This window comes from Kocuria marina (assembly GCA_014652975.1).
Classification (GTDB): domain Bacteria; phylum Actinomycetota; class Actinomycetes; order Actinomycetales; family Micrococcaceae; genus Kocuria; species Kocuria marina.
On the sequence record BMZV01000001.1, the window covers coordinates 914,295 to 971,694 of the forward strand.

The window sequence follows — 57,400 nt, forward strand, 5'->3', positions numbered from 1 at the left end:
CTCAGCGTGCACCGCCAGAATCGTCCTCTGATCGGCCACGCCAAGACTTTACCGGAGTTTCATCCGCCGCACAAAATCGGGCGGACCGCGGGATCAGTCGTCGGTCAGGGTCACCCCGATGCCACCGATCAGGGACGCCGCGATGTTGTACACGAGCGCCCCGAGCACGGACAGCACGGTCAGCAGGATGACGTTGACCACGGAGATGATCGTGGCGAACAGGGCCACGTTGCCGAGCGAGAGGAACCGCTTGATGTCCGCTCCCCCGGCGCTGCCGCCGAGCATGGACAGCAGTTCGTTGATCCCGTCGAACAGCCCGGTGAGGCTCAGCACGATCCACAGCACCAGGGACGCCACGACCGTGATGATCCCGAGCGCCACGGAGAGCAGGAAGGCCAGCTTGAGCACGGACCACGTGTCCACCTTGGACACCACGAGCCGTGCGCGGCGCACCTTGGCCCGGGGGGCGGGTCGCACGAGTCCCTTGCCGGAGCTCTTGGCGCTCTGCGGGGACGGCTTCTGGGGGGAAGAAGTCTTCACGGGCTGGCCCGCCTTCGAGGCTGAGCTCGCGCTCATGCGTCACCTCCGTTGTCGTTGTGCTCCAACGCTACTGCATCGTCGTCACCGACCGGCGCAGCGGCGTCGGCACCGTCCTGGCCCGCGGGGACGTCCGCGGTCGTGGCTTCGGGGGAGTCCGTCGTGGAGCCGGGGGCGACGTCGCTCGGCCCGGTGGCCTCGGCGGCATCCTCCTCCGCGACCTCCTTCTCGATCTCCCGCTCGGCGTTGCGGGCGACCCCCACGATGGCGTCGTTGGGACCCGGCTTGGCGAAGATCACACCCATCGTGTCACGGCCGCGGGCGGGGACCTCGCTCACGTTGGAGCGCACGACCTTGCCGCTCTCCATGACCACGAGCACCTCGTCGTTCTCGCCCACGATCAGCCCGCCCACCTGGCCACCGCGGACCTCGGCGAGTTTGGCAACCTTGATGCCCAGGCCACCGCGGCCCTGCACGCGGTACTCCTGGACGCTCGTGCGCTTGGCGTAGCCGCCCTCGGTCACCACGAACACGTAGGAGTCGTCGCTGACCACGTTGGCGGAGAGCAACTCGTCCCCGGGGCGGAACTTCATGCCCGTGACACCGGAGGTCGCGCGACCCATGGGGCGCAGGGCGTCGTCGTCAGCGGTGAACCGCAGGGACTGGCCCAGGCGCGAGATCAGCATGACGTCGTCGTCGGTGTTCACGAGCATGGCCGAGACCAACTCGTCGTTCTCGCGCAGGTTGATCGCGATCACGCCCGCGGAACGATTGGTGTCGTAGTCCGGGAGCCGCGACTTCTTGATCAACCCGTTGCGGGTCGCGAGCACGAGGTACGGGGCGTCCTGGTAGGAGTGCAGCTCCATGACCTGGGCGATGCGTTCCTCGGGCTGGAACTCCATGAGGTTGGCCACGTGCTGGCCCTTGGCGTCCCGGCCGGCCTCCACGAACTCGTAGGCCTTGACGCGGTAGACGCGCCCGAGGGTCGTGAAGAACAGGATCCAGTTGTGGGTGCTCGTCACGAAGAAGTGCTCCACGACGTCGTCGCCGCGCAACTGCGCGCCCTTGATGCCGCGGCCACCTCGGTGCTGAGCGCGGTACTCGTCCGCGCGGGTTCGCTTGACATAGCCGTCGCGCGTGATGGTCACGACCACCTGCTCCTGCGGGATGAGGTCCTCCATGGAGACATCCCCGTCGAAGCCGTAGAGCACCTCGGTGCGGCGGTCGTCACCGTAGTGGTCCACGATGCCCTGCAGTTCCTCCGAGATGATCTCGCGCTGACGCTCCTCGGACGCGATGATCGACTCGTACTCGGCGATCAACCGCTGCAGCTCGGCGTGCCGGTCCTGGATCTTCTGCCGTTCGAGCGCGGCCAGGCGGCGCAACTGCATGTTGAGGATCGCCTGGGCCTGGGCCTCGTCGATCTCGAGCAGCTCCATAAGCCCGGTGCGTGCCTGCTCCACGGTGGGCGAGCGCCGGATCAGGGCGATGACCTCGTCCAGGGCGTCCAGGGCCTTGAGCAGGCCGATCAGGATGTGCGCTTCCTCCTGCGCCTGCTTGAGGCGGTACGTGGTGCGCCGGACGATGACTTCCATCTGGTGGGTGACCCAGTGGTGCACGAACGCGTCCAGGGACAGCGTCCGGGGCACCCCGTCCACGAGCGCGAGCATGTTCGCGGAGAAGTTCTCCTGCAACTGCGTGTGCTTGTAGAGGTTGTTGAGCACGACCTTGGGTACGGCGTCCCGCTTGAGCACGATCACCAACCGCTGACCCGTGCGCCCCGAGGTCTCGTCGCGCATGTCGGCGATGCCCTGGACCCGCCCTTCCTTGACGAGGTCCGCGATCTTGATGGCCAGGTTGTCCGGGTTGACCTGGTACGGCAGCTCCGTGACCACGAGGCACGTGCGGTTGTGGATCTCCTCCACACTGACCACCGCGCGCTGCGTGATGGAACCACGACCGGTGCGGTAGGCCTGTTCGATGCCCTTGTGGCCGAGGATCTGCGCCCCGGAGGGGAAGTCCGGACCCTTGATCCGCTTGATGAGTTCTTCGAGCAGGGTCTCGCGGTCCACGTGCGGGTTCTTGAGGTACCACTGCACGCCGTCCGCGACCTCGCGCAGGTTGTGCGGCGGGATGTTGGTGGCCATGCCCACCGCGATGCCGGAGGAGCCGTTGACCAGCAGGTTGGGGAACCGCGCGGGCAGCACCACGGGTTCCTGCTGCTTGCCGTCGTAGTTGTCCTGGAAGTCCACGGTGTCCTCGTGGATGTCCTGGACCATCTCCATGGCCAGAGGCGCCATCTTGGTCTCGGTGTACCGGGGGGCCGCAGCGCCGTCGTTACCGGGGGAACCGAAGTTGCCCTGCCCCAGCGCGAGCGGGTAGCGCATGATCCAGTCCTGGATCAGTCGCACCAGGGCGTCGTAGATCGCGGAGTCACCGTGCGGGTGGTAGTTGCCCATCACGTCGCCGACCACGCGCGCGCACTTGTTGAACGAACGATCGGGGCGGTAACCGCCGTCGTACATCGTGTAGAGCACCCGCCGGTGCACGGGCTTGAGACCGTCCCGCACGTCCGGCAGCGCGCGCCCCACAATCACCGCCATGGCGTAGTCCAGGTAGGAGCGCTGCATCTCCGTCTGGAGATCGATCTGCTCCACGCGGTCGCCCGTGATCGCCACCTCGTCGGTCACGACGCCGTCGCCGGCCTCGGGTGCGTCCTGCGGGTCCACGGGGCCGTTGCCGTCCTGCGTCTCGTCACTCATGGGTTGCTGTTTCCTTCTCTCGTCCCCGGGATCATCGTTCATACTCGCGCCAGAATATTCCGGGCGTCACATGCTCAGATGTCCAGGAAGCGGATGTCCTTCGCGTTCTGCTGGATGAACTCGCGGCGGGACTCCACGTCCTCGCCCATGAGGACCGAGAACACCTGGTCCGCCGCGGCGGCGTCGTCCATGGTGACCTGCAACAGCGTGCGGTGCTCGGGGTCCATGGTGGTGTCCCACAGCTCCGTGTAGTCCATCTCGCCGAGGCCCTTGTAGCGCTGGATGCCGTTGTCCTTGGGCAGCCGGCGGTTCTCCGCCAGCCCCTTGGCCAGGGCGGCATCGCGCTCGGCGTCCGAGAAGACGTAGTTGTGCGGCGCGTTGGACCACTTGATGCGGTACAGCGGCGGCTGCGCGAGGTACACGTACCCGTGCTCGATGAGCGGACGCATGAACCGGAACAGCAGCGTGAGCAGCAGGGTGGTGATGTGCTGACCGTCCACGTCCGCGTCCGCCATGAGCACGATCTTGTGATAGCGGGCCTTCTCGATGTCGAAGTCGTCACCGATCCCCGCGCCGAAGGCTGTGATCATGGACTGCACTTCCGCGTTGGACAGCGCCCGGTCCAACCGGGCCCGCTCCACGTTGAGGATCTTCCCGCGCAGCGGCAGGATCGCCTGGTGCGCGGGATCGCGGCCCTGCACGGCGGAACCGCCCGCGGAGTCACCCTCCACGATGTAGATCTCGGAGACCGTGGGGTCCTTGGACGAGCAGTCCTTGAGCTTGCCCGGCATGCCCCCGGACTCCAGCAGGCCCTTGCGTCGTGTGGTCTCGCGTGCCTTGCGCGCGGCCAACCGCGCCTGGGACGCGTAGATCGCCTTGCGGATGATGTCCTTGGCGGGGTTGGGGTTGCGCTCCAACCACGCCCCGAACAGGTCGAACATCTCGCGCTGAACGAAGGTCTTGGCCTCCGAGTTGCCTAGCTTGGTCTTGGTCTGCCCCTCGAACTGGGGTTCCGCGAGCTTGATCGAGATCACCGCGGTGAGCCCCTCGCGCACGTCCTCGCCCGTGAGGTTGTCGTCCTTGTCGCGCAGCAGCCTGTTCTCCCGCGCGTAGCGGTTGATGAGCGTGGTCAGCGCGGTGCGGAAGCCCTCCTCGTGGGTGCCGCCCTCATGGGTGTTGATGGTGTTGGCGTACGTGTGCACGGACTCGTTGAACGCCGTGGTCCACTGCATGGCCAGCTCCAGGGACATCTTCTTGTCCGGGTCGTCCACCTCGAGCGAGATGACGTCGTCGTGGATCAGATCGACCTTCTTGGCCGAATTCAGGAACGTGACGTAGTCCAGCAACCCGTGCTCGTAGCAGTAGACCACCCGGCGGGCGCCCGCGTGGGCGTGGACAGCGGCGTCGTCCGCGCCGACCGTCCCTCCGTCCTGTCCCTCGACCGGACCGGAGGCGTCCACGGGGGACTCCCCCGCGATCTCCTCACCGGTCTCGTCCGTGACGCGCTCGTCCGTGAGCGTGATCCGCAGACCCTTGTTGAGGAACGCCATCTGCTGGAACCGCGCCCGCAGGGTCTCGAAATCGAAGTCCACGGTCTCGAAGATCTCGGGGTCCGGGTAGAAGACCTGGGTGGTCCCGGTCTCGTCCGTCTGCTCGCCGCGTTCGAGCTCACCCTGGGGGTGGCCGCCGTTCGCGAAGCTCATCCGCCAGACGTAGCCCTGCCGGCGGACTTCGGTGTCCACACGCCGGGACAGGGCGTTAACCACCGAGATGCCCACGCCGTGCAGACCGCCGGACACGGCGTAGCCACCGCCGCCGAACTTGCCACCGGCGTGCAGGATGGTCATCACGACCTCCACGGTGGGCTTGCCCTCCGTGGGGTGCATGTCCACCGGGATGCCGCGGCCGTTGTCGCTCACGCGCACGCCGCCGTCCGACTGGAGGGTCACCTCGATGTGGTCGCAGTACCCCGCGAGCGCCTCGTCCACCGAGTTGTCGACCACCTCGTAGACCAGGTGGTGCAGGCCGCGGGGGCCAGTGGAACCGATGTACATCCCCGGGCGCTTCCTGACCGCCTCGAGGCCTTCCAGAACGGTGATGTCGCTCGCGCCGTACTCGTGCTGTAGGGGATCCTCTGTAGCCACGGGGTCTCCGGTCCTCCTGCGTAATCGATGGCGATCATCACCCGACCCATATGAATACAGCCGATGAGACGGCTCGCGGCTCATCGGCTGGCGGGACGGGAAGATCTTTGGCTTCCCATTCTACCGCATGAAGCGCTGGACGGCCCGCAGACGCCCCGGAGCCCCGCCGCGCAGGGTGGACCCATTTTCGGGGTGCGGTGCGCCTCGCGCGCTTCTGGCGCGTTTTTGACGATTTCAGCTCACCCGTAGGTGTCCCGCGGCCCCCTGCCCTGCACCGACCAGCGCCCCCGTTTCCAGCTCGGCCCCACGGGACCGTGGATCTCGAGCCGCGTGACGATCCCCTCCCCCAGCTTGTCCGAGAACTTCCTGATGATCTGGGGTTGGATCAACCGCAGCTGGGTCGCGTAGGCCGTGGAGTCGCAGCGCACGCGCACCACGGTGTCCTCGAAACTCTCGGGCCACGTGTGCTCAGCGTTGCGCGCCCCCACGAGGGACGGCCAGTCCGCGAGCACACTGCTCACGTTCACGGGCGTCTTCCAGCCCCTGTGGGTCATCAGCGCGTCCACCACGGTGGACAGCGCTCGGGGGTCCCGCGCGGAACGCCCCGGTCCCGAGAAGCCCCCGAGCTGCCGCGGATCCACGTCGTAGCGGTCCCGCGCGCGCAATGCCGGGGAGCCCGTTCCCTCCTCCATGGCCGTGCCGAAGGCGCGCATGTTCTTGGCCGCGGCCGCCTTGGACAGGGGCGTGTCCCCGCGGTCGCGGGCGGCCTTCCGGGCCCGTTGCAGGGCCACGGCCGCCGCGTCCACGACGTCGCGATGCACGGGCTCGCTCACGGCTGCTCCGCCTGGGGAGCGTTCTGGTTCCCGCCGGACCCGGGCTCGGGTCCGGACTCGGGCTCGGGTCCGGCCGACGACGCCGCGCGGTTCCATACCGCCCCCGGCTCCACCTCGATCACCGTGGGCGAGTCCTCGAGCAGCGCCGCGGGTAGGTCCTCGTCCACCGCGGCGGTCACGAGCACCTGCTCGGCCTGCCGCACGAGCTCGGCCAGGCGGCGTCGACGGCGCGCGTCCAGTTCCGCGAACACGTCGTCCAGGATCAGCACGGGCGCCGAACCCCGGGCCGGATCGTCGGCGAGGTGGACATACCACGAGCCCAGGCGGAGGGCCAGGGCCGTGGACCAGGTCTCCCCGTGGGACGCGTAGCCCCTGGCGGGGGTGTCGCCCAGCCGGATCACGAGGTCGTCCCGATGCGGTCCCACCAGGGTGATCCCGCGATCCCGCTCATGACGTGCCATGCGCTCGAAGGCATTCATCATGAGCTCGTAGAGGTCCGTGACCGAGAAGTGTTCGAGCGCTTCCTGATCGGCACCGGGTGCCACGGACGAGCTCTCGTAGCCCAGGGACACGTGCTTGGGTCCGTCCGTGAGCTGTTGGTATGCCCGGTCCACCTCGGGCTCCAAAGCCTTGAGCAACTGCAACCGCGCACCCATCACGGCCGCGCCGGCGCGCGCGAGCTGGTCGTTCCACACCGCGAGCGTCGCACGATCCGAGTCCGAGAACCCCCGGGAGCGCCGCGCCAATTTCAGCAGGGCGTTGCGCTGCTTCAGCGCCCGGTCGTAGTCCGAGCGCGCGGCACCGAGCACCGGCCGCATGGCCGTGGCGAGATCGTCCAGGAACCGCCGCCGGTGGGACGGATCCCCCTTGACCAGGGTCAGGTCCTCCGGGGAGAACAACACGGTGTGCAGGGTCCCCAGGGCCTCACGGGCGCGGACCGGGGCTGCCCGGTTGATCCGCACGCGGTTGGCCCGCGCGGCGTTGAGTTCGTACTCGAGGACCGTGCGCTGTCCCCCGCGGTTGACGCGTACCCGGATGATCGCCTGGTCTGATCCCGTGGTGATGAGCGGTCCGTTGCCCGAGATGCGGTGGGAGCCCAGGGTCGCGGCCCAGTCGATCGCCTCCACGATGTTGGTCTTGCCTACACCGTTGGGTCCCACGAACACCGTGAGACCCGGGGCGAGTGGGAGGTCCAGACCGGGGTAGGTCCGGAAGTTGGCGAGCGACAGGTGGTCTACGAACACACGATCACTGGTTGGGCAGACGCACCGGCATGAGCAGGTACTTGTAGTCCACGCTGTCCTCGCCGTCGGGCTCGCTCTGGGCCGAGAGCACGGCCGGCTTCGGAGGGGCCGTGAACGAGAACCGGACGTAGTCGGAGTCGAACGCGTGCAGTCCCTCGGAGAGGTAGGTGGGGTTGAAGGCCACGGTGATGTCGTCCCCGTTGAGCTGGGCGTCCAGAATTTCGGACGCCTGGGCGTCCTCCCCGGTTCCCGCGTCGAGCGCGACCCGGGACTCGCTGAACGCGAGCCGCACGGGGGTGTTGCGTTCGGCTACGAGGGACACGCGGCGCACCGCTTCCACGAGTTCCGAGGTCTTCACCACGGCGGTGATCGGTGTGTGATCCGGGAACAGCGAGCGGATCTTGGGGTACTCGCCGTCGATCAGCAGGCTCGTGGTGCGTCGTCCGCCGGATTCGAATCCCACGAGTTCCGTGTTCTGAGCGAGCGCGATGTTCACGTCCCCGGAGGATCCCAGGGTCTTGGCGATGTCGTTGAGCGTCTTGGCCTTGATCAGGGCCGCCGTGGAGATCGTGGGATCGGAGGGCCGCCAGGTCAGTTCCCGCATGGCCAGCCGGTAGCGGTCGGTGGCCAGCAGGGTCATTTTCTCGCCCTCGATCTCCATGCGGATGCCCGTGAGGATCGGCAGGGTGTCGTCCTTGGACGCCGCGATGTTGACCTGTGCCACGGCGTGCGCGAACTCGTCCCCGGCCACGACGCCGGACAGGTCCGGCAGTCCGGGCAGCTGGGGGTAGTCGTCCACGGGCATGGCCGCGAGGTTGAATTTGGCGGAACGGCACGTGAGGGTGACCTTGCCGCCCTCGGCCTCGAGCTGCACGGGAGCGGAGGGCAGCGAGCGGCAGATGTCCGCGAGCAGACGGCCGGAGACCAGGGTGGTGCCCTCCTCGAAGACGTCCGCGCTGATGGTCAGGCGCGCGGAGATCTCGTAGTCGAAGCTTGCGATGGACAGCGAACCGTTCTCCGCCTTGATGAGCAGTCCGGACAACAGGGGGACGGGAGGCCGCGGTGACAGCGAACGGGCAGTCCAGGTGACTGCTTCAGCCAGTACGTCGCGCTCGACCGAGAACTTCACGGGGTGCCCCTCTTTGGTTCGGAACCGAAGTGTTTTGTCTGCATGGTATCCGGCCGCGGGGACGTCATCCGAACCCCGGATCGTCAGGTTCGGGCAGGATCCGCCCGTGGCGGTTCCTGGATTCTTGTAATTACAGAGATCCCGGGGACCCGTTCGGCGGGGGAGAACCGGATTTTTGTTATTCGGTCGATCTTTTCTTAAGGGGTAGAAGTGTTAATAACCCCTGTGGACTCTGTGGATAACTGCCTGTTCCTCAGCAATCCCGCGGTTCGGGGGTGTTGATCCGGTGTGGATGATTGTGGATTGCCTTGTGCTTGCTGAGTGCACAACTTCCGCGTGATTCCGCGGATTCCACAGGCTCGCCCACCGACGCGCGGCGGTTGTCCACCGCCTGTTCGGGGTTGTCCACAGATTTTTCCACACGGCCCTGAACAGGACTGTGCACAGCGCGTCCACACCCCCGGATTTTCCTGTGCACCGTGGGCGGCGAAAGCAGTGGATCCGCGGGCTCGGCCTGTGGACGAATCACAAGAAGAACGGGCCCCCGGAACCGTGTTCCGAGGGCCCGTCTCCGGGTGTCGCGTGATCGGGGCGGGTCTTAGCCCTCGCGCGATTGTTGTTTGATCCGGTTGGTCAGCTCCGTGACCTGATCGAAGATCTGCCGGCGTTCGGCCATGAGCGTGCGGATCTTACGGTCCGCGTGCATGACCGTGGTGTGGTCCCGCCCGCCCAGTTCCTGACCGATCTTGGGCAGGGACATGTCCGTGAGTTCCCGCAACAGGTACATGCCGATCTGGCGCGCGGTCACCAGGGTGCGCGTGCGGGACTTGGACTTCAGCTCGTCCAGGGTGATGTTGAAGAACGCGGCGGTCTGCCCCAGGATCGAGGCCGCGGTGATCTCCTGTCCCCCGTCGTCGGTGATCAGATCCTTCAGCACGAGCTCTGCGAGCGGGAGATCCACCGGTTGCTTGTTGAGGGACGCGAAGGCCGTGACCCGGATCAACGCCCCTTCCAGTTCGCGGATGTTGGTGGAGATGTGGGAGGCGATGTACTCCATGACATCGTCCGGGGCGTCCATCCCCTCGCTGATTGCCTTCTTGCGCAGGATCGCGATCCGGGTCTCGAGCTCGGGCGGCTGCACGTCGGTTATCAGTCCCCACTCGAAGCGGGAGCGCATCCGCTCGGCGAAGCCCGTGAGCTGTTTGGGCGGCATGTCCGAGGTGATCACGATCTGCTTCTCGTGATTGTGCAGCGCGTTGAAGGTGTGGAAGAACTCCTCCTGCGTGTGCTCCTTGCCCGCGAGGAACTGGATGTCATCGATCAGCAGCAGGTCCACGTTGCGGTAGATGCCCTTGAAGGACGAGCCCTCGTCGTCGCGGATGGAGTTGATGAAGTCGTTGGTGAACTCCTCCGAGTTCACGTACCGCACGCGCAGCTTGGGGTAGAGCCGCTTGGCGTAGTGCCCGATCGCGTGCAGCAGGTGGGTCTTGCCGAGACCCGAATCCCCGTAGATGAACAGCGGGTTATATGCCTTGGCGGGGGTCTCTGCGACCGCGAAGGCTGCGGCGTGGGCGAACCGGTTCGACTGGCCGATCACGAAGGAGTCGAAGACGTACTTGGGGTTCAGTCGGGCGGAACTGTCCCATTCCGAATCCGCCGGGCTGGTGTCCGAACCGTTGCCGGTGCTGAGCACCTCGCGCTGTTGCGGCCCCGGGGGCGCGGCTTCGGGTAGGCGGCGCGGGGGCAGATCGTCGTACTCGCCGGCGCCGTCGCCGGGCTCGGTGGTTGCCAGGCCGGCCGGGGAGCGCGGGACGCTCTCGCCCGACGGCGCATCGCGGCCGGGAGCAGGCTGGAAGAGTCCGGGCGTACGTTCGGCTTCGAGCTCGTTGAGCGAGGGGATGGTGCGGTCGGAGGACCGCGCGTCGGTCGCGGCGCGAGTGGTGGGCGGCTGGACCTCGAGCTCGGGGTCCACGACGAATGCCACGAGCGTGTCCGCTCCCAGAACCCGGCCCACGCTCTCGTCCAGGATCTCGGACATGGGGCGGTTCTGCAGGAATTCCCGCGTGGCCTCACTCGGGACCGCGATCAGCAGCGTGGTGCCCATCAGGCCGCGGGGTTCACACACCGCGATGGTCCCGCGTGCCCGCCCCGTGACCCGCGGGTTCTCGTTCATGACGCGGACGCACTCTGCCCATTGCTCGAGCAAAGCCCTGTTGTCCTGCTGCATGAACGACTCCTGACGTGAGATACGGGGAAGCCCCAGTTTTCCACAGACTTGTACACAGCGGTGGATAACCTCGTGGGGGCGGCCGCAAACCTCAGCCTAGAGCATGGTTCCGGGCTCGACATAGCCCGTCGGAGCCGGTGCACAGAACTACAACTGTGTAGTTCCCACCTGGGGATAACTTGCTCTGGCGGGGTGTGATCCGGCGCTTTTCCACATGCTCCCGGGGGGGCGGTGTACACACTTGTGGAGAGACGCGGCCGCCCGTCTGGCAGCCCACCGGACCGCCGATCGTAGTGTGCGGCAATTTGACCGGTGTGGCCCTTTTGACTACTGTGAATCAGTCTTGTGCGTGTAGGATTGCGATTTCTGCGCGTCCGCATGCCCCCAAATACGTACCGCGTGCGTCCCCTGTGATCCGTCGCAGTTGGCGCGCCGTTGTCCAACCTCGTGGAGTGACTAATGCCCAAGCGGACTTTCCAGCCCAACAACCGCCGCCGCTCTCGCAAGCACGGCTTCCGTGCTCGCATGCGCACCCGTGCCGGCCGCGCCATCATCGGCGCCCGCCGCAGCAAGGGCCGCGCCAGCCTGTCGGCCTGACTCATCGTCAACTCGCGAGGTTCGCATCGTGCTGCCCACCAGGCATCGGATGCGGACCTCGGCGCAGTTCTCAGACACCGTACGTTCCGGCGCCCGCAGTGGCCGCCGGAACGTCGTCGTATCCGTGCGAAGCACCACGGAGCAGGCGTCCCGCGTGGGGTTCATCGTCTCCAAGGCGGTGGGCAACGCCGTGGCCAGGAACAAGGTTAAGCGCCGCCTGCGTGAACTCGCTGCCGTGACCGTCCGCGAACACCCGGCCGGGCTCGACATCGTCGTCCGTGCTTTGCCCGCGGCCGCCGCGGCAGGGTGGGACGAACTGGGGCGTGACTACCGCGACGCCCTGCATGCCGCGCTGCGCAAGGCGCGATGACCTCCCCGTTGCGTACGCGGCGGATGCCGTAACGTTGCTTGTACAGAGTCGAGAAGGAGGCCCGCACGTGACATCACGTCCGTCTCCCGAGCAACTCCTCGCGCGCGCGCCGCACGAGTACAACCCCGGCGGTGGCCTCGTGCGCACCATGAAGCATCTTCCGCAGAATCTTTGCATCGCCCTGCTCAAGCTCTACCGCACGATTGTCTCCCCGCTGTACGGAGACGTGTGCCGGTATTTCCCCTCCTGTTCCGCATACGCGCTGGAGGCGTTCACCGTGCACGGCGCGGTGCGCGGACTGGGACTGAGCGTCAGACGTCTGCTGCGCTGCCACCCGTGGGCGGCCGGCGGGATCGATAGGGTCCCGAGCGGCGGTCGGGAGTTCCCCTCCGTGGCCTCGACCCCCAAAATCGTTCTGCTCAACCACCCGACCCTCGTGCGCGACCACGTGCACGACTGCCCGGCCCGTGACGACCACGCGGCTCAAGGAGCCAACGCTCGATGAACTTCTTCGACATTATTCTCTTTCCCTTCAGGTGGATCGTCTCCGCCGTGCTGTGGGTGTTCCACGAACTGTTCACCACCCTCGGGATGGATCCGGCCTCTGGTGTCACCTGGGTGCTGTGCATCGTGGGCCTGACCCTGGTCATGCGTACACTGACCATCCCGCTGTTCCTCAAGCAGATCAAGTCCATGCGCGGCATGCAGGAACTGCAACCGGAGATGGCCAAGCTGCAGGCCAAGTACAAGGGCAAGAAGGACCAGCTCTCCCGCCAGGCCATGGCCGAGGAGCAGATGGCCCTGTACAAGGAACACGGATCCAACCCGTTCGCGGCGTGCCTGCCGATCATCGTGCAGATGCCCATCTTCTTCGCGCTGTTCCAGGTGCTGCGTTCGGTCCCGCAGGCCGCCCAGAACAACGAGTCCATCCACGTCCTCACGCCGCAGCTGGTCCACCAGTTCAACGACTCCACGATCTTCGGCGCTCCCCTGTTCTCCACCCTGATGCAGCCGGGTGCGGGCAACCACATGGCCACCATCGTGCTGGCGATCGTCATGATCGTGGCCATGTGTGCCACACAGTTCATCACGCAGAAGCAGCTGACCGCGCGTAACATGAGCGATGCCGCCAAGGAATCGCCCATGTACCGCCAGCAGCAGATGATGCTCTACCTGTTCCCGCTCATCTTCGCGATCGGTGGCATCAACTTCCCGCTGGGTGTGCTCATCTACTGGACAGTCTCGAACCTGTGGTCCATGGGCCAGCAGTGGTGGGTCATCCGCAACAACCCCACCAAGGGGTCCCAGGCGGAGCGTGAACTCAACGAGCGCCGTGCGGCCAAGGGTCTGCCCCCGGTGGGCATGACCAAGAAGGAGCACGAGGAGAAGCTCGAGGAGCAGCGTGAACGCGCGGCGGCGGGCCAGCGTCAGCAGCCCGTGTCCAAGAAGCGCCAGAAGCAACAGGCTAAGAAGAACGGCTGAGAGGTCGCACCCAATGAACGACATCGACGAACAGCGGCAGCTGCCCTCGCAGGACGCGCCCGCCGAGACGCAGACCCCCGAGCTCTCCCCCCTCGAGGAGGAGGGTGAGATCGCCGCGGACTACATCGAGGAGCTCCTCGACACCGCGGACATCGACGGCGACATCGACATCGAGGTCCGGGACGGGCGCACGTACGTCTCCGTGGTCGCGGAGGACGGTGACGACTCCCCTCTGCGAGAGCTCGTGGGCGAGAACGGCGAGACGGTCGAGGCGCTGCAGGAACTCGCGCGGCTGTGCGTCCTCAGCGCCACGCAGCGGCGCAGCCGGTTGATCTTGGACATCGCGGGGCACCGTGACGAGAGAGCCTCGGAGCTGCGCGAGATGGCGCAGGACGCCGTGGCCAAGGTCGAGTCCGAGGGCGGCAGCGTGCACCTGCCCCCGCTATCCCCGTACGAGCGCAAGATCGTCCACGACGCCGTCGCGGACGCTGGTCTGGTCTCCGAGTCCGAGGGCGACGGCGCCGGGCGCCACATCGTGGTCTCGGCGGCTCAGTGACCGTGTCGCGTTCCACCCCGCACCCCGCCGCGTCCGGGCAGGACAAGAACGGGTCGGGCGCCGAGGGCGCGTCGCGTCCCGCTCCCGAGCCCCAGCCAGCCCCCGAGCTCGGTGAGCACGAGACCGCAGCGCGCACGATCTTCGATGACCGCCTCGACCTGGCGCGGCGCTACACGGAGCACCTGGCGTCCTCGGGCATCGTCCGTGGACTGATCGGCCCCCGTGAGGCCCCGCGATTGTGGGAACGTCACGTACTCAACTGCGCAGTGGTGGAGAGCCTGATCCCGCGGAATGCTCACGTCGCGGACGTGGGCTCGGGGGCCGGCCTTCCCGGCCTGTGCCTCGCGATCGCCCGGCCCGATCTGTCCATCACGTTGATCGAGCCGCTGGAGCGCCGTGTCGCGTGGCTAGAGGAGATTGTGGCGGATCTCGGCCTGGACAACGTCCGTGTGCTGCGGGCGCGCGCCGAGCAGGCAAAGAACGAGGTGGGCCCGGTGGATGTGGTCACGGCCCGAGCCGTCTCCGCGCTCATCGGTCTGGTGGACATCACCCTGCCGCTGTTGAAGGGTTCCGGTGAGCTGCTCGCGCTCAAGGGACGCTCCGCCCAGGACGAACTGCGCAAGGCGAGCAAGAAGTTCAATCGTTTCGGGGTCCGGTCCTCGGAGGTCGTGACCGTGGGCGAGGACCTCCTGGAGGAACCCACCACGGTGGTCCGGCTCGTGCTGTGAATCCGTCGTTGCCGGTGCGGCCTTGTCGATAAGCTACTAGGAGCACCGCACCAGTCACGGAAGGGACAGTCGATGACCGAGCCGGAACGGCCCACAGCAGGACCTACCCGTGGACACGACTTCGGATTGCCGCCTGATCCAATTTCGCAAACAAAAAAAGTTGTTCCTGATCGCGGACGCCATGTTTCACGTGAAACAGACGGTCAAGCAGGAGTGACGGCACAAGACGCGGTGGCGGATACCGCCCTGGGGAGGAAACTCGTGGAAGAGAATAAGCGCCGCGCCAAGCTCAAGAACGTGCACCTGGACCGCCCCGAGAACACGCGCTACATCACCATCAGCAATCAGAAAGGTGGTGTGGGGAAGACCAGTACGTCGGTCAACCTCGCCGTGGCGCTCGCGCAGCAGGGCCAGAACGTGATGGTCGTGGACAACGATCCGCAGGGCAACGCGTCCACCGCACTCGGGATTCCCCACGGTGCGGATGCGGACTCCGTCTATGACGTGCTCATCGACGAGGTTCCGGTGGCCGAGGTGGTCAAGGAGTCCCCCGAGGTGTCCAACCTGTGGGTCCTCCCGGCCACCATCGACCTTGCCGGTGCCGAGATCGAACTCGTGTCCGTGGTGGCTCGTGAACAGCGATTGCAGCGGGCTCTGGCGGAGTACGCGACGTCGCGCGAGGAGCAAGGACTCCCCCGACTCGACTACGTGTTCATCGACTGCCCGCCCAGTCTCGGTCTGCTCACGATCAACGCGTTCGTCGCGGCGACGGAGGTACTGATCCCCATCCAGTGCGAGTACTACGCGCTCGAAGGGCTGAGCCAGCTGCTCAACAACATCGCCATGATCCAGAAGCACCTGAATCCGAAGCTCGTGGTGTCCTCCATCCTGCTGACGATGTACGACGGGCGGACGAACCTGGCGTCGCAGGTGGCCGACGAAGTCCGGCAGCACTTCCCCCGGGAGGTCATGGAGACCATGATCCCCCGGTCGGTTCGTGTCTCGGAGGCACCGAGTTATCAGCAGAGCGTCATCACCTACGACCCCAGTTCCACCGGAGCGCTGTCGTACCTGGAGGCTGCGGCGGAACTGGCCAGCCGTGGATCCGGTGCGGCCGAGTAGGCATCTCCGATACCGCGAACAATGCAGCCCCTGTCTGCGTAGTTGGAGCTGGCGGGCGCCAGGTCGCAAAACGCTGCGCTAATAGATCTTTCCATCATGACCCGGATGTTTCACGTGAAACATCCGGGGCAATCTGATGTCAGGCGCGCGGTTACCGCCGGTGAATGGGTCATATGAACGATCCGTTCTTGACTACGATGGATACACCATCACCACCGGGAGGAATTCATCGTGGCAGAACGACGTCGTGGTCTCGGGCGCGGTTTAGGCGCTCTCATCCCCAGCGGGGACGCCCAGGAGCAAACGACACCGCCGGCGGTCGACCCTGGGGAGACCGCAAGTAGTGGCAATCAGTCCTCTCGAAGCGGCGCGACCGAGACCCCCGGTCGGAGCTCGTCTCGTAAAGCCGGTACTGCCAAGGGGGTACGGGCCACCCTCGCCTTGAAGTCTGCCGACGAGGATCGCCAGGAGGCAACTCCACGGGCGACGGCAACCCCCAAGAAGACCGCGACGAAGAGCAACAAGACCGAGGCATCAGGCGCCGACGCTGAGGCAGCTGGTAAGAAAGCCGGCCCGACCGGTGACGGCAATAGAATTGGAACCTCAGTGCGTCGGTCTTCGCGATCGACTAAAACGGGGGAAGCGGGCGCCGAAAAGGGTGCGGGCACTAAGCCGGACGCGGCCAAGTCTAAGACGCAGGTGAGTACGACCAAAAACGACGCCAATGCCGCCGGGTCACGCTCCGACGATGTTTCACGTGAAACATCCGATTCCCCGAAGGCTCCGGCATCACGTGGAAGCAAGTCACCACGGACCCGTAGGGACATGGGCCAGGCCCTGCGCAGTACAACGAATGTGCGCCGCCCGGTGGACATGTTCTTCCTGCCATCGAGTGGTGACGAAGAAACTGATGCGGAAAACGCTGACGACTTCTCGCGTACCGACGAAATCCGGAACTCCTCGCGGACCGGAGAGGTGACCTCCTCTAGTACAGCGGATGGGTCTCACCAGGAGACCGTGGACAACACACCCAAGAATGCTGGCCGGGCGAACGAGCAGGCAAAGTCCGGCTCTGCCGATGTTGCACGTGAAACATCGGTCCAATCTTCTACCACGCGGAACATAGCGCCTCCTTCCGCCTCCGCCGATGGTGCTGCGGACACCGTCGGAGAGCATATCCCCGCGGCGGATGTCATCGCGTCACAGCGGGAGGTCGTGCCTGCCGAACACTCTGCCCAGGAAGACCTGCAGAGCATCCCCGGAGCCACCTTCGCGGAGATCTCGGTCACGGACATCCACCCCAACCGTAAACAGCCGCGCCAGGACTTCGATGAGGACGAGCTCGCCGAGCTAGCCTTTTCGGTGAAGGAACTCGGTGTCCTGCAGCCCATCGTCGTGCGTCCCAGTCATGAGGGGGGAGAGCAGAAGTACGAGCTCGTCATGGGCGAACGGCGTTGGCGAGCCGTCCAGGAGGCCGGTCTGGCCGTCATCCCGGCCATCATCCGGGACACGGCGGACGATGATCTCCTGCGGGACGCCCTGCTGGAGAACCTGCACCGGGCTCAGCTCAACCCCCTTGAAGAAGCCGCCGCGTACCAGCAGCTCATGGAGGAGTTCGGGGCCACTCAGGAGCAGCTCTCGGAACGGATCGGACGCTCCCGGCCGCAGATCTCCAACACTCTGCGCCTGCTCCGACTCCCGGCGCTCGTGCAGCGTCGCGTGGCCGCGGGGGTACTGAGCTCGGGACATGCGCGTGCCCTGTTGGCGCTAACGGATCCCGCCGAGATGGAGCGGGTCGCCCAGCGGATCGTGGCGGAGGGGCTGTCGGTGCGCGCCACGGAGGAGCTCGTCGCCCTCTCCGACGGTCTCAAGCGACACGCGACCAAGCGGAAGACCCCCGTAACCCGCCACGATGACCGACTGGGTTACATCGCAGATGCCTTCTCCGACAAGTTGGACACGAGCGTGAAGATCCAGCTCGGTGCGCGCAAGGGCAAGATGACGATCGAGTTCGCATCGGTCGAGGACCTCAACCGCATCATCGACGTGCTGGACCCCAAGCTGGACGCGAACTGATCTTCCGCAGCCACGACTAAGGGCCGCGATGTTTCACGTGAAACATCGCGGCCCTACTTCCATCACCTCAACAGACCAGCCGGGCGATCGAGTGTCAGCAGCAAGGCGATCAGCCTTGTCTCCAACGCATCGCTATCGCCCCATGATGAGGTGCGTTCAGCCGTCCCTACGGTAATAGTCCTGGATATCCGCCAGGCTCATTGTTCCTGTGGCGGTGGGTTCCGGAGTGGATGCCAGGACGCGCTGGAGGCCACACAGAAGCGCCTCCGCCAAACGCGCGCGGTACTCACCGCTCCGCAGCCGGGAGGCCTCATCCTCGTTCGAAAGGTATCCCAGATCGACCCATGCCGCCGCGGTACGGACCTCACGGAGTGCGCTCCACTGCCGCGCATGGCTCCCCAGGTCCAGGGCACCCGTGCGGGCCACCAGCTCACGCAGGATCATGTCCGACGCGAGCTGACCCACGGGGGAGTACGCCTGACGTGTGTCCGGTGCACCCCAGAAGAAGGTGGCCACACCCTGGGCCAGGGGCGAGGAGTTCCAATCACACTGCAGGGTGAGCACAAGGGCGTCGTCGGGGAGGACCTCGGGGACGCTCCCGTCCGAGTCCTCCGGTCCAGCACCTGACGACGAAGCGCCGGCGCCCTGGGCCGCTGCGATCACGGGCTTGGCGCCCACCGCGCGGAGAAGGTCGCGGGTGCGCTGCGCGACGTCGAGGGTGATGGCATCCTGATCCGCGGCGAACGAATCCGGGGCCCCGGTTGGGGACACCTGAGGACCGGCGCCGGAGGGCACCAGGAGCACCAGGCGATCACGGAGGGCCTCCTGGAGGCTCTCCAGCCGGTGGTGATCTCGTAGGGAGAAGGCCTTGGCCGAGGTGATCTTCTTGCGCACGCGAGCCAGCCCGGAGAGGGTATCGAGACCCACGATGCCGTCACTCGGGACACCCAGGCTGTGTTGGAGTTCCTTCACGGCGTACTCGGTCTGTCGGTTGAACACCGCATCCAGGTGCCCGTAGTAGAAACCCAACAGCGAAAGGTTGTCCTGCAGCTCCGCGACGTCGTCGCCGTGCAACGGGGCCACCTCGTCGAAGAACAGTGGACGGTCACCCAGCCTGTACTGGGCGTCGTTGAGTGCTGCCTCGGTCTCCGGACCGACCACGCCGTCTACGATGAGCCCCTTGCGCTGCTGGAACACCCGCACGGCGTGGTCCACACGGTCGTCGAAGACCGTGGGGTCCGGCACGCTGTCGCCGGCCAGGGGTAGGTCCTCGCCCTCTGCCCTGACGAGGCGTTCCCTGAGACCCGTGATGCGGCGGTCGGTCATACCGTGTCTGAGCGCGGCTCCGGGGGTGGATGGCGGCACGTGGTCTCCCTGGGGTCGGCGAGCCACTCCCACGGTGTGGTTCGCACACTGCAATTGGGTTCGAGAAAACCCGGGCCCGCGCACGTAAGTGATGCGGGCCCGGGTCGGATGTGTCACGCGGAGGGGTTGAGGTAGTCCCCGAACTCCTTCTCGAGCGCGGACTTGGGCTTGGCACCGATCGAGGTCTTGGCGACCTCGCCGTTCGCGAAGAGGTACACCGCGGGGATCGAGGTGATGCCGTACTGGGAGGCGATCGCGGGGTTGTCGTCCACGTTGACCTTCACCACGTCCACGTGATCCGCGTGCTCCGCGGCGATCGCGTCCAGCACGGGTCCGAGTTGGCGGCACGGACCGCACCACTCGGCCCAGAAGTCCACGATGGTGGGCTTGGAGTTCTCGAGCACCTCGGCCTTGAAGTTGGCGTCGGTGACGTCCTTTGCAGAGCTCATGTGCGTTTCCTTTCGATGGGTTTCCCCGCTCGGTCGCCGAATCGTTCCGGCGGTTCCGGGCGGGAGTGGGTTGTCAGGTGGGTTCGGATCAGCTGTCGAGGGCCGCGAGGTAGTGCTCCACGTCCACCGCGGCCACACAGCCCGAGCCCGCGGCGGTGATCGCCTGGCGGTAGGTCGCGTCCACCACGTCGCCGGCGGCGAAGACACCGGCCAGCGAGGTCGTGGAGCTGCGCCCGTCCACGGCGATCGTGTTGTCCACGGTCAACTCGAGCTGATCCTTCACGAGTCCTACGCGGGGGTCCGAGCCGATGGCCACGAACAGACCGGTCACGGCCAGCTCAGAGGTCTCACCCGTGACGGTGTCCTCCAGGGCCAGGGACTCCACCTTGTCCGCGCCCTGGATCCCCGTGACCTTGGTGTTCCAGAGGATCTCGATCTTGGGGTCGTCGAACGCGCGCTGCTGCATGATCTCGGACGCACGGAACCGGTCCCGGCGGTGGATCAGGGTCACCTTGTCCGCGAACTTGGTCAGGAACGTGGCCTCCTCGATCGCGGAGTCACCGCCGCCCACCACCGCGATGTTCTGCTTCTTGAAGAAGAACCCGTCGCACGTGGCACACCACGACACACCGTGGCCGGAGAGCCGTTCCTCGTCCTCGAGACCGAGCTTGCGGTACTCGGAACCGGTGGAGATGATGACCGCGCGGGCGCGCAGCACGGTCCCGCCCTCCACGGTCACGGTCTTGATCTCTCCGTCGAGTTCCGCGGAGACGACGTCCTCGTAGCGGATGTCCGCCCCGAAGCGCTCGGCCTGCTGCTGCATGTTGTTCATCAGGTCCGGGCCCATGATGCCGTCGATGAACCCCGGGTAGTTCTCCACGTCCGTGGTGTTCATGAGTTCACCACCGGCGGTCACGGACCCGGCCAGCACCACGGGGTTGAGGTTTGCGCGCGCCGTGTAGATGGCGGCGGTGTACCCCGCGGGACCGGAGCCCACGATGACGACGTCGTGAACGGCATCGTCCGCGGAGGTGGTGCGGGCGTCCTCGGACGCAGCGGAGGCCTCCGCCGCGCTGCCGACCTTGAGGTTCACAGCATTCGCGAAAATGCCGGGCTGATTGCTCACTGGTACGAAACCTTTCCACGAGTCACCGCGTGTGCGGATGTCAACTACACCCAAGAACGTGGGGAGCACCGCCAGATATTCCGTTCGGCGGCGTCACCGGGTTCAGCGCACGGACAGTTCGCTGATCCGCAAGCCGTACGGGTAGCCGCCGATGGGATTGTTCAGTCGCGGCAATTCGTTCCACACCACCAGGACGTACCGGTGCGGGTCGTTCTGCGCGGCCTCGGAGAGCGGGACGCTGACCTGCGGCCCGGTGAACGAGCCCGTGCCCACTTGTTGCGCGCCGTCGAGCGACGGGCCGTCCGAGACGTACACCGTGAACTGTCCGCCGGTGCCACCGTCCTGCTGGATCGTGAGTTTCCGGACGGGTGCGGGGTCCTGCAGCTGCGCGGCGAGTCCCACGTACTGGACTAGGTTCCCGAACTGGGAGTTCGAGAAACCGTAGCTCAGCCACGAGGTCCCCGGGTTGCCGTCCGTGGCCTGGCCCAGCGTGGCGTCCGTGTCGGTCATGAAGTTTGGGTCCTGGGTCACCCGCGTGACCGTCCCGACCTGCGGTGTGGCGGCCGGGCTCGGCGTGTTCGACGCCGCGGGGGAGCCTGCGGGCCCGCTCGGCGCTGCGTTCTCCTGCGGGGCCCCGCCCTGTCCGAACTGCCCGGTGAGCGCACCGAGCCCGCGGAAGCCCAGCACGATCGCCGCGATCAGCGCGATGATCAGTAACAACAGCAACAGCCACCGCAGCGGGCCCTTGCGGGATCGTTCGGTGGAGCCGGGCCGGGCGCCACCCGCGCCCGCCGGATCAGCGGCATGCTCGCGTTCGGCGGCGTGGGCGGAGCGTGCGGCTGCGCCGCCGGCCGCGGGCTCCCTCGCCCCGTCCGCGGTGCGCGCCGCTGCGGTGTCCGTCCCCGCGGGGGAGTGCCCTGCGGATGCATTCGCCGACGACGCCGCTGCCGCACCCGCGATCCCGCCCGCCGCCGCGGTGGTCGCCGCGGCGTTCATCATCCCGCCCCCGGCGGCATGGGTCGTACCCACGCTCTCGGCGGACGCGGCGGCATCCGAACCACCGGCGGCCGTCCTGGCCGGGGCGGCGGGATCGTCCAGGGGAGCAGCGTCGTCACCAGGGGCCGTGCCGGGGAGCGACGCGGCGTCGGCGTCCGATGCCGAAGCATGCCCGGCCGCTGCACCGGAGGCCGGCGCGACCGTGCGGATGGCCGCGGTGCCGTCCTGAGCGGCGTCGTCATCGCGGGCCGAGCGGGGCGCGGAGGGCTGTTCATCCAGGCGCCCAGGCTTGCCCTCGGTCCGTTCGTAGCTCTCGTAGCGGTTGTCGCCGTCGTAGGTGGGATCGATTGCCTCGGCCGACGTCGCTGCGGTCGCCCCGGCGGCAGCGCCCCGGGTGGCTGCGCGGTCGAACATCGTGGAGCGCACGGCGTCGGGGCGGACCTTGCGCGCGAAGCCGAGCTTGTTGCGCACGGCCGGGGCGGCGGGGGCGTCGTCGTAATCGTCGTAGTCGGAGGCGTTCCAGCGCGTGACGGCGGGGCGCGCCGAGGGTTCAGGATCCCGGGAGACGGTCTCCTGCGGCTGTGTGGGGTCCGGCTCCTCGTAGATGTAGGCGGAGGAGGCGGCCGAGCGGGAGTCCCCGAAGATGTCGTCGGAGAGGGAGTAGTCGTCGGCGTCGTCGTCCTGGACCAGCAGCGCGTCCAACAGGTCCGCGGTGGGTGCATAGGAGGTGACCAGGTAGGTGGAGTCCTCGGTCTGACCCATGTCCAGGACCTGGAAGCCGCTGTGCCCGGCGCCGGCGGCCAGGGAACGCGCGTTGTCCACGAGCAGTGACTCGTGAGCCGGGGAGGGCACCAGGATTGAGACCCGGCGGCGCAGGATCTGGTCCTCGCCCTGGAGCACGTGATCGTTTTCGGCGGTGCTCAGCAGGGACGCGGTGACCTTGTAACGGCCCCCCAGAACGGCTCCAAGCGCAATGGGCTGGGACACGGTGGCTCCCTCTGGTAATCGGGCGCCACGGGGGTCGCACGGGCGCGAGAACGATCTTTCGGGCAGTCTACCGGCCGAGTTTGGCGCGCAGCGGGGCCAGCAAACCCGTGAACTCCTGGACCCGGAACAACTTCAGGGCCACGGCGTACACGGCGGCCATCACGAGCCCGCCCACGGCCAGGCTGATCAGGGCTGCTGTCTGATTACCCCACGGGAAACCGTCGGTGCGGTACCCGCCGAGCAACCACAGCGTCACGACTCCCGCCACGCCCGCGACGAGCGAGGCGGCCAGGATGCGCACGTGACTGCTCACGATCCGGGACAGGCCGTAGTCCCCGATCCGCCGCGTGAGGGCGTAGTGGTAGATCACCGTGGCCAGCACGTTCTGGATGGCGTAACAGGCCGCGACGGCGAACACCATGTGCTCGGGCGGAAAGACCCGGGCGATCAGCACGGCGGCGATCACGGTGAAGACGGACACCCCCAGCTGCACGAGGAACGGGGTGCGCGCGTCCTCCTGGGCGTAGAACGCGCGGCCCAGCATGAACGCGGTGGACATGAACGGCGCGCCGATGGCGATCACCGTGATGACCTGACCGATCACCGCGCCCGCGGCGGGAACACCACCGGAGAACAGCATGCCCAGCGGACCCGCGTACATGATCAGGGCGACCATGCAGAACACGGTGGCCACACCGGTGACCCGCAGGCTCGAGGACAGGGATGAGACCAGGGAGTCACGGTCCTTCTCGGACGCCGCGGCCGCCATGCGGTTGAACAACACGGTGGCGATGGACAGCCCGATTACCCCGTGGGGCAACGCGTAGAGCATGGTGGCCTGGTCCAGGACGGCCGTACCCGCGATGGGGGGCGCCCCACCCGGGCCGGACGCGATGTCCGCCCGGGCACCCGTGGGGATCGCCGCGGTGCGGTACAGGGCCATGAACGCGAGGTTGGCGATCACGCCGGTGGCGAGCGTCCAGCCGCCCAGGCGCGCCGCGGTGGACAGCCCGATCCCGCGCCATCCGAAGCGCGGGCGGATCCGCAGTCCCAGCCGGGCGAGCGGCCAGAACAGGATGAAGGCCTGCGCGGCGACACCCACCGTGGCCATGACCACGAGCCAGAAGGTCTGGGCGGAGCTCCAGTTCTCGAGGGTGTGCGGGTTGGTGCGGAACGGACCGAACTGCTGGATGAAGACCAGCAGGGCGGCGATCGCGATGACGTTGTTGAGCACCGGGGCCCACATGTACGCACCGAACGCACCCTTGGCGTTGAGCACCTGACCCACGACCGTGTAGAGGCCGTAGAAGAAGATCTGGGGGAACGTGATCAGCGCGAACGTGGTGCCCATGGCCAGCTGGGCGTCCGACCACCCCGGGCCCATGAGATTCATGATGGGGCGCACCAACAGCACGACCGCCGCGGTGATCACCAACAGCGCGATCACGGCGAGTGTGATCAGCCGGGAGATGTAATCAGCGCCCTCGTCCTGCGCCTTGGACGCCTTGATGATCTGCGGCACCAGCACCGCGTTGAACACACCGCCCGCGATCAGCACGTAGATCAGGTTGGGCAGTGTGTTGGCCAGCTGGAACACATCCGCCATGGTCGCGGCGGAACCGATGGCCACCGTGATCAGGAACGTCTTGACGAACCCCAGGATGCGGGACACCAGGGTCCCGGAGGCCATGATCGCGCTGGAGCGCGCACCGGACTTCTGCATGGGTCAAGGCCTCCTGCGCGGGGGGACGGGCCGGGTACGGCGCACGACGGATCGGACGGGACAGCCTACAACTGGTGAATGATGTATTCCCGGGCGATGTCCGCGATGCGCCGTTCGTTGGGGAAGGACAACTTCCGGCCGAGGGCGTCGATCCCGGACCACGCTACATCCACGGCCTCGTGGTCGGGGTCGTTCTCCGTGGTCAGGAATCCGCCGATGGCCTCCAGCAGGAAATGGTGGACGGTCTTGTGCACGCGGTGTCCGGAGACCGTGAACCAGTAGTCGATGCTGCCCAGCGGGGAGAGCACGCGGCCCATGATTCCGGTTTCCTCCTCTATCTCCCGCACCGCGGCTTCCTCGTTGGTCTCCTCGCCCTCGGGATGACCCTTGGGAAGGCACCACTCGAGCCGTCCACCGCGGTTGATCCGAGCAATGATGGCCACCGGATGCGTGGGATCGGACAGGTCCACCACGATCCCACCGGCCGACACCTCTTCCACCGTGGGCAGCGCGGAGACCGGTTGGTTCGGTCGCCTCTTGGGCGCGCTGGGTACGGGGAAAGCCATGCCATCTACCTTAGCGACATTCCCGGGACACTCCCTGATATGGGTCCGGCGGCGGTCCGTTCGCCGCGGTCGAGAGCGGTTGTACCGCCGCGGGCCCGACGACGCCCGCTCCGGTCGGGCCGGCCGGGCCGGCCGACGGCACATTCCGCTCGCACCCGCCGACGCAGACGCCGCCCCGAGCCGGCCGACGGCGCTCGCCGTGATGCGATAATGACGCTCATCATGACGCAGTTGCTGGACACCTCCTCACTTCACCCCGTTTCCCACGAGCTGGGGCGCCTCTTCGACAGCGCCGGATACGAGCTGTCCCTGGTGGGCGGGCCCGTACGCGACCTCCTGCTGGGCCGGGACGCGCTGGACCTGGACTTCACCACGAACGCGAGCCCCGATCAGACCCTCGAGCTGATCCGGGACTGGGCGGATGCACACTGGGAGATCGGCCGGGAATTCGGGACCATCGGGATGCGCAAGTCCGGCATGCAGCTGGAGGTCACCACCTACCGCGCCGAGGCGTACGACCCCGATTCCCGCAAGCCCACCGTGGCCTTCGGGGACGATCTGACCGAGGACCTGCGACGCCGCGACTTCACCGTCAACGCCATGGCCCTGCGGTTGCCGGGCATGGAGCTCGTGGACCCGTTCGGCGGGATCAAGGACCTGCACGCCGGTGTGCTGCGCACCCCCGGGACCCCGGAGGACTCGTTCACGGACGATCCCCTGCGCATGATGCGTGCCGCGCGGTTCAGCTCCCAGTTGGGTCTGACCGTGGCGGAGCCCGTGCGGGAGGCCATGACCGCGATGGCCGAGCGGATCGAGATCGTCTCCGCCGAACGGGTGCGCGAGGAACTGGTCAAGCTGATCTGCGGCGCCCATCCCCGCCGGGGCACCGAACTCATGGTGGACACGGGACTCGCGCAGATCGTGCTCCCGGAGGTGCCCGCGCTGCAGCTGGAGACCGACGAGGCGCATCATCACAAGGACGTCTACCAACATTCCCTCACGGTCATGGAACAGGCCGCGGAGAAGGAGACCGGTCCGGACGGCCCTGTGCCCGCCCCGGACTTCGTGCTGCGCTTCGCGGCGCTCATGCACGACGTGGGAAAACCCGCCACGCGCCGCTTCGAACCGTCCGGGGCCGTGAGCTTCCGACACCACGAGGTGGTGGGGGCCAAGCTCACGCGCAAGCGGATGAAGGCGCTGCGCTTCGACAATGACACGATCAAGCGGGTCACCCGCCTTGTGGAACTGCATATGCGTTTCTACGGATATGGTGACGCCGACTGGACCGATTCCGCGGTGCGCCGGTACGTGCGGGACGCGGGGGACGAACTCGAACGGCTGCACCGGCTCACCCGCTCGGACGTCACGACCCGCAACAAGCGCAAGGCCTCCCGGCTCGCCCGGCACTACGACGAGCTCGAACACCGCATCGACCAGCTCGCCGAGCAGGAACAGCTGGACGCCGTCCGGCCCGAGCTGAACGGCCAGCAGATCATGGCGATCCTGGGCATACCGCCCGGGCCCCAGGTGGGCCGCGCGTACAAATTCCTCCTGGAGATGCGTCTGGACGAGGGCGCCGTGGGGGAGGACGTGGCACGCGAGCGCCTCGTGTCCTGGGCGCGTGAGAAGGGCGTCATCGACTCCTGACGGAGAGGGCCACGCCGAGGTACCGCAGCGGAACACTCGCGCCATGACGCGTGGACTCCCCGCCCCCGTGGAACACTGACAGCATCCGTACCCGCGTTCCGAGGAGATCCCGCATGAGCCTGGAAGGTGCGCGCAACAGATCGGGAGGCAATGCCGGTCTGATGCTGCTGGGCCTCGGCCTGTACACGGTCATGATGGCCTACCTGTTGCGCATCCCGTGCCGGGTACCGGACTGGAACATGGCCCAGCAGGTTCCCGAGCTGTGTGCCACGGTGATCGGCACCGGGGATCTCAGTGTGCGCTCGTCGGACGTGGCCGGGGGGTTCTTCACCGGGGGTCCCACGGGGGATCAGCCGGTGCTCGTGGGGATGATCACCACGATCATCGGGTGGTTCGCCTCCAACCTGACCTCTCTGCTAGGTCTGGACGTGGGGCAGGGCTTCTACCTGGACCTCTCCCTGATCCTTCTGGCCCTCGTGTGGTTGGCCATCGTGGGCGTGGTCTCCTCGCTGAGCGGCAACCGGCGCTCCGACGCCCTGGTCATGGCGTTGGCCCCCGTGATCGTGCTCGTGGGATTCCAGTCCTGGGACCTGTGGGCCGTGCTGTTCATGATGCTTGCCCTGCTGGGCTACGTACGCGGGAACCCGGCGCTCGCGGGGATCATGGTGGGCTTCGGTGCCTCCGTGGCGTTCTTCCCCGTGGTGGTGCTGCTCGCGATCCTGATCATGGCCGCGCGTCACCGGTTCCTCAAGGACATCCTCTCCGCGTTCATCTGGGCCGTGGTCGCGTGGGCCCTGATCAACGGGACGTACATGGTCACGGCGTGGGATCGCTGGCGGGTCCAGTTCGGGGACATGGTGCGCTCCGACACCGAACAACCCTCGCTGTGGAACGTGTGGAGCTCCACCGTTGAACCGCGCACCGGGGTGTCCCTGGGAACCGGCGCGGACGGTCAGTACGTCCTGCTGAGCATGATCCTGGCGCTCGTGTTCGTGCTCCTGATCGCGCTGCTCAGCAAGCGGGAGCCCTCGGCCGTGCAGATCACGTTCCTGTTGCTCGCGCTCTACATCCTGTTGGCCAAGGAGTACTCCCTGACCTACGTGGTGTGGCTCGTGCCCCTCGTCATCCTGTGCCGTCGCAACTGGATTGAGTTCGGGCTGTGGCAGGTGGTGGAAGTGCTCTACTGGGCCACCGTGGTGCTGCCGGCCTCGGCATGGCCCACCCTGCCGTGGGTCGAGGAATTCGGCTGGAGCGCCCAAGATATATTGGCCGTAGTACGTTATGTCTTTCTCATCTATCTGGTGGTGGCGGTCGTGGTGGACATGTTCCGGGGACGCAAGGCTGCGGCGCTCGGCGCGTCCGCGGTCCAGTAAGAACCCGGCATGGCACCGCGCGACTCCGAGACCCTCGCTCGTCTGAGGCTGCCGTCCTGGCGTTCCCTCCGCCTACCCCTGTTGCTCGTGCTGGTGTTCGTCGCGGTCGCGTCCACCGTGTGGGCCGCGCTCGCCAACTACTTCCTGGTCTCGCGGGATCCCGAGGCTCCCGTGGGCAGGTACCTGGGGTACCTCGAGGGCGGCAGTTCCCGTCAGGTCCTCGCACCGTTGTTGATCGGCGGGGACCGCCCCCTGGCCCAGCTGCTGTCCAACGGGGTGTACCGGGATGCCGCAAACCGCCCGCAGGGCCACGACTTCGTGGGGGTCCAGAATCACGGGGAACACGCCGCGGTGGGGGTGGACATCCACCTGGGGGACGGTTCCACCGTGCACCGTGAGTACACGGTCGAGAAGGTGGCGTCCTGGGGCCCCTTCAACGACTCGTGGCGATTGGTGGAACGCGACAACGCCATTGTGGACGTCCGACTGCCCGCGGCGGTGGACGCGGCGTCCGTCAACGGCAACAAGGTGCGTCCGAACGGTTCCGAGCTCTTCCCCACGGACCCTTCCGATCCCGGGTCACCCGCGCGCACGTGGCAGTTCGAGGGCCTGCCCGGGGTCTACGACATCGCGATGCCCGAGGACTCGTATCTCCTGGCCAGCGAACATGCCTCCGCGGAAATATCCATGAGCGATCCCCGGTCCGCCGAGGTCGAACTGGACTTCACAGCGTCGCCGCACATGTGGGAGGGCGCGGAGCGGGCCGTTCAGGACGCCGTGGGCCAATGCGAACGCGTGCTGCGCTTCGACGCTGCGCAGTGCCCGCTGCCCGCGCAGTTGGGAGGCGGGCCCGCGGCGTCACCCTCCGCCTCGCCCAGTGCTTCACCCACCGGGGCTCCCACGGAGGTCCCGCCGGGCGTGTCCAACATTCGGTGGGAACTGCAGTCCCGCCCGTCACTGCTCCTGGCACAGGATGACGACGATCCCCTGGCCTTCCACGCCGTGCGGTTCCGTCCCACGGTGGCCACCGTGACCTGGCTGCAGAACGGGCGGCAGCACTCGGGGACCGTGGGCTTCGGGATCGACGTGACGGCCCGGACCAACGGTGAGGACCTGGACACGGACGTGCAGTTGCGCTCGACGCTGACCGAGCGGGAGAGGGCCAGCCAGCGCTCCTAGGATGGGAGCGGTTGTATCAAGGCAACCGGGGAGTGGAAGAGGGGTTCATCATGGCCGACGAACCGGAGTACTACACAGCACAACCGCTACCGCGCCGCGACGAGCCGTCCCGCGGCTACGGCCAGGGCGCCGGCCTCGGCCCCGCAGGCACCGCGCCCGGGTGGGGTCACCAGCGCCCCGTCGGCCAGCCGGTCAACGTCAACGTGGTGGGCGGCAGGTCCATCGTGCTGGCCTATGTCCTGTGGTTCTTCCTGGGCAACTTCGGCGTCCACAAGTTCTACCTGGCCCAGCCCTTCCAAGGGATCTTCTACCTGGTGCTCTCCGCGATCGGGTGGCTCACCGTGGGGATCCTGATCGGCTGGTTCTTCCTGGGTCTGTTGTGGCTGCTCATGCTGATCGACCTGTTCGTGATCCCCCTGCGCGTGGGCGCGCTCAACGCTCGGTTGGCCCGACGCGTCGGTGGCTACTGAGCCCCCGTTGTAGTAAAATGGGGAAGTCTGTGTGCCGTGCGCCGATCGCTGCCGGCACCGACATACGCACAGAACCTCCTGCTGCGGAAGGACCGCAGCCGCTTAGCCCGAAGGAGGTGGGTTCTTTACATGCGTGAATACGAACTGATGGTCATCCTCAACCCCGAGGTGGAGGAGCGCGCCGTCGAGCCGACCCTCAAGAAGTTCCTCGAGGTCGTCACCAAGGAGAACGGCACCGTCGACAAGCTCGACATTTGGGGCCGTCGTCGTCTGGCCTACGAGATCCAGAAGAAGTCCGAGGGGATCTACGCCGTGGTGAACTTCACCGCCGAGCCGCAGACCGCCAAGGAACTGGACCGCGTGCTGAGCCTCAACGAGGCCGTGATGCGCACCAAGATCATCCGTCCGGAAGAGCAGAAGATCCACGGCAAGTGAGGTGAGCGTGCGGCCCACCCGGGCTGCACAGCACGCACTCACCACGGGCTCGTGAGAGTCCCCGTGAGATGCTTTTCACCCCACTGAGTCTCGCATCCAGCGTCCACAGAATCCGGAGGTTCACATGGCTGGCGACACCGTCATTACAGTGATCGGAAATCTGACTGCAGACCCCGAATTGCGCTTCACGCCGTCCGGAGCCGCTGTGGCCAACTTCACCGTTGCGTCCACCCCGCGCGCCTTCGACCGGCAGAGCAACGAATGGAAGGATCAGGAGACCCTTTTCATGCGTTGCTCGGTGTGGCGTGAGGCTGCCGAGAACGTGGCGGAGTCCCTGACCAAGGGAACCCGCGTGATCGTCCAGGGCCGGCTCAAGGCACGCTCGTACGAGACCAAGGAAGGGGAGCGCCGCACCAGCACCGAGCTGGAAGTGGACGAGATCGGCCCCTCCATGAGGTACGCGACCGCCAAGATCAACCGGAACTCGCGCGGCGGAGGCAACTCCTACGGCGGGAACCAAGGCTTCGGCGGCGGTCAGGGCGGTTTCAACGACAACCAGGGTGGCGGCTTCGGCGGCAACCAGGGTGGCGGTAACCCCGGTGGTGGCAACCCCGGCGGTGGCAACCAGGGCGGCGGGTTCAACGGGAACCAGGGCGGCCGCGGGGGCCAGCAACCGCGTCAGCAGGGCAACGATCCCTGGGGTCAGTCCTCCGGTGGGAACTACGACTGGGGAACCGGCGCCGAGGACGAGCCCCCCTTCTAAACACAACCATTCCAACCCATCCCGCAGGTACGCCTGCGGGCTCCGCACCAGAAAAGGAGCACCACGATGGCCAAGGCTGAAATTCGCAAGCCGAAACCGAAGCAGAACCCGCTCAAGGCGGCCGACGTCACCGAGATCGACTACAAGGACGTCGCCTTGCTGCGTAAGTTCATCTCCGATCGCGGCAAGATCCGCGCTCGCCGCGTGACCGGCGTGTCCGTTCAGGAGCAGCGCAAGATCGCCCAGGCGATCAAGAACGCTCGTGAAGTGGCTCTGCTGCCCTACTCCGGCGCCGGCCGCTGATCAGAGAGGACTGAGAATTCATGGCAAAGATCATTTTGACCCAGGAAGTCTCCGGGCTCGGTTCCGCGGGTGACGTGGTGGACGTGAAGAACGGCTACGCCCGTAACTTCCTGTTCCCCCGCGGCTTCGCGACTCCGTGGACCCGCGGCGCCGAGAAGCAGATCGACTCCATCAAGCAGGCTCGTGCGGCCCGTGAGCTGTCCTCCCTCGAGGACGCCCAGGCTCTCGCCGCCAAGCTGACCTCCACCACCCTGACCGTCCCGGTCAAGTCCGGTGCCGAGGGTCGCTTGTTCGGTACGGTCCGCGCCGGGGACATCGCCTCCGCGGTCGAGACCGCCGGTCTGGGTTCCATCGACAAGCGTCGCGTGGACCTGACCCAGCGCATCAAGACCACCGGCGTGTACCAGGCCGTGATCCACCTGCACGAGGACGTCAACGCGAACGTGGAGTTCGAGGTCGTCCCCGCCTGATCGCACCTCGAGTGCATCCGGGCCCCTGAACTGTTCACGCGGTTCGCGGGGCTCGCGGGTGATGTATGAGAACCCCGTGGAACGCTCGTTCCACGGGGTTCTTGCCGTCCTCGGGCTTCCAGAGATCGCGCAGAGCACCGTGGGAGGATGGCGGTCATGATCATGAGCGCACGCAGGTTGAGCACGGGCCGCACGCTGTTCTGGGTGGCATTGGGGTGCGTGACATTGACCCTGGTGTTCTTCTTGGGGGCATTCCTCGCCGGCAATTCCTTGGCGCCGCGCGGTGCGGTGGCTGTCCTGGTGGCCGGCCTCATCCTGAGCGTAGTCGCGTCCCTTGTGGCATTGATTCTAGGCATTGCGGGCACCGTGGCCTTCTCGGCCCTGCGGGGCCGTTACGTTCTGGTGTTGCTCCTGGCCATCGTGACATCGCCCCTGCTCTGGCTGCTCTTCTTCGCGCTGCTCGGGTGAGTTACCCACAGCTGCGACGGGTTTTCCACAGATCTCTCCACAGCCTGTGCACAGCACTGCACGGCGTGTTCCACATGTTTTCCACGTACTTTTCCACAGGCCGTGGACGACGACGGCGCGCCACCGGGCCGCTCGTCGTCGTCTACTCAGCGCCCGGCTCTGCAACGAGCACGGGCGGCTATGAGGGTCGGAGAGCGGTGGGAGAATGAACGGGTGCGCCGCTCGAGGTGGGCGCATTCGTCTGCAAGGAAAGTGAGTGAGGGTGTCGGAATATTCGTCCGGGCCGCGCGAGGACTACGGCCGTACCATGCCGCACGATAACCAGGCCGAGCAGTCGGTGCTGGGCGGGATGATGCTCTCCAAGGACGCCATCGCGGACGTAGTGGAAGTGCTGCGGGGCGTGGACTTCTACAAGCCGGCGCACGAGAACATCTACGACGCCATCGTCTCCCTGTACGGGCGCGGCGAACCGGCGGACGCGATCACCGTGGGGGACGAGCTCACCAAGAACGGTGAGATTGAACGGATCGGGGGGATCGCGTACCTGCACTCGCTGATCGCATCCGTGCCCACGGCCGCCAATGCGGGGTTCTACGCGGAGATCGTGCGGGAACGCGCGGTGCTGCGGCGGCTCGTGGAGGCCGGGACCAAGATCGTGCAGCTGGGCTACGCGCACGACGGTGAAGTGGACGACATCGTCAACGAGGCCCAGGGCGAGATCTACCAGGTGGCCGAGCGGCGCACGGCGGAGGACTACGTCCCGCTCAAGGACGTCATGGAAGCCACCGTGGACGAGATCGAGGCCGCAGGCAACCGCTCCGGGATGCAGGGTGTGCCCACGGGGTTCATCGAACTGGACGAGCTCACCCACGGGTTCCAGGGCGGACAGATGATCGTGATCGCGGCGCGTCCGGCCATGGGTAAGTCCACGCTCGCCCTGGACGTGGCACGCTCCGCGTCCATCAAGCACAACATGACGTCCGTGATCTTCTCCCTGGAGATGAGCCGCAACGAGATCGCCATGCGCTTGCTCTCCGCGGAGGGCACCCTGAACATGCAGGACCTGCGCGCGGGCACCCTGCAGGACGAGCAGTGGGCCAAGATCGCGCAGATCATGGGCAAGATGAACGAGGCGCCCCTGTTCATCGACGACTCCCCCAACATGTCCCTGATGGAGATCCGCGCCAAGTGCCGCCGGCTCAAGCAGAAGCACGACCTCAAGCTCGTGGTGCTGGATTACCTGCAGCTCATGAGCTCTGGCAAGAAGGTGGAGTCCCGCCAGCAAGAGGTCTCCGAGTTCTCGCGTGCGCTCAAGCTGCTCGCCAAGGAGTTGGACGTGCCCGTGGTGGCGCTGTCCCAGCTGAACCGTGGTTCCGAGCAGCGCCAGGACAAGAAGCCGCAGGTGAGTGATCTGCGTGAATCGGGGTCAATCGAGCAGGATGCGGACATGGTCATCCTGCTGCATCGCGAGGACGTCTACGACAAGGAGTCCCCGCGCGCCGGTGAGGCGGACGTGATCGTGGCCAAGCACCGCAACGGTCCCACGAAGACCATCGTGGTGGCGTTCCAGGGCCACTACTCACGGTTCGCGAACATGGCGCTGGAGGGGTTCTAAAGTCTTCAGCTCCCCGTCTTGTGCTGCGTTCCGGGCGAGCCGAGCTGCGCCTTGCCTCCAACCTCCCACCCCCTGGGATCGCACCCACCTCGCCCGTAACCGGCCCGTCCCACTACGCTTTGTCGGTGCTTACCACTGAACAGGCTGCTTACAAACTCGCCTTCCAGATTGCGGACGCCCTGATCCGCAGCGGGGCCGGGTCCGCCAACACCACCAAGTCCGTGCTGTCGATTTTTAGCAAGACGGACCTGCGGGACGTCACGGTGAGCGTGGGCCTGGGGCAGGTGACGATCAGCCACCAGGATGCGCCGGACAAGGCGCCGAGCACTCGCGTGTTCGAGTCCCAGCCCGGAACCCTGGACATCCAGCTGCGCACGGACACGGGCGAGGTGCTGGAGGACTTCGTGCTCGGCCGGATTTCTGCAGAGGAGGGGATCCAGCGCATGGACGAGATCCTCGCGGAGTCCCGGCACATCGGCCACCGTCTGACGGTGACCGGTTTCGGGATGTTCGGTGTCGGGTTCGCTCTCATCCTGGGCGGAAGCTGGCCCACCGCCATCACGGCCGCGATCGTCTCCGCGATCGTGTACGGCGTCTACGCCCTCGTTCAGCGGATCAAGGCCCCGGAGGTCTTCAGCCTCGCGGCCGGGGGACTGACCGCAGTGCTCGGGGCCACTGTGGCAGGGGTCCTCTTCGACATCACCCAGACGGCGGTGTGCATCGTGGCAGCCCTGGCCGCGTGGCTCGCGGGGATTGCCGCGTACGGTGCGGTGCACGACGTCATCACCGGGTGGTACGTCTCCGCCTCCGGGCGCATCTTCGAGGCCATCACGAGCACTGCCGGTCTGGTGGCCGGTGTGACCATCGGGATCCACGCCATGCGGCCGCTCGTGGGGGACTCCGTGGACTACATCGAGACGCTGCAGATGGACGACTCCCGCTGGGCCCTCACCGTCCTTGGTGCCGCCGTGGTCTCCGCCGGTTTCGCGCTCGCCTCGGGTGGTCGTGGGTGGAAGCTGGCGTCCCTCGGTCTATTCGGCGGCCTGGTGCAGCTGGGGGTCCTCGCCATCACCGCCACGGGCATCAGTTCGTTCGGTGCCATTCTGATCGCCTCGATCGTCGCGGGCATCCTGAGCGTCACCCTCACCCGCGCCCTGAACCTGGCCTCGAACGCCACGCTCATGGTCGTCCTGCTCCCGCTGTTCCCGGGAATGCTCGTCTACCAGGGTGTCCTGGGCGTGATCTTCGGCCTCGAAGACGCCGGGGAGAACGTCCTCGAGGCTGCCATCACCGCGTTCTGCCTGTGCATGGGCGGCATGCTCGGGCAGTACGTGGCGTCCGAGGTCCTCTGGGCCGGGCGGCGTCGCCAGTTCAAGCGCCACCACCCGGGCCAGAAGTTCCGCCGCGAGATGGCGAACGAGGAGAACTTCAGCGACATCATGGTTCCCATCTTCTCCAAGCCCTTCACCAGCTGACGCGGGCGCAGATCAAGCTGGGGCGGTCCGCGCTGCGCGCCCGGCGGCGAGGTGGGTCCTGCCCGCGTCCGCCCCGCCGCGGAGGCCGCTACTTCCCCATGGCCTCGGCCACGCGCTCCACGAGTCCGCGCATTTTGGCGAGCGCGCGATCGGCGCGCTCCTCCGGGCTCATGGTCTCCTCCATCTGCCGGATGCCCTCGGGCTTGCGGCGCCCCAGCGTATAGTCGCTGCACGCCAGGTTCGAGCACACGTAGGTACCCACGGAGTTGTAGCGGTCCTTCGCGGTCTTGGAGCGCTGGATCGACACCAGTGAGACGCCGCTGGCCGGGTGCAACGTCAGGCAGATCTGACACATGCGTGCGCCACCGCTCGCCTTCTGCGCGCTCTTCTCGAGCACCAGCCCGCGCAACCCGTCCTTGGTCTCGACGACGACGTAGCCCGCCCGCGGTGACTTCGGGTCGTACCAGCCCAGGAAGATCTGGGACTCCCAGTCCCCGTGGAGCACGTCCTGCGGGATGTTGATGCGCTGCGCGGCGCCCTTGGAGCAGTTGACGAAGCTCTTGCGGATCTCGGTTTCTGTATGCGTATTCATGTTCTTTGGTCCTTCGAGGATGGCCTTTCCCTGCCTGCCACGTGCGGGTCAGGACGGCGCGCGGGCGCCCGGGTGTCAAGGGGCGCGGTGGGTGCGGGCGGCGTCGTCGTGCCGTGTGGTGCGGGAGGGCGACGGCGTTCGGCGCGCTCGTGGAGCGCGGTCGCCGCGGGGAGGTGGAAAGGGGTGGGTGAAAGCGCACGACGGGGTGGTCTTCACCCGCCGCGTCCGGTCAGCGCTGTCTAGTGCCGGCGGTGAAGAAGCCGGCAACCCCCTGACGCACGAAAGCCTCGTTCCTCCACGGCTGTGGATCTCGAAAACGTACGGGGACAGTTTAGATCCACCGTGGGGCTGCCCACCACCTGGCATCGGGTCGCCCAGAAGGGTATCCCGCTGGAGGTGAGCGTCAAGTTCCCATACTCGTAGAAGTCAAGAATTTACAAGTGGGTATTGCCTCCTTTCCCCGTGTTTCTAAGGGGCAGAGGCTCCGATGTTCAAATCTGTCTGATCCTCGGATAAATTTTGATACATGCAACCCATGGTCTTCCCCGAGGTCGATTTCGCGAGTGCGCTCGTGACGGATCTGTTCGCCCTGGAGCGGGTGCGCGTGGATTTTCGTACTGAGCACCTTGACGACCCTCTTGGCCTGGAGCTGCGCAGGCTGTTCCAAGGTCTCACGAGCGTCATGTCGGCACGCATCGAAGGGAACCGGACCACGGTGGCGGATGTCGTGGCCGAAGCCCGGCGGGCCGCGGCCACGGGACAGCCAGCAGCAGACGCCGTGCGAGAGATTCTGCAGCTGGAGCAGGCAACTGACTACATGGACGAGTTGGCAGCCGATGGAAGGCTGTCCCTGACTCATGGGCTGATCCGTGAACTCCACCAGCTCGCCGTGCAGGGACTCGAACGTGAGGGTGACGAGCACCCGGGCAGCTATCGAACAATCCCCGTCGGGATCGCTGGAGCGTCCCACGTCCCGCCCGCACCCGGGTCCGTCCAGGCGGACATGGACCAGCTCCTGGAGTTTGCAAACAAGGAAGTACCCGCACAGCACCAACTCCTCCAGATCGCGCTGGTCCACCACCGGTTCGTCTGGATACATCCGTTTGCCAATGGTAACGGGCGGGTCTCACGCCTGCTGACGTACGCCATGCTGAGCAACCAGGGCTACACCTCCAGGAGCGCCGCGCGTCCGCTCAACCCCACAGCAGTTTTTGGTGCCGACCGGCAGTCGTACTACGACCACCTCGCGGGAGCGGACTCCCTGAGCCCGGAGGGGGTGCTGGCCTGGGCCGGGTATGTGATCCACGGCCTCAAGGACGACATGGACAGGGTCAGTCGGCTTGCTGCCCCCCGCTTCATTTCCGAGGAGGTCGTGGGGCCCTCGGTCAATGCCGCCCTCGCGGCGGGGGAGCTCACGGAGACGGAGGCAGATGTGATCTACGCGGTGGCGCGCCAAGGGAAGGCCAAAGCGGGCGATCTCGAGGACGTGATCAAGGGGTCTCCGTCGAACAGGAGCCACCGTCTGCGCCGCATGGTTGAGTCCGGGTTGCTGCAGAAGATGTCAGGGCCGGGGCGGTACGTGGTGAGTCTGCATCGCAACGTTCTGACCAAGCACGTGGTGCGCCGCCTCAACCAGTTGGACATGCTCCCGGCTATCCTGCGTGACTGAGGTGCGGGACTGTCCACGCGACGGCAGGTGAGCGCACAATGCTCCAGTGCTGAGCACCTACCCTGGAGGCATGACTTCCTCCGCCACTGCCACCACATCCCTGGGCGTCCTACAGGAGGTTTTCGGGTACGACGCCTTCCGTGGGGAGCAGGCGGAGATCATCGAGCAGGTGGTGGGTGGCGGGGACGCCGTGGTGCTGATGCCCACCGGCGGCGGCAAGTCCCTGTGCTACCAGATCCCCGCACTGCTGCGGGACGGCACGGGCGTGGTGGTCTCCCCGCTGATCGCGCTCATGGCGGACCAGGTGGCCGCGCTCGAGGCCGTGGGTATCCGCGCCGCGTACCTCAACTCCACCCTGGAGCCCTACGAGGCGCAGGAGGTGGAGCGACAGCTTCTCGCCGGGGACATTGACCTGCTCTACATGGCCCCCGAACGGCTCATCCTGCCGCGCACCGTTGAGCTGCTGAAGCGCGCACCGATCGCCCTGTTCGCGATCGACGAGGCGCACTGCGTCTCCCAGTGGGGGCATGACTTCCGCCCCGACTACATGGGGTTGTCCGTGCTTGCGGACGCCTTCCCGGATGTTCCCCGCATCGCACTCACCGCGACCGCCACGCGGGCCACCCACCAGGAGATCACCGAGCGGCTGCGCATGGAGAACGCGCGGCACTTCGTCTCCAACTTCGACCGCCCCAACATCCAGTACCGGATCGAGTCCAAGGACCGTGCGAAGGACCAGCTGCTGCGGCTCATCCAGTCGGAGCACCCGGGGGAGGCGGGCATCGTCTACTGCATGTCCCGCAAGAGCGTGGAGTCCACTGCCGCGTGGCTCGGCGCCCGCGGGGTCGACGCCATGCCCTACCACGCGGGTCTCGACGCCGCAGTGCGCCAGGACACGCAGGTGCGGTTCCTGCGGGAGGAGGGAATCGTCGTCGTCGCCACGATCGCGTTCGGCATGGGCATCGACAAGCCGGACGTCCGCTTCGTCGCCCACCTGGACCTGCCCAAGAGCATCGAGGGGTACTACCAGGAGACAGGCCGCGCTGGCCGCGATGGTATGCCCGCAACGGCATGGATGGCGTACGGCCTGGGCGACGTGGTCAACCAGCGGCGCATGATCGACCAGGGAGACGGATCTGACCTGCACAAACGCAATGCGCGCTCGCACCTGGACGCCATGCTCGCCCTGTGCGAGACCACGGACTGCCGTCGTGTGCAGCTGCTGCGGTACTTCGGCCAGGACTCCGAGCCGTGCGGCAACTGCGACACGTGCCTGAACCCGCCCAAGGTCTGGGACGCCACCGTGCCCGCCCAGAAGCTGCTGTCCACGCTCATCAGGCTGCAACGCGAACGCGGTGAGCAGTTCGGTTCCGGCAAGGTCTTCGACATCCTGCTGGGCCGCAGCAACGAGCGCACGGAGGCGTCGCGCCACCAGGAGCTGAGCGTGTGGGGGGTCGGGCAGGACCTCTCCGAGCGGGAGTGGCGCTCGGTACTGCGGCAGCTGCTTGCCCGCCGGGTCGTGGAGGCCGTCGGTGATTTCGGCGTGCTCGTTCCCGGCCCGGAGGCCGGACCCGTGCTGCGCGGTGAGGGCACCCTGGAGCTGGCGGTGGACAGGGCGCCGACGGCGCGCGCGAACGGACGCGCCCGCAGCGGCGGGGGCAGCGGGCGCTCACGGGCCGCAGACACCCTGGACGAGGCCGCGAAGGAGACCTTCGAGGCGCTGCGGGAGTGGCGGACATCGGTGGCCAAGGAGAAGCAGATCCCGCCCTACATGGTGTTCTCGGACGCCACGCTCGTCGGCATCGTGGAGGCCGCCCCGGCCTCGACCGCGCAGCTCAGCGGCATCAGCGGAGTGGGCGCCAAGAAGCTCGCCGAATACGGGGACGCCGTGTTGGAGGTGCTGGGCTCCCCGGGGTCCTGACGGTGAGAACTGCCCCGGCCGTTCGGCGTCAGTCGGACGTGACGGAGGATATGCGGTCCACGATGGCCTCGGCCACCGCGGGGGCCTCCCGCTCGGGCAGCCAGTGTCCGGCATCGAGCTCGATGAACTCGTACGGCGCGTGCACGTACACCTCGGTCTCCTCCGCGGCCGTTCGGCCCAGGGCGGGATCCCGGTTGCCCCACACAAACGTGGTGGGCATCGTGATGATGCCGTTTCCAGCATTCTTACCGGTCACGCCGTCCTTGCGCAGCATGGCGCGGTACCAGTTGATGGGCCCGCGCAGGTCGTCCGCGGTGGCGAAGCGACGCTCGTAGCGTTCCGCGGCCTCCTCGGGGATGCCCGCACGGCGGGTGAGGGTTCCCACGCGACCGGCGAGCAGACGCTCCGGTGCGGCGGGGATCTGGAACATGCCGATGTACCAGGATTTCTTGAGCTGGTCCGGGGTCTTGAGCGCGTGCCCGAGCGCGGTGGGGTGCGGGGTGGACAGCACGGTCAGCGAGGTCACCCGCTCCGGTGCGCGCAGGGCGATGTCCCAGGCGAGCACCCCGCCCCAGTCGTGGCCCACCAGGTGGAACCGCTCCGCTCCGGCCTCGTCCGCGAGGGCCAGCGCGTCCGCGGAGAGCTCCTCGCGGCGGTACGCGGCCAGCTCGGTGGGTCGGGCGCCCGGGGAGTACCCACGCTGGTCCATGGCGAGAGTGCGCAGCCCCTGCGCGTTCAGCCGTTCGGCGACGTCGTCCCAGCCGCGGGCATCCTGCGGGAAACCGTGCAGCAACAGGACCACGGGGCCGTCCTCCGGGCCCTGGTCGAGAACGTCGAATGTGAGTCCCTGTCGCGTGAAGCTGGTGATTCGAGTCATGCCTCCACCCTATGGCGCACGGAGGGGCTCGTCAGCCGTGGCCCCGGACCTGGGGAGGGTCTGCGGCGGAGCGGGTCTAGAAGAACCCGATGACGCGCCCAATGATGGCCAGGACGGTGAACGGTGCCACGACCACGGCCAGTTCGATCAGCACGACCTTGCCCACGGCGCCCTCACCGGAGCGCTCGCGGTCGAGGTGCTCTCCGGGCGGGAGCCCGTGGTGCGGGTGCTGCGCGCGGCGGCCGCTCACCGGGAGCTGCCCGTGTACCTGTTGAGCCGCCAAGTGCGGTTCGTGGCCGTCACGCAGGAGGCGCACCGCCGGATCGCCGCGCGTCAGCTCGAGCAGCTGGAGACGGACCGCCGCATCCACGAGGTCTTCACCCAGCTGACCCTGGAGGCTGCCCCGGTCCAGCAGATCGTTGCGGAAGCCGCGCGGCTACTGGGTGCCGAGGTCGTGTGGCGGCGGCGTGCGGCGTCGTCGTCACTGGAGGACAGCGGGGGGACCGTTCCCGTGGCGGTCGCGGGGGAGACGGTCGGGTGGCTGTCCGCCGAGCCGCGGGGCGCCCGGCCCGCGTTGCGCGCCACCGTGCTGGAGCGGGCGGGGCAGGCGGTGGCGCTCACGCTGCTGTCCGAGCGCAGCCGCCGGAATGAGAAGCGCCAGGCGGAGACCGCCCTGCTGCACGAGCTTCGGCGCCCGTGGAACGTGGACGAGGACTCCGCGCGGCGGCGTGCGCACGAACTCGGGATCGGCGTGCTGCGCCACGGGGTGCTGAGCGAGGCGGCCCCGGCCGCGTGGCTGCCAGTGGTCGTGCGCTGGGAGCGCCCGGGGGCGGGTCCGCTGGGCGAGCACCAGGGCGGCGGCGCCGTGCTCGATGCGCTCGCGTGGGCGCTGGGCCGGGAGCGCACGACGGCGCTTGCTGGCCGTCTTGGCGCTGCCTCCGTGGCCGTGCTGGTGCCGCTGGCCGCGCGCACCCCTCAGGACGCCGTGGTGGAACGGGTGCTTACGGCGGCGGAGCAGCGCCTGGAGGGAGCGTGGCGGGTGCTCGCGGGGGTCTCCGATCCAGAGTCGGGGATGATCGGCGCGGCCGCCCGCCTGGACGAGGCCGGAATGATCGCGGAGGCCGCGGTGTCCCTGCTCGCGCGGGACGGTTGCGCGGAAGGTGGCCCCTCGCAGGACGGGACCGTGGCGGACCGCGCGGCACGGCAGGACGCCGCCCGGTCCGGTTCTGTGCGCTCCGGTTCCGCGTGGCGGCGGTGCTTCCGCGCACAGGACGTGCGGCTGCGCGGGCTGCTCGCGATGTTGCGCGGGGACGAGCGCGTGCAGATGTTCGCGCGCGCGGAACTCGGGAGCGTCCTGGACGTGGAGCGCCACGAGGACTGTGAGCTGTTGACGCAGTTCCTGGCGTGCGGCGGGAACAAGAGCCTGCTGGCCCAGCGGCTCCACCTCTCCCGCCCGGCGCTCTACGGGCGGCTGGCCCGGCTGGAACGCAGGCTGGGGGTGTCGCTGGACGATCCGGAGTCGCGGACGTTCCTGCACGTGGCGCTGCTGATCGCGGAGGTGGAGGGGTGCTGAGGACGGCCCGGGCGGCGTCGTGCGCTAGGACTCGGTGGGGTAGTCGCGCGGCCAGCTGTGGCCGAGGGTGGCCTCCACGCTCTCGTTGAAGCGGCGGGTGAGACGGGCCAGCGCGGTGACGTCCTCCTGCGGCCAGTCCGCAATGAAACGCTGGTAGGACTCGCGGCGGACCTCCAGTTCCTCCGCAAGACGGTGCACGCCCTCCTTGGTGGGTTGGTGCTTCTTGGCGACGCCGCCCTCAGGGTCCTTGATGCGCTCGATCAGACCGCTCTTCATGGCGGCTGCGACCTGCCGGTGGACGGTGGAGATGTCCAGACCGAAGGACTGGGCCAGCTCGGCCACGCTCATGGGGCCGCCGGCCTGCAGACGGGCGAGGAGCACGGTGGAGCTGCGGTCCAGCGCCTCCCGGCGGGACTGGGGTGGCGCTCCCTGGAGGGCGTATCTCGAGAGCAGCATGTTCTCGTAGACGAGTTCGCTCACTGAGTCATCGCTGTGCACGGTTCCATCCTTTCATCCCCGGGTGGACGGCTTCCGAGGGGCTGCCGCCGTGGCAACTCTCAACGGTAGGCGGGGCGGAAAGGCGGGGGAGCGGGGTCGTCGGCAAAAATTGCATAATACAAATCCTGGGGTAATATCTTGCACTATACAAACCCAAAAACTCCAGGAGGTGCCCGTGTCGGTCGACGCGAAGGACGACGTTCCCACAGGTCAACTGCCGGTTGTGGTGGAGCAGGCCACGCCCGGTCCCGCGCACTCGGCGGGCCCGGCACGGCTGGTCACGCCCACGTTCGTGGTGGCGTGGGTGGTCAACTTCCTGCAGTACCTGACCTTCTACATGCTGGTCACCACCATGGCGCTGTACGCCGTGAAGAGTTTTGCGGCCTCGGACGCCGTGGGCGGTTTCGCGTCCAGTGCGTTCGTGGTGGGGGCGACCATCGCGCGGCTGGTCTCCGGATACCTCGTGGACATCCTTGGCCGCCGGAAGATGCTGCTGATCGCGCTCGTGGTCGTGGTGGTCGCGTGCGCGCTGTACCTGCCTGCCGGGTCTCTGCCCGTGCTGATCGGGGTACGTCTGCTGCACGGTTTCGGGTACGCGTTCGCGAGCACCGCCGTGATGACGATTGCGCAGTCCGTGATCCCCGACTCCCGCCGCGGCGAGGGCACCGGGTACTTCGCGCTGGGCACCACGCTGGCCACTGCGGTGGGGCCCGCACTGGGGCTCTTCCTGGTGGGTTCGCTGAACTACACGTGGCTGTTCTGGACGACCCTCGTCACCGCCGTGCTCGGCCTGGTGCTGGGTGTCTTCCTGCGGGAGCCCCTGGTCAAGCGTGAAGCCCAGGCCAACCAGGAGGTGGACAAGCAGCGCGCCGCTTTCTCGCTCAGCGACATCGCCCACCCGGCAGTGCTGCCCATCGGCTCCTTCATGCTGGTGGTGGGCGTCTGCTACGCGGGCGTGATCACCTACCTCAACGCCTATGCCGAGGACCGCGGAGTCACCACCGGCGCCGCCCTGTTCTTCGTGGCGTACGCCGTGGCCATGCTGATCATGCGCCTAGTGCTGGGCAAGGTGCAGGACCAGCGCGGCGACAACGTGGTGGTCTACCTGGGCCTCGTCTGCTTCGCTGTGGCCCTGGGCATCCTGGCTGTGGCCAATCAGGACTGGCAGGTGGTCGTGGCCGGCGCCATGACCGGTCTGGGCTACGGCACCCTCATGCCGGCCGCGCAGGCCATCGCCGTAAGCGCGGTGCCCGCCCACAAGCTGGGCACCGGCATCTCCACGCTGCTGTTGCTCATGGACGTGGGCGTGGGCGTGGGTCCCGTGATTCTGGGTCTGTTGCTCTCCGCCGCCGGTTTCGGGGCCATGTACGCGGTTCTCGCCGTGCTGGTAGTCGTTGCCGCCGTGCTGTACCACGCGGTGCACGGCCGGCACCCGCACGCCAAGCGGGGGCGGCTCGTGGTGGACTGAGGTTCGCTCTTTCGGGGGCCCGTGGCGTGTGCCGCGGGCCCCTTTTGGTTGTGCGGCTGGGCGGGGGCGACGACGGTGCGTGGCCACGGGTACGCGCGGGACTGCTGCACGGATAGGTGACAGGTAGTAGTCACGCCGCCAGTGCGACGGTCGTGTTCACGATGGTCTCGAACCCAATGGGCGTCAAACAGCCTAGGCGGGCCTGGCGCCGACGCCGGTGGTAGGTCCGCTCGATCCAGGTCACGATCGCGATGCGCAGCTGCTCACGAGTGTTCCAGGAGCGGCGGTCGAGGACGTTCTTCTGCAGCAACGCGAAGAAGCTCTCCATGGCTGCGTTGTCTTTGCTGGACCCGACTCTGCCCATACTCCCGACCATGCGGTGCCGGCCCAGAGCACGCCGGAACTTCCGGCTTCGGAATTGAGATCCTCTGTCCGAATGCACCACGCAGCCGGCGACATCACCGCGCATCGCGACAGCGTCCTCAAGCGCCTGGACGGCCAAGCGGAACTTCATCCTCGAGTCGATCGAGTACCCGACGATCCGGCCGCTGAACACGTCCCTGATCGCGCAGAGATACAGCTTGCCCTCGGCGGTGCCGTGTTCGGTGATGTCGGTGAGCCACAGCTGGTTCGGGGCGTCAGCAGTGAAGACGTGCCGGGTCCTGCCGTGCTCGTCCACTACAGCACATAGGTCCTCGTGGACCGGCGGCCCGGGGCTCTTGCCGTTCTTGGCGCGTTTCTTGCCAAACGCCGGCCACCAGCCCTGTTGCGAACAGATCGACCACGCGGCCCGCCCGGTCATCACCTGACCTGCCTCGGCGGCCTCTTCGTGCAGGTACCGATACCCGAACTCCGGGTCGTCCCGGTGTGCGTCGAACAGCGCGTTCGCTCGGTGCGCCGCGGTCAGGTTGGCAGCGGTTACGGGCGCCTGCAGCCACCGGTAGTACTGCTGGCGGGCGATCTTGAGGACCCGGCACGTCACCGTGACGGGGATCCTGTCATCGGCCAGCTCGCGGTCGAGCGGGCACCTCATTTTCTCGGCAGATTCGCCTGGGACAGATAGGCAGCGGCCCGGCGCAGCACCTCGTTCTTTTGCTCGAGCAACCGGATCCGCTTTTTCGCCTCGCGCAGTTCGACATTTTCGGCCGCGGTTGTTCCGGGCCCAGCACCGGCCTCGACATCGGCCTGGCGCATCCAGTTACGTAAGCAGGACTCGGCGATCCCGAAGTCCGAAGCGATCTGCGTGATGCACTGGCCGGGTTCACGGTCGCGGGCGACGTTCACGACATCGTCGCGGAACTCCTGGGGGTAAGGGTTTGGCCACGGTGCTCATCCTCCCAGCGACACCTCACAGCGTCACAGATCAGATGCCACCAACCCATGCAGCAGTCCCGTGGACGAGAACATCTCCTAGGGCATCTCCGACTCATTTAGGCGGAAACCACTGGGCCGCTCCATAAACGGCGGGAAGTAAAATGCTGTGACTGGGTACCCCCCGGGGGTATACGGTTGATGCTATGAACACGCCCGCCACCACCCACCCCACCGATCACTCGGACTCCCTCTCGGGCCACGACATGCACGACCACGCCCCCTCCAACCACGCAGGCCACGACATGTCCAACATGGCCGCCAGCGCCACCCTCCACTGCCTCACCGGCTGCTCCATCGGTGAGATCCTCGGCCTGATCCTGGCCACCGTGTTCGGGTGGGGCAACGTCACCAGCACCGCCGTGGCCATCGCCCTGGCTTTCGTGTTCGGCTATGCCCTGTCCTCCCTGCCCCTGCTACGCGCCGGCATCAGCGTGGGTCGGGCCCTGCGTCTCGTGCTCGCCGCGGACACCGTCTCCATCCTCACCATGGAGGTCGTGGACAACCTCGTCATGTGGCTGGTCCCCGGCGCCATGGACGCCGGCCTGCTCGATGCCCTCTTCTGGGGCTCCATGGCCCTGTCCCTCGTGATCGCGTACTTCGCGGCATACCCGGTGAACAAGGCCCTGCTGCGCCGCGGCAAGGGCCACGCCATCACCCACCACGCCTCCGGTGGTGGCCCCATGGACAACCGCCCCCTGGCGTACGGCATCAGCGCGTTCATGCTGGGCGGCTTCGTCGCCTCCCTCGGTACCCTGCTGTAGGGCACCCTGCTGTAGGGAACCAGTGAAGCAGGGTTCCGCTGCCACCGCGCACTCCCACCAGAAACCCGCCCGTACCGGGGTCCAGCAACCCGGGCGGGCCCGCAGAAAGGATCCTTTCCCATGCGTCGACTTCCCCTCACCCTCGCCGGTCTCGCCATCCTGGTGACCGCCACCGCCTGTTCCGCCGGTTCCGATTCCGCGGACCACTCCGCCCACGAGGGCCACGAGACCAGCGCGACCTCCAGCGCGACGAGCCAGGCGACGTCGTCCTCCGCGAGTGGCACGCCCAGTGCGAGCCAGGGCGGGCACGAGCACATGCACGCCATGGACGGTGGCCCCGCCCCGGAGGGCATCACCGCCGCGGAGAAGCCCACCTACCCGGTGGGCACGCAGGTCACGCTGACCGCCGACCACATGGAGGGCATGAAGGGCGCCCCGGCCACTGTGGTGGGCGCTTACAAGACCGTGGCCTACGCCGTGAACTACACCCCCACGGACGGCGGACCCGAGGTCACCAACCACAAGTGGGTCGTCCAGGAGGAACTCCAGGGTGCCGGTTCCGAGCGCCTCGCGGACGGGACCGAGGTCACCATCGAGGCGGACCACATGCCCGGCATGAAGGGCGCCACGGGCACCGTTGCCTCCTCAACCACCCAGACGGTCTACATGGTGGACTACGAGGCGGACGGCATGACCATGACCAACCACAAGTGGGTCGTGGAGAAGGAGATGAAGCCCCGCGGCTGATTTCACCGCACCAAGCGTCATCTCCCGCCAACCTGCATGTTTTCGAATACTCTTGGCTTCATCTCCTCCGCTGCCGCGGATTCGGAGCGTGTCCATCCCCCCAGACACACGGAGCGCCCTCGTGAGCCCTGAACACCCGTCCGTCCTCGTTGCGGACGACGACCCCGACATTCGCGACCTCGTGGTCTTCAAACTGCAGCAGGCGGGATACGAGGTCCGGGCGGTGGAGGATGGCACCGCTGCGCTGAGCGCGCTGGAGGAAGGCATCCCAGACATCGTGGTGCTGGACGTCATGATGCCCGGTCTCAGCGGACTGGACGTGCTGCGCCAGATCCGTGCCACCGAGGCTCTGAAACACCTCAAAGTGGTCCTGCTGACCGCCCGAGCCAGGGACGCGGACGTGGACGACGGGTACAACACCGGTGCGGACGAGTACGTCACCAAGCCCTTCAGCCCCCGTGAGCTGCTGCACCGTGTGAACAGCCTCCTCGGCCGGGGGGCGGTGACCCGCAGTGGCGACCCCCACGGTGGTCTCCGCGCAGCTGCTGTCCTGGGTGCTGTGGGTTCTGGTATGGGCCGCGGCCCTGCTCCTCGCGACCGTCCTGGGAACGCGTGCAGGCCGGCAGTGGCGTGAACGCCGGGACGCGAAGCTGCTCGGTGAGTTGCGCCCCGCAATGCTCGAGGTCGCGTCCGGTGAGGACGACGACGCCTCCGCCCTGCGCCGCCTGACCGCGGTGCCCCGGCGCCGCGTACCGGTGGTGGACCGCGCCGTCTCCGCGATGCTCTCCAAGGTCAGGGGGGAGCCCGCCCGTGCTCTGGCCAGGGTGCTCGACGCCCACGGACGCGCCGAGTGGGCCATCGCGGGGCTCTCCTCCCACAGCGCGGTGCGCCGTGCCCACGCTGCCTGGACCCTCGGGCTGATGCGCGCTCGCGAGTCCGCGCCCCGGATCCTGCCCCTGCTCCAGGACCGTTCCGCGGACGTGGTGGTTGCTGCCGCCCGTGCCCTGGCGCTGCTCGGCGACGGCTCCGCGGCCCGCCCCGTGCTGCGCGCGGTGGCGCCGCGGCGTCGTCCCCGCGGACTGCCCAGCTGGGTGGCCGTGGAGTCCCTGTGCGCCTTCGACGACGCAGCGGCACCCGTGTTCGAGGAGGCCACCCTGCACCCGGACCCGGCGGTGCGCCACGTGGCGGCAACTGTGATCGGAGTGCGCCCCGTGCCAGGTGCCGCTCCCGTCGTGCGTGAGCGCCTGGCACAGGAGACCGACCCCCGGGCCCTCACCGCCTTCGTCGGCGCCCTGGGATGGGTGGGGGGAGCGCAGGACCTCGCCGTCCTGTCCGGGCTCGCCCGCCACCGGGACGAGAGCGTGGCGCTCGCCGCCGTGGAGTCCCTCGAACGGCTGGGTCTGCCCGCCTCCGTGGCGGCCCTGGGCCCCCTGGTCGAGGACACCCGGCCCCGGTTGGCGGAGCGGGCCGCGGTGGCTCTCACCGAACTGGGCCCTGCCGGGCGGGAGCGGCTGCTGGGCGCCCTGGACGGGGACACCCCTGCCGTGCACCCCGCCCGCTACGTGCTGCAGCTGAGCGCCATGAGAGGAGCCGGCCGTGGAGTGGTTTGAGCTGCTGCGCGGCGCTGTGGCCGGGATCCTGGCGTTCATTGCGGTGCCGGTGCTGATCTACTTCCTGCTGATCAACACGTCCTACCTGGTGATGATCGTCCTGGCGGCGGTGGACTTCGTGGCCTACCGCCGCCGGATCCCGTTCGCGGGGCGGGAGGAACTGATGCGCTCCCGCACCATGCCCGGCATCAGCGTGGTGGCACCCATGCACAACGAGGAGGTCGGCATCCGCGTGGCCGTGGAGTCCTTTCTGTCGCTGCAGCACCCGCGCCACGAGGTGATCGTGGTGGACGACGGCAGCACCGACAACGGTTTCGAGGTGCTGCGCCGGGCCTTCGACCTGGTGCCGGTGTCCCGGCAGATGCCCGAGGACGTTCCGGTGCGGGAGGCACCGACCAGCATTCACGTCCCACGGGACGGGCGGACCCGACTGACCGTGGTGCACAAGCGCAACTCGGGCCGCTCCGACTCCACCAATGTGGGCGTCAACCTGGCCCGCGAGGACCTGGTGCTGTTCGTGGACTCGGACTCCATCCTGGACCCCGGGGCGCTGCTGACGGTGTCCCGGCCCTTCATCGAGGACCCGATCTCCACGGTCGCCGCCGGGGGAGTGATCCGCGCCGTCAACGGGTGCCGCGTGAAGGGCGGCCGTGTCCTGGAGGTGCGCATGCCGGGCACGCCGCTCGCGGACATCCAGGTGATGGAGTACCTGCGAGCCTTCCACCTGGGACGCGCAGGCTGGTCCCGGATCAACGCGCTGCTGCTGATCAGCGGCGCGTTCGGTGTCTTCCGCCGGGATGCCCTCGTGGCGGTGGGAGGCCTGGACGCCTCGAGCATCGGTGAGGACTTCGAACTGGTGATGCGTCTGCACCGGACCTTCCGCAGGCAGCGTCGGCCCTACCGCGTCACCTTTCTCACGGAGCCCATCTGCTGGACGGAGGTCCCCAGCACCCTGCCCGTGCTGCGGCGGCAGCGGGCGCGCTGGCACCGGGGTCTGTGGGAGACCCTGTGGGCCTACCGGGACATGCTGTTCAACCCCCGCTACGGCCGGCTGGGTCTCGTGGCGGTTCCGTACTACTGGCTCTTCGAGCTGATCGCCCCGCTGCTGGAACTCGCCGGGCTGGTACTGATCGCCCTGGGCTTCGCGCTGGGACTCGTGTCCTGGCAGTACTTCCTGTTGTTCATGCTCGTGGCCTACGCGTATGCGATCATCGTGACCCTCGCGGCCGTGACGATCGAGGAGCTGAGCTACCACAAGTACCCCCGCTGGCGGGACCTGGGCATCACGCTGGGCGCGGTGGTCCTGGAGAACCTGGGCTACCGCCAGCTCACGGCGTGGTGGCGCATGGAGGGCTGGGTGGCTTCCCTGCTGGGGCGCCGCCAGCAGTGGGGCACCATGACCCGTTCGGGTTTCACGGAGGTGGATGGATGAGCGCCCGCTTCCTGGCAGTGACCCGCGTGCGGGACGGTGTCCGCCACCGCGGGGTGCGCGCCATCCTCCTGCAGGTGCTCGCCCTGTTGTGCCTCGCACTGCTCTTCACCGGCGCCACCGCACTGTGGGGACTGCACACGGTGCAGCAGAACGTGGCCGCCACGCGCACCACCATCACACCCCTGATGGATGCCACGCACCAGCTGGAGGCCACGCTGCTGCGCGCCCAGACGGCCGCGCGGGGCTACTCGGTCAGCGGAGACCAGGCTTTCGCGCGGGAGTACGCTGAGGCCACTGCGGACCTCACTGCAGCCCAGGACGTCCTGGGTGAGGTGGCGGCCGGGCGGCTGCCGCAGCTGCGGTCCTTGAACGAGTCCGTGGACACGTGGCTCGGCCTCACTCGGGAACCAGGGGGGGGACACCCCGCGGAGATCTCTGGACCTGCCCCCTACGACATCCGCCATGGACCGGGCCCTCGGCACACTGGAGGACGTCCGGGCGGACGCCTCCCGCCTGCGGGAGCAGCGCAGAGCGGATCTGAACCGGTCCATGACCCTGGCCGCGGCCGCCGTGGTGACTGCCGCGATGCTGTCGATCGCGGTGGCGTTCCTCGCCCTGGGCCGCGCGGACCGCGCCCTCGGGGCGCCGCTGCTCGCGCTGCAGTGCACGGTGGCGAGGCAGCGCGCGGGCGATCACGACGCCGTCGCGGAAACCTCCCATGGCGCTCTTGAAGTGGTGGGCCTCGCCGCGTCCTTCAACGCCTTCACCCGCGAGGCCCGGGACGTGGCGGAGCAGCGGGAGCGCACCCTGGAGCAGCTCACGGAGCTCAACCGCCAGAAATCCGTGTTCGTCTCCACCACCAACCACGAGCTGCGAACCCCGCTCACGTCCATCAGCGGCTATGTGGAGATGCTCCAGGACGGGGACTTCGACAGTGTCGGCCCGGAACAGGCCCGCGTGCTGGAAGTGGTGCGGCGCAACACGGAACGGCTGCGGCTGCTGATCGAGGACCTGCTGCTGATCAACAAGCTGGACCGGGACCAGGAGAACCGCTCGGCGCGCCACTGTGTGCTGGACCTCGCAGAGTGCGTGTCCGGGGTGGTCACCAATCTCGTTCCCCAGGCCGCGGCGGGCGAGGTGACCGTCCACGCGGACACGGACGGTTCGTGGCCCGTGTTCGGGGACCGGGACCGTCTGGAGCGGGCCGTCACCAACGTGGTGGGTAACGCCATCAAGTTCACCCCGCCCCACGGTGCCGTCTCGCTGACGCTGGAAGGCACGCCCGATGGCACGGGAGTCCGCCTGACGTGCACGGACACCGGGATGGGCATTCCCGAGAAAGAGGTGGGGTCCCTCTTCACGAGCTTCACCCGGGCCTCCAACGCCACGGCCCAGCAGGTGCCCGGAACGGGACTGGGGCTCGTGATCATGCGCACCATCGTGGAGCAGCACGGGGGGTCCGTGGCCCTGGAGTCGGTGGAGGGGGAAGGCACCACTGTCACGCTGAATCTCCCCCTGGCGACCCAGCGGAGCGAACCGGTGCAGCGGGTTGTGGCTACCGATGCTCCGTGATGCTCTCCTGAATGAGAATTGTTCGCAACCATGAGGTTCCGTGAAGGTTTGCACCTCGCTCCGCTCCCTCAAGCAGATTCCGGCTCGCAGGTGGTCCGCCGCCGGGGCAAGACCGATGTGATCAACAGGAAGAATCGGCGCATGAAGGCTCGTTAGGGCTAAGCCGCGCGCGGGGCGCCCCCGGGAGCCGGTCCGTGCGGCGTCGGCGGTCACCGTGGGGTGCGTAAATTACTCCTGGGCTGCCCCATGTGACGAGCAACCGGGGGTAGCGTCCGCTGGGCGCGAATCCTTGCTGTGGCAAACGTTTGTGCATGCCACTATGGCGACATGGCTACTACCGATTCCACCAGCACCCAAATTCAGCTCGTCTCCCGCCCCGAGGGGTGGCCCGAGCACGAGAACTTCCGCACCGTCACCGTGGACCTGCCGGAGCTGCAGGACGGAGAGGTGCGCGTGCGCAACGAGTTCATGTCCGTGGACCCGTACATGCGCGGGCGCATGCGGGACGAGAAGAGCTACGTCCCACCGTTCGCCCTGAACGAGACCATGACCGGCGGCGCCATCGGCCGCGTGGTCGAGTCCCGCTCCGAGGATCTCCCCGAGGGCACCCCCGTGCTGCACCAGTACGGCTGGCGCGACCTCGCCCAGGGATCTGCCAAGGATTTCACCAAGGTCGAGGAGCTGCCCAACGCCGAGCTGTCCGTGTACCTGGGCGTGCTGGGCATGACAGGGATGACTGCGTATACCGGGCTCACCCGCATCGCCGGGCTGAAGGAGGGGGACCGCGTGTTCGTTTCCGGTGCCGCCGGCGCCGTGGGCTCCACCGCGGGTCAGATCGCCAAGCTGTTGGGCGCCTCCTACGTGATCGGTTCCGCCGGCTCGGACGAGAAGGCCCGGATGCTCACCGAGAAGTACGGCTTCGACAAGGTGCTCAACTACAAGGATGCCCCCATCCGTGAGCAGCTGGCCGATGCTGTGGGTGAGGATGGCGTGGACGTGTACTACGACAACGTGGGCGGCGACCACCTGGAGGCGGCTCTGGACGTGCTCAACCGTCACGGCCGTGTGGCCGTGTGCGGCGCGATCAGCCAGTACAACTCCACCGAGCGCCCCTGCGGCCCGGACAACATGGGCAACATCATCAAGAACTCCCTCATGCTGGAGGGCTTCACCATGGGTGACCACACTGACGTCGCCCAGGAGTACCGCCAGCGGATGGGTGAGTGGTTCACCTCCGGCAAGGTCACCCACGATGAGACCGTGGTGGAGGGCATCGACCACGCCGTGGACGCGTTCCTGGACATGATGAAGGGCGCGAACAAGGGCAAGATGGTCGTCAAGATCTGAGTGACGTCCTCGCCGCGTGGCTGCGCGGCACTGTGACCGTCGTCGAGGAACCGCTCCGCTGCTCTGCGTGGCGGTTCCTCTCCATATCATGGCCGCGTCCGAGCTGCTCCCCGGCGCCCCACGAGAGGAAACCGTGCCCCGACACCCTCTGCCGCATCGCGTGAGACCCGTGCAGATGCTGCGCGCGCTGCATGCTGAACCCGGTCTCGCGGCGCTGCTCGGGGACTGGATGCACGGGGACGCGGTGATCGGCATCCGGCCCGCGCGCGTGCTCGGTGCGGACGAGGACCCGTTCGCCGCTCTGGGTTCCGCGGACGACGACGATCCTCCCGCCGTGGCGCGTGCCGCCCCGCCCAGCACGGGCGGGAACCGGCACGATCTCTGCGTTCTGACTCGCCCCTGCGCCGAGCCACCCGCCGCCGATCCCGCCCGCTTCGGCGGCGGGTGGCTCGGCTATCTGGGGTACCAGCTCTCACGTCGCCTGGAGTCGCTCCCGCCCGCACCTCCGCACTCGGGCGGTCTGCCGGAGCACCACCTGGCGCGCTACGACCACGTCCTGGTGCACGACAGCGCGGCGGAGCGCTGGTTCTGTGAGTCCCTGCCCGGTGCGGACCCTGCCCGGGTGGCTGAGACGATCGCGGCGGTGGAGCGGGCGCTCGGGGCCGGCCCGGCGTCCTCGTCCGGGGCGTCCGCGCCGCGCTCGTACCGGTGCGGGCCGTTCGAGGCCGCCGTGACCGGCGCGGCCCACGCCAAGGCGGTGCGGCGCGCGCTGGCGCACATCCGGGACGGGGACATCTTCCAGGCGAACATCTGCCGAGAGCTCACAGCGGCATTCGACGGTGACCCACTGGACCTGTTCTGCACCGGGTACGAGCGGCTGCGGCCGCGTTTCGCCGGGTTCTTGCGCGTGCCGGGCGGCGCGGTGGCCAGCTTCTCGCCCGAGCTCTACCTGCGTCGGACGGGCACCGCCGTGCTCACGTCCCCGATCAAGGGCACCGCGCCCGCGGACTCGGACCCCCGCGAGCTGCACGCCTCCGCCAAGAACCGCGCCGAGAACGTGATGATCGTGGACCTCATGCGCAACGACCTCTCCCGCGTGTGCGTCCCCGGCTCCGTCCTGAGCCCCGCCGTGCCGCGCGTGGAGCCGCACACGGGCGTCCACCACCTGGTCGCGGATGTCCACGGCACGCTGCGCCCCGGGCTCGACGACGCCGCCCTCATGCGTTCCACGTTTCCGCCCGGTTCGTGCACGGGGGCGCCGAAGGTCAGGGCCACCGAGATCATCAACGCCCTGGAGACCACCGCGCGGGGCGTCTACACCGGTGGGATCGGGTACGCGAGTCCCGTGGCGGGGCTGGCCATGAACGTGGCCATCCGTACGTTCGAGTTCTCGGGCGCCACGGTGCGCCTGGGTGTGGGCGGCGGGATCGTCGCTGACTCGGACCCGGACGGGGAGGCGTTCGAGACCCTCGTGAAGGCCGCCCCGCTGCTGGATGCGGTCGGCGCCCGCTTCGGGCCCGAGCTGTCCCGGGAGTGGCGTGAGCACGCGGAGTCCTCGGAGGTGGCGACCCCGGCGTGCGTGGGAGGCGGTGGGGCACCGTCGCGCACGGCAGCCTCGCTGCGGGACGCGTCCGTGATCCGCTCGACCCCCGACCCCTCCCTGGGGGTCTTCACCACGATGCTCGTCCGCGAGGGGCGCCCCGAGCAGCTGGTGGAGCACCTGGCAAGGCTCGGGAGCAGCGTGCGGGCGTGCTTCTCCCATGAGCTGCCGGGCGCGCTCGCAGAGCAGGTCCGCCAGCGTGCTGCCGGATTGGATGGCCCGCACCGGCTGCGGGTCACGGCAGTTCCGGACGCTGGGAGTCTGTGTCTCGAGATGACCCACGCCCCGCTGAACCCTCCCGGCGCGGCCCCTCCCGTGGATCCGTGGGTGCTGCGCCCGGTGGTGGTGCCCGGCGGGTGGGGCCGTCACAAGTGGGCGGACCGCCGCGACCTGAACACGACACCCGGTCCGTGGTCACCGGTGTGTGACCCGCTGCTGGTGGACCAGGGTGGCACGGTGCTGGAGACCGGGCGTGCAAATGTGTTCGTGGTGCGCGGTGGTGTGGTCACCACCCCGCCCGTTGACGGCCGGATCCTGCCCGGGGTGATGCGCGCCCGGGTGCTCCCGACCCTGCGGGCCGCCGGGTACGAGGTCCGTGAACAGGACATCACTCTCACGGACATCGCTGGGGCGTCGGAGGTGTTCGTGACCAACGCCCTGCGGGGTGCCCGACCCGTGGGGGAGATCCACGGTGTGGGTGCGTGGGCCCCTGGGCCCGTGACGGCGTGGGTGCAGCGCGCGCTCGCGGACGCCCCGTGACGAACGGGCGGCATCGCCCCCATTGACACGACCCGGTGAGGTGAGGATGCTCGGGGCACGGCGCCGTCGTCCGGGCCGCGGAGCTCGGGGCGGCGCACCACGCAACCGCGAAGGAGCGCAGCCATGGGCAAGAACCCGCAGGACGAGAACACCGAGTCGGTCAGCCAGGTGGACACCGACGAGCAGCGCCAGAAGGCCGCCGAGCAGGCGAACACCCAGGAGCAGCAGGAGTTCTTCGAGGAGCAGGCCGGCACGGAGGAGCAGTCCCAGGGCTACGGGCACTGAGCACCGCACCGGGCAGCCGCTGACAGGCGAACCGCCCCGCACCAATAAGGTGCGGGGCGGTTCTTCTGCGCCGAGTGACTGCGGGGTCGGTGGCTACTTCTTCTTGTTCTCGAGGGTCTGCTCGTACTGGGCGAGAGCCAGGCCCACGCTCATGAAAGTGGGCGCCCAGTGGCCCACGAAAATGCCCCAGCGGTCCGACTGGGCCTTGGAGTCGTCGCTCTTGAGACGCGAGATTCCCCACGACACGAAGGACAGGGCGATCGAGCCCATGCCTGCGGTGTAGGCGTACTCGGAGCGGATACCGGCGTCGTGCAGGGTCTTCATGATCATGGTGTGATCTCCGTTCTGCTCTGCTGAGCAAGTGGTGGTGAAGCAGGGCTGGGTACCTCCACCGTAGATGCCGGAGGGCCAAATAATAAGGGGGGTGATGGATCGGGTTCTGCCCGGTCATGGCACCGTTCCTTTCCCTCAGCGAGCCGGGCCACGCGCCGTCGCGCGGACATGACAGGCTGGTGCCATGAATGATTCCGCTGCAACAGTGCTCCTGGCCGGCTGCGGGGACGTGGGGACCGCCCTGGGATTGCGCCTCGCCGAACGCGGAGTGCGCGCGGTGGGCGTGCGGCGCCGCGCGGACGCGCTGCCCGAGCCCATCGAGCCGGTCTCTCTGGACCTCACCGACCCGGGGGAGGCCGTCCTTCCCGCGGCCGACGCCGTGGTGGTCACCCTCACTGCCGACGGCCGCGACGCGACCGCCTACGAACGCACCTACCTGGGTGCGCTGCGCGGGTTGCACCTGGCCCTGCCGTCCGACGCCGCGCCGCGCGTGGTGCTCGTGTCCTCCACGGGCGTCCTGGGCGGCACCGACGGTGAGGCCGTCACCGAGGCCACCCCGCCCGACCCTCAGCGCGCCACCGCCCACGTGTTGCTCGCCGCGGAGGAGCTCGCCGCCAATCTCTTCCCGGACCTGGTCATCGTGCGCCCCGCGGGGATCTATGGGCCCGGCCGCACGTCCCTGATCGAGCGGGTCCGCACGGCCACGCCTGTCACCCACCGGCGCGTGACCAACAGGATCCACCGGGACGATCTCGTCACGGTCCTCTCCACCGTGCTCGATGCTCCCGAGCCGCCGCGGTTGCTGCACGCCGTGGATCATGACGCCGCTCAGCTGGGTGACGTCGTCACGCACCTCGCGGCGCGGCTGGGTGTCGCGGTGCCCCCGGACAACTCGCCCGCGGGGGAGGGGCCGCTCGGCAAGATCATCGACGGGGCGCTCGTGCACTCCCTGGTTCCTCGATCCCGGTGGCGCTACCCCACGTTCCGGGAGGGGTACGACGCGCTGCTGGGAGCGTCGTCGCCGGAGGAGCGCGACGCCGACGCCGGGCGAGCCTCCGGCGATGCCGCCGAGTGTGACGCCGGGACCGGGCGGGGCGCGGCGTCGAACGCCACGACCGAATCGCGAGGCGCGTGAATGGCCGCGGAGACCCACTGGTTGCTTCCCATCAACCCGGCCGCTCACGGGCAGCACATGCCCGCCGACTGGCGCACCCGCCAGGACGCCACGGCGGTGTGGGAGGCGATCGGGCGCTCGCAGCCCGCGGATCGGTGGTGCCTGCGCACGGGCTACCGAACCATGACGGCGGGGGACACCATCTGGGCCTACCTGTCCCAGCGGCAGGAGCTGTGCGCCACGGGCGCCGTGCGGGAAGTCGTGCGGGAGGGCGATGAGTGGTTCGTGCTCGTGGACTGGGACGTGGAGCGGACCGCGCAGCTGTGCCGGACCCCGATCCCGCGGGAGGTTTTCAAGCAGGTGCCCATGTCCGTGAGTCGGGCGGGGGAGGGTGCCGTCGGGGCGCTGCGGGCGGTATCGCGCCGGACAACGTGACGCAATGTCGCTAATACCTCACGAGTAGGTACTTCGGGTCGTTTCCGGGAAGTGTGACACTTTGTGACGACAACCTGGACGTTGCCCCCGGTGAGGAGTTGAGTATACGGAGTCTTTTTCGATCCCTCATCTCATCGTCCCTTCCTCCGAACGCGCCCTCTTTCCGGTGCGCGGGAAACTGGTACTCACCTATGATCCTTACCGGACTTGTCATCG

The 57,400-nt window shown here is 67.7% G+C and carries 54 protein-coding genes, 1 tRNA gene and 2 pseudogenes (2 of these 57 only partly in view); 37 read left to right on the forward strand and 20 right to left on the reverse strand.

Annotated elements, in window-relative coordinates; translation table 11 throughout:
• From IE157_RS04230 to dnaA, 8 genes are all read right to left on the reverse strand, one after another.
• Position 1, reverse strand: a tRNA-Ile gene (locus tag IE157_RS04230) (it extends 73 nt beyond the left edge of the window).
• Positions 2–93: 92 nt separating this feature from the next.
• Positions 94–576 (reverse strand): DUF3566 domain-containing protein, encoded by a 483-nt coding sequence (locus tag IE157_RS04235; protein WP_035962792.1) that lies wholly within the window; start codon positions 574–576, stop codon positions 94–96.
• The gene (gyrA, locus tag IE157_RS04240) at positions 573–3,299 is read right to left on the reverse strand and encodes a DNA gyrase subunit A (RefSeq protein WP_193519198.1); all 2,727 of its coding nucleotides are present in this window, start codon (positions 3,297–3,299) and stop codon (positions 573–575) included. The genes IE157_RS04235 and gyrA overlap by 4 nt, the downstream gene beginning before the upstream one ends.
• A 74-nt stretch (positions 3,300–3,373) precedes the next feature.
• Positions 3,374–5,443 carry a DNA topoisomerase (ATP-hydrolyzing) subunit B gene (gene gyrB / locus IE157_RS04245; protein ID WP_193519199.1) on the reverse strand — a complete coding sequence of 690 codons (2,070 nt, stop codon included), beginning with the start codon at positions 5,441–5,443 and terminating at the stop codon, positions 3,374–3,376.
• Positions 5,444–5,682: 239 nt separating this feature from the next.
• Entirely contained in the window at positions 5,683–6,276 is a 594-nt protein-coding gene (locus IE157_RS04250) for a DUF721 domain-containing protein (protein WP_193519200.1), read from the reverse strand.
• A complete protein-coding gene (gene recF / locus IE157_RS04255; RefSeq protein WP_193519201.1) occupies positions 6,273–7,520 on the reverse strand; it encodes a DNA replication/repair protein RecF in 1,248 nt (415 codons plus the stop codon). The genes IE157_RS04250 and recF overlap by 4 nt, the downstream gene beginning before the upstream one ends.
• Before the next feature lie 4 nt (positions 7,521–7,524).
• Complete coding sequence (dnaN, locus tag IE157_RS04260; protein ID WP_193519202.1) at positions 7,525–8,649, reverse strand: DNA polymerase III subunit beta; 1,125 nt, start codon at positions 8,647–8,649, stop codon at positions 7,525–7,527.
• 598 nt (positions 8,650–9,247) lie between these two features.
• Positions 9,248–10,876, reverse strand: a complete 1,629-nt coding sequence (gene dnaA, locus IE157_RS04265) for a chromosomal replication initiator protein DnaA (RefSeq protein WP_064845487.1) — start codon at positions 10,874–10,876, stop codon at positions 9,248–9,250.
• Between the two features lie 459 nt (positions 10,877–11,335).
• On the opposite strand from dnaA, the gene rpmH reads away from it, so the two are divergent.
• From rpmH to IE157_RS04305, 8 genes are all read left to right on the forward strand, one after another.
• Complete coding sequence (rpmH, locus tag IE157_RS04270) at positions 11,336–11,473, forward strand: 50S ribosomal protein L34 (protein ID WP_035962803.1); 138 nt, start codon at positions 11,336–11,338, stop codon at positions 11,471–11,473.
• Between the two features lie 28 nt (positions 11,474–11,501).
• Positions 11,502–11,843: a ribonuclease P protein component gene (gene rnpA / locus IE157_RS04275; protein ID WP_193519203.1), complete on the forward strand. Its 342-nt coding sequence runs from the start codon at positions 11,502–11,504 to the stop codon at positions 11,841–11,843.
• A 67-nt stretch (positions 11,844–11,910) separates the two neighbouring features.
• Positions 11,911–12,348, forward strand: a complete 438-nt coding sequence (gene yidD, locus IE157_RS04280; protein WP_064845486.1) for a membrane protein insertion efficiency factor YidD — start codon at positions 11,911–11,913, stop codon at positions 12,346–12,348.
• On the forward strand, positions 12,345–13,325 hold the full coding sequence (yidC, locus tag IE157_RS04285) for a membrane protein insertase YidC (protein ID WP_064845485.1): 981 nt from the start codon (positions 12,345–12,347) through the stop codon (positions 13,323–13,325). The genes yidD and yidC overlap by 4 nt, the downstream gene beginning before the upstream one ends.
• Positions 13,326–13,338: 13 nt before the next feature.
• The gene (locus tag IE157_RS04290) at positions 13,339–13,881 is read left to right on the forward strand and encodes a Jag family protein (RefSeq protein WP_193519204.1); all 543 of its coding nucleotides are present in this window, start codon (positions 13,339–13,341) and stop codon (positions 13,879–13,881) included.
• 137 nt (positions 13,882–14,018) lie between these two features.
• Positions 14,019–14,609, forward strand: a complete 591-nt coding sequence (rsmG, locus tag IE157_RS04295) for a 16S rRNA (guanine(527)-N(7))-methyltransferase RsmG (RefSeq protein WP_064845522.1) — start codon at positions 14,019–14,021, stop codon at positions 14,607–14,609.
• Between the two features lie 261 nt (positions 14,610–14,870).
• Positions 14,871–15,731, forward strand: coding sequence for a ParA family protein (locus tag IE157_RS04300; protein WP_404820565.1), 861 nt, complete (start codon positions 14,871–14,873; stop codon positions 15,729–15,731).
• Positions 15,732–16,598: 867 nt separating this feature from the next.
• On the forward strand, positions 16,599–17,807 hold the full coding sequence (locus tag IE157_RS04305; protein ID WP_404820588.1) for a ParB/RepB/Spo0J family partition protein: 1,209 nt from the start codon (positions 16,599–16,601) through the stop codon (positions 17,805–17,807).
• Positions 17,808–17,963: 156 nt separating this feature from the next.
• Here the strand turns inward: IE157_RS04305 and IE157_RS04310 are convergent, their stop codons facing one another.
• The 6 genes from IE157_RS04310 to IE157_RS04335 form a co-directional block, all read right to left on the reverse strand.
• The gene (locus IE157_RS04310) at positions 17,964–19,133 is read right to left on the reverse strand and encodes an N-acetylmuramoyl-L-alanine amidase (protein ID WP_193519205.1); all 1,170 of its coding nucleotides are present in this window, start codon (positions 19,131–19,133) and stop codon (positions 17,964–17,966) included.
• 152 nt (positions 19,134–19,285) lie between these two features.
• The gene (gene trxA, locus IE157_RS04315) at positions 19,286–19,621 is read right to left on the reverse strand and encodes a thioredoxin (protein WP_085107233.1); all 336 of its coding nucleotides are present in this window, start codon (positions 19,619–19,621) and stop codon (positions 19,286–19,288) included.
• 88 nt (positions 19,622–19,709) lie between these two features.
• Entirely contained in the window at positions 19,710–20,747 is a 1,038-nt protein-coding gene (gene trxB, locus IE157_RS04320; RefSeq protein ID WP_193519206.1) for a thioredoxin-disulfide reductase, read from the reverse strand.
• Positions 20,748–20,849: 102 nt separating this feature from the next.
• Positions 20,850–22,730, reverse strand: coding sequence for a hypothetical protein (locus tag IE157_RS04325; RefSeq protein WP_193519207.1), 1,881 nt, complete (start codon positions 22,728–22,730; stop codon positions 20,850–20,852).
• A gap of 67 nt (positions 22,731–22,797) precedes the next feature.
• Positions 22,798–24,453: a murein biosynthesis integral membrane protein MurJ gene (gene murJ, locus IE157_RS04330; protein ID WP_193519208.1), complete on the reverse strand. Its 1,656-nt coding sequence runs from the start codon at positions 24,451–24,453 to the stop codon at positions 22,798–22,800.
• A 65-nt stretch (positions 24,454–24,518) separates the two neighbouring features.
• Positions 24,519–25,019, reverse strand: a complete 501-nt coding sequence (locus IE157_RS04335; RefSeq protein ID WP_064845478.1) for an NUDIX hydrolase — start codon at positions 25,017–25,019, stop codon at positions 24,519–24,521.
• Between the two features lie 222 nt (positions 25,020–25,241).
• Here IE157_RS04335 and IE157_RS04340 point away from each other — a divergent pair, with 222 nt between their 5' ends.
• The 11 genes from IE157_RS04340 to IE157_RS04390 all read left to right on the forward strand — a co-directional run bounded on the left by IE157_RS04340 (position 25,242) and on the right by IE157_RS04390 (position 35,217).
• Entirely contained in the window at positions 25,242–26,666 is a 1,425-nt protein-coding gene (locus tag IE157_RS04340; RefSeq protein WP_193519209.1) for a CCA tRNA nucleotidyltransferase, read from the forward strand.
• 113 nt (positions 26,667–26,779) lie between these two features.
• Positions 26,780–28,039, forward strand: a complete 1,260-nt coding sequence (locus IE157_RS04345) for a glycosyltransferase 87 family protein (protein WP_098055751.1) — start codon at positions 26,780–26,782, stop codon at positions 28,037–28,039.
• Positions 28,040–28,048: 9 nt separating this feature from the next.
• The gene (locus IE157_RS04350) at positions 28,049–29,218 is read left to right on the forward strand and encodes a hypothetical protein (protein ID WP_193519210.1); all 1,170 of its coding nucleotides are present in this window, start codon (positions 28,049–28,051) and stop codon (positions 29,216–29,218) included.
• A gap of 50 nt (positions 29,219–29,268) precedes the next feature.
• Positions 29,269–29,688 (forward strand): TM2 domain-containing protein, encoded by a 420-nt coding sequence (locus IE157_RS04355; protein ID WP_193519211.1) that lies wholly within the window; start codon positions 29,269–29,271, stop codon positions 29,686–29,688.
• Between the two features lie 129 nt (positions 29,689–29,817).
• Positions 29,818–30,123, forward strand: a complete 306-nt coding sequence (rpsF, locus tag IE157_RS04360) for a 30S ribosomal protein S6 (protein ID WP_012399407.1) — start codon at positions 29,818–29,820, stop codon at positions 30,121–30,123.
• 124 nt (positions 30,124–30,247) lie between these two features.
• The gene (locus IE157_RS04365; protein ID WP_193519212.1) at positions 30,248–30,886 is read left to right on the forward strand and encodes a single-stranded DNA-binding protein; all 639 of its coding nucleotides are present in this window, start codon (positions 30,248–30,250) and stop codon (positions 30,884–30,886) included.
• A 66-nt stretch (positions 30,887–30,952) separates the two neighbouring features.
• A complete protein-coding gene (gene rpsR / locus IE157_RS04370; protein ID WP_012399405.1) occupies positions 30,953–31,189 on the forward strand; it encodes a 30S ribosomal protein S18 in 237 nt (78 codons plus the stop codon).
• Positions 31,190–31,209: 20 nt separating this feature from the next.
• A complete protein-coding gene (gene rplI / locus IE157_RS04375; protein ID WP_035962847.1) occupies positions 31,210–31,659 on the forward strand; it encodes a 50S ribosomal protein L9 in 450 nt (149 codons plus the stop codon).
• A gap of 156 nt (positions 31,660–31,815) precedes the next feature.
• Positions 31,816–32,127: a hypothetical protein gene (locus IE157_RS04380; RefSeq protein WP_193519213.1), complete on the forward strand. Its 312-nt coding sequence runs from the start codon at positions 31,816–31,818 to the stop codon at positions 32,125–32,127.
• Between the two features lie 307 nt (positions 32,128–32,434).
• The gene (gene dnaB, locus IE157_RS04385; RefSeq protein ID WP_231885474.1) at positions 32,435–33,742 is read left to right on the forward strand and encodes a replicative DNA helicase; all 1,308 of its coding nucleotides are present in this window, start codon (positions 32,435–32,437) and stop codon (positions 33,740–33,742) included.
• A gap of 125 nt (positions 33,743–33,867) precedes the next feature.
• Entirely contained in the window at positions 33,868–35,217 is a 1,350-nt protein-coding gene (locus IE157_RS04390) for a threonine/serine exporter family protein (RefSeq protein WP_193519214.1), read from the forward strand.
• A gap of 88 nt (positions 35,218–35,305) precedes the next feature.
• Here the strand turns inward: IE157_RS04390 and IE157_RS04395 are convergent, their stop codons facing one another.
• On the reverse strand, positions 35,306–35,809 hold the full coding sequence (locus tag IE157_RS04395; RefSeq protein WP_193519215.1) for an FBP domain-containing protein: 504 nt from the start codon (positions 35,807–35,809) through the stop codon (positions 35,306–35,308).
• A gap of 526 nt (positions 35,810–36,335) precedes the next feature.
• Here IE157_RS04395 and IE157_RS04400 point away from each other — a divergent pair.
• Positions 36,336–37,478, forward strand: a complete 1,143-nt coding sequence (locus tag IE157_RS04400) for a Fic family protein (protein WP_193519216.1) — start codon at positions 36,336–36,338, stop codon at positions 37,476–37,478.
• Between the two features lie 70 nt (positions 37,479–37,548).
• The gene (gene recQ / locus IE157_RS04405; protein WP_193519217.1) at positions 37,549–39,399 is read left to right on the forward strand and encodes a DNA helicase RecQ; all 1,851 of its coding nucleotides are present in this window, start codon (positions 37,549–37,551) and stop codon (positions 39,397–39,399) included.
• Between the two features lie 28 nt (positions 39,400–39,427).
• Here recQ and IE157_RS04410 read toward each other — a convergent pair whose 3' ends face one another.
• Together IE157_RS04410 and IE157_RS04415 are read right to left on the reverse strand one after the other, a co-directional pair.
• Positions 39,428–40,276 (reverse strand): alpha/beta fold hydrolase, encoded by an 849-nt coding sequence (locus tag IE157_RS04410; RefSeq protein WP_193519218.1) that lies wholly within the window; start codon positions 40,274–40,276, stop codon positions 39,428–39,430.
• A gap of 76 nt (positions 40,277–40,352) precedes the next feature.
• Positions 40,353–40,559, reverse strand: coding sequence for a hypothetical protein (locus IE157_RS04415; RefSeq protein WP_193519357.1), 207 nt, complete (start codon positions 40,557–40,559; stop codon positions 40,353–40,355).
• On the opposite strand from IE157_RS04415, the gene IE157_RS04420 reads away from it, so the two are divergent.
• The gene (locus IE157_RS04420; RefSeq protein ID WP_318281305.1) at positions 40,539–41,849 is read left to right on the forward strand and encodes a PucR family transcriptional regulator; all 1,311 of its coding nucleotides are present in this window, start codon (positions 40,539–40,541) and stop codon (positions 41,847–41,849) included. The genes IE157_RS04415 and IE157_RS04420 overlap by 21 nt on opposite strands.
• A 24-nt stretch (positions 41,850–41,873) precedes the next feature.
• On the opposite strand, the gene IE157_RS04425 is transcribed toward IE157_RS04420, so the two are convergent.
• Entirely contained in the window at positions 41,874–42,347 is a 474-nt protein-coding gene (locus IE157_RS04425; RefSeq protein ID WP_193519219.1) for a MarR family winged helix-turn-helix transcriptional regulator, read from the reverse strand.
• Between the two features lie 175 nt (positions 42,348–42,522).
• On the opposite strand from IE157_RS04425, the gene IE157_RS04430 reads away from it, so the two are divergent.
• Complete coding sequence (locus IE157_RS04430) at positions 42,523–43,815, forward strand: MFS transporter (protein WP_318281306.1); 1,293 nt, start codon at positions 42,523–42,525, stop codon at positions 43,813–43,815.
• Between the two features lie 130 nt (positions 43,816–43,945).
• On the opposite strand, the gene IE157_RS04435 is transcribed toward IE157_RS04430, so the two are convergent.
• Positions 43,946–45,099 (reverse strand): IS3 family transposase gene (locus IE157_RS04435; protein WP_318281307.1). Its coding sequence is split into 2 segments (ribosomal slippage): positions 43,946–44,863 and positions 44,866–45,099, totalling 1,152 coding nucleotides; the frame shifts between segments, so codons are not numbered across the junction.
• Between the two features lie 233 nt (positions 45,100–45,332).
• Between IE157_RS04435 and IE157_RS04440 the strand changes: the two genes are divergently transcribed.
• The 11 genes and pseudogenes from IE157_RS04440 (at position 45,333) to IE157_RS04485 (ending at position 55,302) form a co-directional block, all read left to right on the forward strand.
• Complete coding sequence (locus IE157_RS04440; RefSeq protein WP_229568112.1) at positions 45,333–45,950, forward strand: DUF4396 domain-containing protein; 618 nt, start codon at positions 45,333–45,335, stop codon at positions 45,948–45,950.
• Between the two features lie 120 nt (positions 45,951–46,070).
• Complete coding sequence (locus IE157_RS04445; RefSeq protein ID WP_064845462.1) at positions 46,071–46,697, forward strand: YdhK family protein; 627 nt, start codon at positions 46,071–46,073, stop codon at positions 46,695–46,697.
• Positions 46,698–46,818: 121 nt separating this feature from the next.
• The gene (locus IE157_RS04450; RefSeq protein ID WP_318281308.1) at positions 46,819–47,331 is read left to right on the forward strand and encodes a response regulator transcription factor; all 513 of its coding nucleotides are present in this window, start codon (positions 46,819–46,821) and stop codon (positions 47,329–47,331) included.
• Entirely contained in the window at positions 47,252–48,307 is a 1,056-nt protein-coding gene (locus IE157_RS04455; protein WP_318281338.1) for a HEAT repeat domain-containing protein, read from the forward strand. The genes IE157_RS04450 and IE157_RS04455 overlap by 80 nt, the downstream gene beginning before the upstream one ends.
• Positions 48,294–49,739: a glycosyltransferase family 2 protein gene (locus IE157_RS04460; protein WP_193519222.1), complete on the forward strand. Its 1,446-nt coding sequence runs from the start codon at positions 48,294–48,296 to the stop codon at positions 49,737–49,739. The genes IE157_RS04455 and IE157_RS04460 overlap by 14 nt, the downstream gene beginning before the upstream one ends.
• A gap of 185 nt (positions 49,740–49,924) precedes the next feature.
• Positions 49,925–50,068, forward strand: a pseudogene (locus IE157_RS13070) (CHASE3 domain-containing protein); the annotation flags it as partial.
• A 133-nt stretch (positions 50,069–50,201) separates the two neighbouring features.
• Positions 50,202–51,311: a sensor histidine kinase gene (locus tag IE157_RS04465; RefSeq protein ID WP_318281309.1), complete on the forward strand. Its 1,110-nt coding sequence runs from the start codon at positions 50,202–50,204 to the stop codon at positions 51,309–51,311.
• A gap of 40 nt (positions 51,312–51,351) precedes the next feature.
• Positions 51,352–51,467 (forward strand): annotated as a pseudogene (locus IE157_RS04470) (ribosomal protein bL36).
• Between the two features lie 171 nt (positions 51,468–51,638).
• Positions 51,639–52,658 (forward strand): NADP-dependent oxidoreductase, encoded by a 1,020-nt coding sequence (locus IE157_RS04475; protein WP_193519223.1) that lies wholly within the window; start codon positions 51,639–51,641, stop codon positions 52,656–52,658.
• A 175-nt stretch (positions 52,659–52,833) separates the two neighbouring features.
• A complete protein-coding gene (locus IE157_RS04480) occupies positions 52,834–55,017 on the forward strand; it encodes a bifunctional anthranilate synthase component I family protein/class IV aminotransferase (protein WP_318281339.1) in 2,184 nt (727 codons plus the stop codon).
• 123 nt (positions 55,018–55,140) lie between these two features.
• Positions 55,141–55,302 (forward strand): hypothetical protein, encoded by a 162-nt coding sequence (locus IE157_RS04485; RefSeq protein ID WP_164497787.1) that lies wholly within the window; start codon positions 55,141–55,143, stop codon positions 55,300–55,302.
• 93 nt (positions 55,303–55,395) lie between these two features.
• On the opposite strand, the gene IE157_RS04490 is transcribed toward IE157_RS04485, so the two are convergent.
• Positions 55,396–55,632, reverse strand: coding sequence for a hypothetical protein (locus IE157_RS04490; protein WP_055085169.1), 237 nt, complete (start codon positions 55,630–55,632; stop codon positions 55,396–55,398).
• A 187-nt stretch (positions 55,633–55,819) separates the two neighbouring features.
• On the opposite strand from IE157_RS04490, the gene IE157_RS04495 reads away from it, so the two are divergent.
• The 3 genes from IE157_RS04495 to IE157_RS04505 form a co-directional block, all read left to right on the forward strand.
• On the forward strand, positions 55,820–56,770 hold the full coding sequence (locus tag IE157_RS04495; protein WP_193519225.1) for an NAD(P)H-binding protein: 951 nt from the start codon (positions 55,820–55,822) through the stop codon (positions 56,768–56,770).
• Positions 56,771–57,184: a hypothetical protein gene (locus IE157_RS04500; protein WP_064845454.1), complete on the forward strand. Its 414-nt coding sequence runs from the start codon at positions 56,771–56,773 to the stop codon at positions 57,182–57,184.
• A gap of 191 nt (positions 57,185–57,375) precedes the next feature.
• Positions 57,376–57,400: the beginning of a YeeE/YedE thiosulfate transporter family protein gene (locus tag IE157_RS04505; protein WP_098055569.1), read on the forward strand. Its footprint extends 1,430 nt past the window's final position; only the first 25 of its 1,455 coding nucleotides appear in the window; the start codon lies at positions 57,376–57,378; its stop codon lies beyond the right edge, outside the window.

Excerpts from the sequence above, each read along its gene's own strand:
- IE157_RS04235 (WP_035962792.1), bottom strand. The coding sequence starts at position 576 with ATGAGCGCGAGCTCAGCCTCGAAGGCGGGCCAGCCCGTGAAGACTTCT.
- gyrA (WP_193519198.1), bottom strand. The coding sequence starts at position 3,299 with ATGAGTGACGAGACGCAGGACGGCAACGGCCCCGTGGACCCGCAGGAC.
- dnaA (WP_064845487.1), bottom strand. The coding sequence starts at position 10,876 with ATGCAGCAGGACAACAGGGCTTTGCTCGAGCAATGGGCAGAGTGCGTC.
- rpmH (WP_035962803.1), top strand. The coding sequence starts at position 11,336 with ATGCCCAAGCGGACTTTCCAGCCCAACAACCGCCGCCGCTCTCGCAAG.
- yidC (WP_064845485.1), top strand. The coding sequence starts at position 12,345 with ATGAACTTCTTCGACATTATTCTCTTTCCCTTCAGGTGGATCGTCTCC.
- IE157_RS04290 (WP_193519204.1), top strand. The coding sequence starts at position 13,339 with ATGAACGACATCGACGAACAGCGGCAGCTGCCCTCGCAGGACGCGCCC.
- IE157_RS04310 (WP_193519205.1), bottom strand. The coding sequence starts at position 19,133 with ATGACCGACCGCCGCATCACGGGTCTCAGGGAACGCCTCGTCAGGGCA.
- trxA (WP_085107233.1), bottom strand. The coding sequence starts at position 19,621 with ATGAGCTCTGCAAAGGACGTCACCGACGCCAACTTCAAGGCCGAGGTG.
- murJ (WP_193519208.1), bottom strand. The coding sequence starts at position 24,453 with ATGCAGAAGTCCGGTGCGCGCTCCAGCGCGATCATGGCCTCCGGGACC.
- IE157_RS04335 (WP_064845478.1), bottom strand. The coding sequence starts at position 25,019 with ATGGCTTTCCCCGTACCCAGCGCGCCCAAGAGGCGACCGAACCAACCG.
- IE157_RS04340 (WP_193519209.1), top strand. The coding sequence starts at position 25,242 with ATGACGCAGTTGCTGGACACCTCCTCACTTCACCCCGTTTCCCACGAG.
- IE157_RS04345 (WP_098055751.1), top strand. The coding sequence starts at position 26,780 with ATGAGCCTGGAAGGTGCGCGCAACAGATCGGGAGGCAATGCCGGTCTG.
- IE157_RS04350 (WP_193519210.1), top strand. The coding sequence starts at position 28,049 with ATGGCACCGCGCGACTCCGAGACCCTCGCTCGTCTGAGGCTGCCGTCC.
- IE157_RS04355 (WP_193519211.1), top strand. The coding sequence starts at position 29,269 with ATGGCCGACGAACCGGAGTACTACACAGCACAACCGCTACCGCGCCGC.
- rpsF (WP_012399407.1), top strand. The coding sequence starts at position 29,818 with ATGCGTGAATACGAACTGATGGTCATCCTCAACCCCGAGGTGGAGGAG.
- IE157_RS04365 (WP_193519212.1), top strand. The coding sequence starts at position 30,248 with ATGGCTGGCGACACCGTCATTACAGTGATCGGAAATCTGACTGCAGAC.
- rpsR (WP_012399405.1), top strand. The coding sequence starts at position 30,953 with ATGGCCAAGGCTGAAATTCGCAAGCCGAAACCGAAGCAGAACCCGCTC.
- rplI (WP_035962847.1), top strand. The coding sequence starts at position 31,210 with ATGGCAAAGATCATTTTGACCCAGGAAGTCTCCGGGCTCGGTTCCGCG.
- IE157_RS04380 (WP_193519213.1), top strand. The coding sequence starts at position 31,816 with ATGATCATGAGCGCACGCAGGTTGAGCACGGGCCGCACGCTGTTCTGG.
- dnaB (WP_231885474.1), top strand. The coding sequence starts at position 32,435 with ATGCCGCACGATAACCAGGCCGAGCAGTCGGTGCTGGGCGGGATGATG.
- IE157_RS04395 (WP_193519215.1), bottom strand. The coding sequence starts at position 35,809 with ATGAATACGCATACAGAAACCGAGATCCGCAAGAGCTTCGTCAACTGC.
- IE157_RS04400 (WP_193519216.1), top strand. The coding sequence starts at position 36,336 with ATGCAACCCATGGTCTTCCCCGAGGTCGATTTCGCGAGTGCGCTCGTG.
- recQ (WP_193519217.1), top strand. The coding sequence starts at position 37,549 with ATGACTTCCTCCGCCACTGCCACCACATCCCTGGGCGTCCTACAGGAG.
- IE157_RS04410 (WP_193519218.1), bottom strand. The coding sequence starts at position 40,276 with ATGACTCGAATCACCAGCTTCACGCGACAGGGACTCACATTCGACGTT.
- IE157_RS04440 (WP_229568112.1), top strand. The coding sequence starts at position 45,333 with ATGAACACGCCCGCCACCACCCACCCCACCGATCACTCGGACTCCCTC.
- IE157_RS04445 (WP_064845462.1), top strand. The coding sequence starts at position 46,071 with ATGCGTCGACTTCCCCTCACCCTCGCCGGTCTCGCCATCCTGGTGACC.
- IE157_RS04465 (WP_318281309.1), top strand. The coding sequence starts at position 50,202 with ATGGACCGGGCCCTCGGCACACTGGAGGACGTCCGGGCGGACGCCTCC.
- IE157_RS04475 (WP_193519223.1), top strand. The coding sequence starts at position 51,639 with ATGGCTACTACCGATTCCACCAGCACCCAAATTCAGCTCGTCTCCCGC.
- IE157_RS04480 (WP_318281339.1), top strand. The coding sequence starts at position 52,834 with ATGCTGCGCGCGCTGCATGCTGAACCCGGTCTCGCGGCGCTGCTCGGG.
- IE157_RS04485 (WP_164497787.1), top strand. The coding sequence starts at position 55,141 with ATGGGCAAGAACCCGCAGGACGAGAACACCGAGTCGGTCAGCCAGGTG.
- IE157_RS04490 (WP_055085169.1), bottom strand. The coding sequence starts at position 55,632 with ATGATCATGAAGACCCTGCACGACGCCGGTATCCGCTCCGAGTACGCC.
- IE157_RS04495 (WP_193519225.1), top strand. The coding sequence starts at position 55,820 with ATGAATGATTCCGCTGCAACAGTGCTCCTGGCCGGCTGCGGGGACGTG.
- IE157_RS04500 (WP_064845454.1), top strand. The coding sequence starts at position 56,771 with ATGGCCGCGGAGACCCACTGGTTGCTTCCCATCAACCCGGCCGCTCAC.